The 52,136-nt window shown below is 56.1% G+C and carries 50 protein-coding genes, 1 tRNA gene and 1 pseudogene; 23 read left to right on the top strand and 29 right to left on the bottom strand.

The features are described from left to right. Positions 1–438 (top strand): hypothetical protein (locus tag QLG21_RS08860; RefSeq protein ID WP_282484243.1); only part of this gene is annotated, 438 nt, incomplete at its 5' end. A gap of 97 nt (positions 439–535) precedes the next feature. On the opposite strand, the gene speA is transcribed toward QLG21_RS08860, so the two are convergent. The 3 genes and pseudogenes from speA to QLG21_RS08845 form a co-directional block, all read right to left on the bottom strand. Next, positions 536–2,512 carry a biosynthetic arginine decarboxylase gene (gene speA / locus QLG21_RS08855; protein ID WP_042321927.1) on the bottom strand — a complete coding sequence of 659 codons (1,977 nt, stop codon included), beginning with the start codon at positions 2,510–2,512 and terminating at the stop codon, positions 536–538. An 8-nt stretch (positions 2,513–2,520) separates the two neighbouring features. Next, positions 2,521–2,652, bottom strand: a complete 132-nt coding sequence (yqgB, locus tag QLG21_RS08850) for an acid stress response protein YqgB (RefSeq protein ID WP_127463540.1) — start codon at positions 2,650–2,652, stop codon at positions 2,521–2,523. 94 nt (positions 2,653–2,746) lie between these two features. Next, positions 2,747–2,836: pseudogene (locus tag QLG21_RS08845) on the bottom strand (hypothetical protein); the annotation flags it as partial. A 477-nt stretch (positions 2,837–3,313) separates the two neighbouring features. On the opposite strand from QLG21_RS08845, the gene metK reads away from it, so the two are divergent. The 8 genes from metK to ruvX all read left to right on the top strand — a co-directional run bounded on the left by metK (position 3,314) and on the right by ruvX (position 10,466). Beyond that, complete coding sequence (metK, locus tag QLG21_RS08840; RefSeq protein ID WP_006178439.1) at positions 3,314–4,468, top strand: methionine adenosyltransferase; 1,155 nt, start codon at positions 3,314–3,316, stop codon at positions 4,466–4,468. Between the two features lie 428 nt (positions 4,469–4,896). Continuing rightward, positions 4,897–6,294 carry a galactose/proton symporter gene (gene galP / locus QLG21_RS08835; protein ID WP_006178440.1) on the top strand — a complete coding sequence of 466 codons (1,398 nt, stop codon included), beginning with the start codon at positions 4,897–4,899 and terminating at the stop codon, positions 6,292–6,294. Between the two features lie 60 nt (positions 6,295–6,354). After that, a complete protein-coding gene (locus tag QLG21_RS08830) occupies positions 6,355–6,852 on the top strand; it encodes a SprT family zinc-dependent metalloprotease (RefSeq protein WP_058608620.1) in 498 nt (165 codons plus the stop codon). 94 nt (positions 6,853–6,946) lie between these two features. Then, the gene (gene endA / locus QLG21_RS08825) at positions 6,947–7,654 is read left to right on the top strand and encodes a deoxyribonuclease I (RefSeq protein WP_282484242.1); all 708 of its coding nucleotides are present in this window, start codon (positions 6,947–6,949) and stop codon (positions 7,652–7,654) included. A 52-nt stretch (positions 7,655–7,706) separates the two neighbouring features. Then, the gene (gene rsmE, locus QLG21_RS08820) at positions 7,707–8,438 is read left to right on the top strand and encodes a 16S rRNA (uracil(1498)-N(3))-methyltransferase (RefSeq protein WP_042321930.1); all 732 of its coding nucleotides are present in this window, start codon (positions 7,707–7,709) and stop codon (positions 8,436–8,438) included. Positions 8,439–8,459: 21 nt separating this feature from the next. Next, complete coding sequence (gshB, locus tag QLG21_RS08815; RefSeq protein WP_042322311.1) at positions 8,460–9,407, top strand: glutathione synthase; 948 nt, start codon at positions 8,460–8,462, stop codon at positions 9,405–9,407. 82 nt (positions 9,408–9,489) lie between these two features. Beyond that, a complete protein-coding gene (locus QLG21_RS08810) occupies positions 9,490–10,050 on the top strand; it encodes a YqgE/AlgH family protein (protein ID WP_006178445.1) in 561 nt (186 codons plus the stop codon). After that, positions 10,050–10,466, top strand: coding sequence for a Holliday junction resolvase RuvX (gene ruvX, locus QLG21_RS08805; RefSeq protein WP_006178446.1), 417 nt, complete (start codon positions 10,050–10,052; stop codon positions 10,464–10,466). Before QLG21_RS08810 ends, ruvX begins: the two co-directional genes overlap by 1 nt. 31 nt (positions 10,467–10,497) lie before the next feature. On the opposite strand, the gene QLG21_RS08800 is transcribed toward ruvX, so the two are convergent. Next, on the bottom strand, positions 10,498–11,478 hold the full coding sequence (locus tag QLG21_RS08800; RefSeq protein ID WP_282484241.1) for a type IV pilus twitching motility protein PilT: 981 nt from the start codon (positions 11,476–11,478) through the stop codon (positions 10,498–10,500). Positions 11,479–11,495: 17 nt separating this feature from the next. On the opposite strand from QLG21_RS08800, the gene QLG21_RS08795 reads away from it, so the two are divergent. From QLG21_RS08795 to QLG21_RS08770, 6 genes are all read left to right on the top strand, one after another. Beyond that, positions 11,496–12,197 (top strand): YggS family pyridoxal phosphate-dependent enzyme, encoded by a 702-nt coding sequence (locus QLG21_RS08795; RefSeq protein WP_137272710.1) that lies wholly within the window; start codon positions 11,496–11,498, stop codon positions 12,195–12,197. 21 nt (positions 12,198–12,218) lie between these two features. Continuing rightward, positions 12,219–12,785: a YggT family protein gene (locus QLG21_RS08790; protein WP_058608623.1), complete on the top strand. Its 567-nt coding sequence runs from the start codon at positions 12,219–12,221 to the stop codon at positions 12,783–12,785. Continuing rightward, the gene (yggU, locus tag QLG21_RS08785) at positions 12,782–13,078 is read left to right on the top strand and encodes a DUF167 family protein YggU (RefSeq protein WP_006178450.1); all 297 of its coding nucleotides are present in this window, start codon (positions 12,782–12,784) and stop codon (positions 13,076–13,078) included. The genes QLG21_RS08790 and yggU overlap by 4 nt, the downstream gene beginning before the upstream one ends. Positions 13,079–13,081: 3 nt before the next feature. Further along, positions 13,082–13,675, top strand: a complete 594-nt coding sequence (locus QLG21_RS08780; RefSeq protein ID WP_282484240.1) for an XTP/dITP diphosphatase — start codon at positions 13,082–13,084, stop codon at positions 13,673–13,675. Further along, a complete protein-coding gene (gene hemW / locus QLG21_RS08775) occupies positions 13,668–14,810 on the top strand; it encodes a radical SAM family heme chaperone HemW (RefSeq protein WP_282484239.1) in 1,143 nt (380 codons plus the stop codon). Before QLG21_RS08780 ends, hemW begins: the two co-directional genes overlap by 8 nt. Before the next feature lie 63 nt (positions 14,811–14,873). Then, positions 14,874–15,212, top strand: a complete 339-nt coding sequence (locus tag QLG21_RS08770; protein ID WP_137272707.1) for an endonuclease domain-containing protein — start codon at positions 14,874–14,876, stop codon at positions 15,210–15,212. A 104-nt stretch (positions 15,213–15,316) separates the two neighbouring features. Here QLG21_RS08770 and QLG21_RS08765 read toward each other — a convergent pair whose 3' ends face one another. From QLG21_RS08765 to trmB, 3 genes are read right to left on the bottom strand one after another with little or no spacing between them, the layout of a single operon-like run. After that, positions 15,317–16,033, bottom strand: a complete 717-nt coding sequence (locus tag QLG21_RS08765; protein WP_006178454.1) for a DUF2884 domain-containing protein — start codon at positions 16,031–16,033, stop codon at positions 15,317–15,319. 57 nt (positions 16,034–16,090) lie between these two features. Then, positions 16,091–16,417: a YggL family protein gene (locus QLG21_RS08760; protein WP_006178455.1), complete on the bottom strand. Its 327-nt coding sequence runs from the start codon at positions 16,415–16,417 to the stop codon at positions 16,091–16,093. Continuing rightward, positions 16,417–17,136: a tRNA (guanosine(46)-N7)-methyltransferase TrmB gene (trmB, locus tag QLG21_RS08755; RefSeq protein ID WP_058608627.1), complete on the bottom strand. Its 720-nt coding sequence runs from the start codon at positions 17,134–17,136 to the stop codon at positions 16,417–16,419. The genes QLG21_RS08760 and trmB overlap by 1 nt, the downstream gene beginning before the upstream one ends. A gap of 137 nt (positions 17,137–17,273) precedes the next feature. Here trmB and mutY point away from each other — a divergent pair, with 137 nt between their 5' ends. The 4 genes from mutY (at position 17,274) to QLG21_RS08735 (ending at position 21,365) form a co-directional block, all read left to right on the top strand. Next, complete coding sequence (gene mutY, locus QLG21_RS08750) at positions 17,274–18,332, top strand: A/G-specific adenine glycosylase (RefSeq protein ID WP_102890221.1); 1,059 nt, start codon at positions 17,274–17,276, stop codon at positions 18,330–18,332. 26 nt (positions 18,333–18,358) lie between these two features. Then, positions 18,359–18,631 carry an oxidative damage protection protein gene (locus QLG21_RS08745; RefSeq protein WP_042321942.1) on the top strand — a complete coding sequence of 91 codons (273 nt, stop codon included), beginning with the start codon at positions 18,359–18,361 and terminating at the stop codon, positions 18,629–18,631. 124 nt (positions 18,632–18,755) lie between these two features. Continuing rightward, positions 18,756–19,832, top strand: coding sequence for a membrane-bound lytic murein transglycosylase MltC (mltC, locus tag QLG21_RS08740; RefSeq protein ID WP_042321946.1), 1,077 nt, complete (start codon positions 18,756–18,758; stop codon positions 19,830–19,832). A gap of 276 nt (positions 19,833–20,108) precedes the next feature. Then, entirely contained in the window at positions 20,109–21,365 is a 1,257-nt protein-coding gene (locus tag QLG21_RS08735) for a nucleoside permease (protein ID WP_006178462.1), read from the top strand. Between the two features lie 82 nt (positions 21,366–21,447). Here QLG21_RS08735 and citG read toward each other — a convergent pair whose 3' ends face one another. The 8 genes from citG to QLG21_RS08695 are packed head-to-tail and all read right to left on the bottom strand — an operon-like array spanning position 21,448 to position 28,759. Continuing rightward, positions 21,448–22,251 (bottom strand): triphosphoribosyl-dephospho-CoA synthase CitG, encoded by an 804-nt coding sequence (gene citG / locus QLG21_RS08730; protein ID WP_282484238.1) that lies wholly within the window; start codon positions 22,249–22,251, stop codon positions 21,448–21,450. Continuing rightward, positions 22,229–22,768, bottom strand: a complete 540-nt coding sequence (citX, locus tag QLG21_RS08725) for a citrate lyase holo-[acyl-carrier protein] synthase (protein WP_282484237.1) — start codon at positions 22,766–22,768, stop codon at positions 22,229–22,231. The genes citG and citX overlap by 23 nt, the downstream gene beginning before the upstream one ends. A 2-nt stretch (positions 22,769–22,770) precedes the next feature. Further along, a complete protein-coding gene (gene citF, locus QLG21_RS08720) occupies positions 22,771–24,288 on the bottom strand; it encodes a citrate lyase subunit alpha (protein WP_282484236.1) in 1,518 nt (505 codons plus the stop codon). A gap of 10 nt (positions 24,289–24,298) precedes the next feature. After that, the gene (gene citE / locus QLG21_RS08715) at positions 24,299–25,174 is read right to left on the bottom strand and encodes a citrate (pro-3S)-lyase subunit beta (protein WP_006178466.1); all 876 of its coding nucleotides are present in this window, start codon (positions 25,172–25,174) and stop codon (positions 24,299–24,301) included. Beyond that, positions 25,171–25,464, bottom strand: a complete 294-nt coding sequence (gene citD, locus QLG21_RS08710) for a citrate lyase acyl carrier protein (RefSeq protein ID WP_102890218.1) — start codon at positions 25,462–25,464, stop codon at positions 25,171–25,173. Before citD ends, citE begins: the two co-directional genes overlap by 4 nt. A 16-nt stretch (positions 25,465–25,480) precedes the next feature. Then, positions 25,481–26,503: a [citrate (pro-3S)-lyase] ligase gene (gene citC / locus QLG21_RS08705; RefSeq protein ID WP_282484235.1), complete on the bottom strand. Its 1,023-nt coding sequence runs from the start codon at positions 26,501–26,503 to the stop codon at positions 25,481–25,483. 13 nt (positions 26,504–26,516) lie between these two features. Further along, positions 26,517–27,380 (bottom strand): fumarylacetoacetate hydrolase family protein, encoded by an 864-nt coding sequence (locus QLG21_RS08700; protein WP_058608632.1) that lies wholly within the window; start codon positions 27,378–27,380, stop codon positions 26,517–26,519. A gap of 17 nt (positions 27,381–27,397) precedes the next feature. Continuing rightward, positions 27,398–28,759: a 2-hydroxycarboxylate transporter family protein gene (locus tag QLG21_RS08695; protein WP_137272702.1), complete on the bottom strand. Its 1,362-nt coding sequence runs from the start codon at positions 28,757–28,759 to the stop codon at positions 27,398–27,400. Between the two features lie 345 nt (positions 28,760–29,104). Here QLG21_RS08695 and QLG21_RS08690 point away from each other — a divergent pair, with 345 nt between their 5' ends. Continuing rightward, complete coding sequence (locus tag QLG21_RS08690) at positions 29,105–30,742, top strand: sensor histidine kinase (protein WP_137272801.1); 1,638 nt, start codon at positions 29,105–29,107, stop codon at positions 30,740–30,742. Beyond that, complete coding sequence (locus QLG21_RS08685; RefSeq protein ID WP_282484234.1) at positions 30,732–31,424, top strand: response regulator; 693 nt, start codon at positions 30,732–30,734, stop codon at positions 31,422–31,424. Before QLG21_RS08690 ends, QLG21_RS08685 begins: the two co-directional genes overlap by 11 nt. Before the next feature lie 87 nt (positions 31,425–31,511). Here the strand turns inward: QLG21_RS08685 and QLG21_RS08680 are convergent, their stop codons facing one another. Next, on the bottom strand, positions 31,512–33,647 hold the full coding sequence (locus tag QLG21_RS08680; protein ID WP_282484233.1) for an ornithine decarboxylase: 2,136 nt from the start codon (positions 33,645–33,647) through the stop codon (positions 31,512–31,514). Positions 33,648–33,840: 193 nt separating this feature from the next. Here QLG21_RS08680 and QLG21_RS08675 point away from each other — a divergent pair, with 193 nt between their 5' ends. Further along, positions 33,841–34,554: a DUF554 domain-containing protein gene (locus QLG21_RS08675; protein WP_042321956.1), complete on the top strand. Its 714-nt coding sequence runs from the start codon at positions 33,841–33,843 to the stop codon at positions 34,552–34,554. Positions 34,555–34,649: 95 nt separating this feature from the next. Next, a tRNA-Phe gene (locus QLG21_RS08670) sits at positions 34,650–34,725 on the top strand. 150 nt (positions 34,726–34,875) lie between these two features. Here the strand turns inward: QLG21_RS08670 and QLG21_RS08665 are convergent. From QLG21_RS08665 to tssJ, 13 genes are all read right to left on the bottom strand, one after another. Further along, a complete protein-coding gene (locus tag QLG21_RS08665; protein ID WP_282484232.1) occupies positions 34,876–35,412 on the bottom strand; it encodes a LuxR C-terminal-related transcriptional regulator in 537 nt (178 codons plus the stop codon). An 89-nt stretch (positions 35,413–35,501) separates the two neighbouring features. Continuing rightward, entirely contained in the window at positions 35,502–38,432 is a 2,931-nt protein-coding gene (locus tag QLG21_RS08660) for an autotransporter outer membrane beta-barrel domain-containing protein (protein WP_282484231.1), read from the bottom strand. A gap of 23 nt (positions 38,433–38,455) precedes the next feature. Then, positions 38,456–39,073, bottom strand: coding sequence for a helix-turn-helix transcriptional regulator (locus QLG21_RS08655; protein ID WP_101736992.1), 618 nt, complete (start codon positions 39,071–39,073; stop codon positions 38,456–38,458). 269 nt (positions 39,074–39,342) lie between these two features. Then, positions 39,343–39,846 carry a type VI secretion system baseplate subunit TssE gene (gene tssE, locus QLG21_RS08650; RefSeq protein WP_137903876.1) on the bottom strand — a complete coding sequence of 168 codons (504 nt, stop codon included), beginning with the start codon at positions 39,844–39,846 and terminating at the stop codon, positions 39,343–39,345. Next, positions 39,833–40,630, bottom strand: coding sequence for a type VI secretion system accessory protein TagJ (locus QLG21_RS08645; RefSeq protein ID WP_006178485.1), 798 nt, complete (start codon positions 40,628–40,630; stop codon positions 39,833–39,835). The genes tssE and QLG21_RS08645 overlap by 14 nt, the downstream gene beginning before the upstream one ends. Positions 40,631–40,647: 17 nt before the next feature. Then, a complete protein-coding gene (locus QLG21_RS08640) occupies positions 40,648–41,490 on the bottom strand; it encodes a TagK domain-containing protein (protein WP_282484230.1) in 843 nt (280 codons plus the stop codon). 4 nt (positions 41,491–41,494) lie between these two features. Continuing rightward, the gene (locus QLG21_RS08635; RefSeq protein WP_006178487.1) at positions 41,495–41,758 is read right to left on the bottom strand and encodes a PAAR domain-containing protein; all 264 of its coding nucleotides are present in this window, start codon (positions 41,756–41,758) and stop codon (positions 41,495–41,497) included. A gap of 60 nt (positions 41,759–41,818) precedes the next feature. Continuing rightward, on the bottom strand, positions 41,819–44,320 hold the full coding sequence (gene tssI / locus QLG21_RS08630; RefSeq protein ID WP_282484229.1) for a type VI secretion system tip protein TssI/VgrG: 2,502 nt from the start codon (positions 44,318–44,320) through the stop codon (positions 41,819–41,821). A 4-nt stretch (positions 44,321–44,324) separates the two neighbouring features. Further along, positions 44,325–44,978 (bottom strand): hypothetical protein, encoded by a 654-nt coding sequence (locus QLG21_RS08625; protein WP_042321960.1) that lies wholly within the window; start codon positions 44,976–44,978, stop codon positions 44,325–44,327. 13 nt (positions 44,979–44,991) lie between these two features. Next, entirely contained in the window at positions 44,992–48,819 is a 3,828-nt protein-coding gene (gene tssM, locus QLG21_RS08620; protein ID WP_282484228.1) for a type VI secretion system membrane subunit TssM, read from the bottom strand. Positions 48,820–48,830: 11 nt separating this feature from the next. After that, on the bottom strand, positions 48,831–50,186 hold the full coding sequence (gene tssL, locus QLG21_RS08615) for a type VI secretion system protein TssL, long form (RefSeq protein ID WP_137903615.1): 1,356 nt from the start codon (positions 50,184–50,186) through the stop codon (positions 48,831–48,833). Next, complete coding sequence (gene tssK / locus QLG21_RS08610) at positions 50,186–51,532, bottom strand: type VI secretion system baseplate subunit TssK (RefSeq protein ID WP_006178493.1); 1,347 nt, start codon at positions 51,530–51,532, stop codon at positions 50,186–50,188. The genes tssL and tssK overlap by 1 nt, the downstream gene beginning before the upstream one ends. A 3-nt stretch (positions 51,533–51,535) precedes the next feature. Then, entirely contained in the window at positions 51,536–52,063 is a 528-nt protein-coding gene (gene tssJ, locus QLG21_RS08605; RefSeq protein WP_042321967.1) for a type VI secretion system lipoprotein TssJ, read from the bottom strand. Positions 52,064–52,136: the final 73 nt, after the last annotated feature.

Raw genomic sequence — 52,136 nt, 5'->3', positions numbered from 1 at the left:
CCAGGCTCGTCCACCGGTCAGACCGGCATGGATATGCCGAAAACGCCTGAGCACAAGCAGTGGAACGGCGATATGACCAACGGCGTGGCGCCGTCGAGCAATCCGAAAGGCACCGACGTTAAGCTTTCGCCAGGCTCGTCCACCGGTCAGACCGGCATGGATATGCCGAAAACGCCTGAGCACAAGCAGTGGAACGGCGATATGACCAACGGCGTGGCGCCGTCGAGCAATCCGAAAGGCACCGACGTCAAGCTCTCGCCAGGCTCATCCACCGGTCAGACCGGCATGGACATGCCAAAAACGCCTGAACACAAGCAGTGGAACGGCGATATGAGCGCAACAGCACAGCCGAAGCAGTGGCTGCCGCTGATGACGGAAACGCCAATTGATATCTATGCGAAGGTGACCATCGCGTTCCAGGACGAACAGCTGAGTTAACCGCCCTCCCCCGTCGTTCACCGGCGGGGTTTTCATGTAGCCATAAAAAAGGGTCTGACCACGGTCAGACCCTTTTCTTATTCAGCAGGCGGGATAATTACTCGTCTTCGAGGTAGGTATACCCGTACAGACCCGCTTCAAACTCTTCGAGGAACTGCTGTTGCAGCGCATCGTCCAGACCGGTGTTTTTCACCTGATCGCGGAACTGAGTCAGCAGCTTGCCCGGATCGAGCTGAACGTACTGGAGCATATCCGCTACGGTATCCCCTTCATCAGACAGCTCAACCTCCACGCTGCCGTCAGGGAAGACGAACACGTCAACCGCTTCGGTATCACCGAACAGGTTGTGCATGTTGCCGAGGATCTCCTGGTACGCACCGACCATAAAGAAGCCCAGCATCGGCGGGTTCTCCGGATCGTACTCCGGCATCGGCATGGTGGTGGCGATACCGTCGCCGTCCACGTAGTGATCGATAGCACCATCGGAGTCACAGGTGATGTCCAGCAGCACCGCACGACGTTCCGGGGCGTGGTTCAGCCCTTCCAGCGGCAGAACCGGGAACAGCTGATCGATACCCCAGGCATCCGGCATCGACTGGAACAGCGAGAAGTTGACGTAAATCTTATCCGCCATACGCTCCTGCAGCTCGTCAATAATCGGACGGTGCGCGCGGTTACTCGGGTCGAGTTGCTTCTGTACTTCATGGCACATGTTCAGATAGAGCTGCTCTGCCCACGCGCGCTCCTGCAGGCTGAAGGTGCCTGAAGAGTAGCCGACATGAATGTCGTGCAGATCCATCTGGCTGTCGTGCAGCCATTCGCGCAGCGAGCGGCGCGTGCCCGGCTCGTGCATCTCCTGCCAGGTTTCCCACATACTTTGCAGGGAACGAGGCGCATCTTCCTGCGGCGGCGTCGCTTCAGAAATTTCGCTACGCTCAACGCCGATAATGTTGGAAACAAGCACGGTGTGGTGCGCGGTCACCGCGCGGCCCGATTCGGTGATCACCGTCGGATGCGGCAGGCCGTGCTCTTCACAGGCATCGCCAATCGCCCAGATAATGTTGTTGGCGTATTCGTTCAGGCCGTAGTTAACAGAGCAGTCGGACTGCGAGCGGGTTCCTTCATAGTCCACGCCCAGACCGCCGCCGACGTCGAAGCACTGAATGTTGACGCCCAGCTTGTGCAGCTCAACGTAGAAACGCGCCGATTCACGCACGCCGGTGGCGATGTCGCGAATGTTCGCCATCTGCGAGCCGAGGTGGAAGTGCAGCAGCTGGATGCTGTCCAGACGACCGCGCTCGCGCAGAATTTCTACCAGCTGCAGCACCTGGTTCGCCGCGAGGCCGAACTTGGACTTTTCGCCACCGGAGGACTGCCATTTACCGGAACCCTGGGACGCCAGACGCGCACGCACGCCGAGGCGTGGGATCACGTTCAGACGCTCCGCCTCTTCCAGCACAATTGCGATTTCGGTCATCTTCTCGATAACCAGATAGACCTTGTGGCCCATCTTCTCGCCAATCAGCGCCAGACGAATGTATTCACGGTCTTTATAACCGTTACAGACAATCACCGACCGGGTCATGCCCGCGTGCGCCAGAACGGCCATCAGCTCCGCTTTGGAACCGGCTTCCAGCCCCAGCGGTTCGCCGGAGTGGATCAGGGATTCAATAACGCGGCGGTGCTGGTTCACCTTAATCGGGTAAACCAGGAAGTAGTCGCCTTTATAGCCATAAGATTCGCGCGCGCGCTTGAACGCGGCGTTAATCGAACGCAGGCGATGTTGCAGGATCTGCGGGAAGCAGAACAGTGCAGGCAAACGCTGGCCCTGCGCTTCGCGAGCTTTCACCAGTCTGGCGAGATCCACGCGCGCATCGGGGACGTCCGGATCGGGGCAAACGCTAATGTGGCCCAGCTCATTGACGTCGTAGTAGTTATTGCCCCACCAGGCAATATTATAAGTGCGCAGCATCTTGCTGGCTTCCTGGGAGCTCATCGCAACCTCCTGCATGGAACGTAGTACACCCTGTTCGCCCGCTGACGAAGGCGAAACTGAAGACATGTCGTCAGACATAGCGAACCTCAACTCTTTGTATTAAGTGTAAAACAGTTGACTACTATCGCAGCGTTATACGGCGATAACAACCCATAAACGGCTCCATCTCCCAGCAGAGTATGCTGAAATCCAGACCGTGCGACCGGTTTCTTATTCATATCATTGTAAAACACGTAACCGAACTGTGTATGACAAGGTTCGGCGAAACCACGAGATAACTCTTGTATTAACAAGAGCGCCCTTGTTCAGTTTTCACAAAGCGTGACCGGCCCTGGAATCCTGAGAAGCGCCGAGATGGGTATAACATCGGCAGGTTTGCAGACTAGAAATGCGGGTTGCGGGAATCAAATGCGCGCCAGAACGGCTGCGCTGAATTAGCGGAAAACGATGGTTCATTATCTCGTATCACCTCCACGGCCGCCTCTGCTGAAACGGACCCCAAGCCAAAGCTGAAAGTTCACTGCTTAACCCGGCTGGAAGTGGCAACACGATGAGTTCATCGAGCGCTTTTTTTTAGAAGCCGCGCGCCGCGTTTTATACCGAGAAGGGGGCTAAAATGCAAAACAAAAATGCGCGCGTTGCCAGCGGCGTCAGGAAATATTTCCAGCTGCGTTTTCAACGCAGTGAGAGGTGAGTCAAAAAAAACTGGAAATCGGTCTAAGAAGTGACCTAAAATAGCCGTCCAGATGTTAATCCATCCATACTGATTAACACTCAGACTGCCAGTGTCAAAACCCGTCGGCCTTGGTAGAATTATCTCCCTTGGCTATTCCACACAGCAGCTTGAGCTAACCAAATTCCTCTTAGGTGAAATATAACATGGCAAAACACCTGTTTACGTCCGAGTCCGTATCAGAAGGACATCCTGATAAAATTGCTGACCAAATCTCCGATGCGGTGCTGGATGCGATCCTGACCCAGGATCCAAAAGCGCGCGTAGCGTGCGAAACCTATGTCAAAACCGGCATGGTTCTGGTGGGCGGTGAGATCACCACCAGCGCATGGGTTGATATCGAAGAGATCACCCGTAACACGGTGCGTGAGATCGGCTATGTGCATTCTGATATGGGCTTTGATGCCAACTCCTGTGCGGTACTGAGCGCCATCGGCAAACAGTCTCCGGACATCAACCAGGGCGTTGACCGTGCCGATCCGCTGGAACAGGGCGCGGGCGACCAGGGCCTGATGTTCGGCTACGCCACCAACGAAACCGACGTGCTGATGCCAGCACCCGTCACCTACGCACACCGTCTGGTGCAGCGTCAGGCTGAAGTGCGTAAAAACGGCTCCCTGCCGTGGCTGCGCCCGGATGCGAAAAGCCAGGTGACCTTCCAGTACGACGACGGCAAAATCGTCGGTATTGATGCGGTGGTTCTGTCTACCCAGCATTCCGAAGAGATTGACCAGAAAGCGCTGCAGGAAGCGGTGATGGAAGAGATCATCAAGCCGGTTCTGCCCGTTGAGTGGCTGAACTCTGCAACCAAATACTTCATCAACCCAACCGGACGCTTCGTTATCGGCGGCCCAATGGGCGACTGCGGCCTGACCGGTCGTAAAATCATCGTTGATACCTACGGCGGCATGGCGCGTCACGGTGGCGGTGCGTTTTCTGGTAAAGACCCGTCTAAAGTTGACCGTTCTGCGGCATACGCAGCACGTTATGTTGCGAAAAACATCGTGGCTGCGGGCCTGGCCGACCGCTGTGAAATTCAGGTTTCTTACGCTATCGGCGTGGCGGAACCAACGTCTATCATGGTGGAAACCTTTGGTACGGAGAAAGTGCCATCCGAGCAGCTGACGCTGCTGGTGCGCGAGTTCTTCGACCTGCGTCCTTACGGCCTGATCCAGATGCTGGATCTGCTGCATCCAATCTATAAAGAAACCGCTGCGTACGGTCACTTTGGTCGCGAACATTTCCCATGGGAAAAAACCGACAAAGCCGCCCTGCTGCGTGACGCTGCCGGTCTGAAATAATCGACCGACCGTAGCGTTAAACAGGCCAGCCTTTGCGCTGGCCTTTTTTTATGTCGGGTGGCGGCTGCGCCTTACCCGACCTACAAAATCTTCGGACCCGTAGGTCGGGTAAGGCGCAGCCGCCGCCCGACGACAGACCGCACCCTTTGAAACCGTTTACACCGCACCAAATATATCCTGCTTTCAGATTATTCCCTTTGCATGATCGCATTTCTTCTGCTGTTACATTTCCTTTCAGTTAAGTCTGAATTGTGTACATTCGCGATGCATATCACCTCGTTTACCTCTATATTTTCAAAGCTTTAATATTATTTACGTAGTCAATGTTGTGTAACCGATTACACCGTTGTGATTTGTCTCACATATTTTTACGCACTACTCACCTACTCTTAACATCGTAAAAACTGATAACCCAACTGGAGGGCATAATGCCTGACAATAAAAAACAGGGGCGTACGTCCAATAAGGCGATGACCTTCTTCGTCTGCTTCCTCGCAGCCCTGGCAGGATTACTCTTTGGCCTGGATATCGGCGTTATCGCCGGTGCGTTACCTTTCATCACCGATGAATTCCAGATCTCTTCACACACTCAGGAGTGGGTGGTCAGCTCCATGATGTTCGGTGCCGCCGTGGGTGCGGTGGGCAGCGGCTGGCTCTCCTTCAAGCTCGGGCGTAAAAAGAGCCTGATGATCGGCGCGATCCTGTTCGTGGCTGGGTCATTGTTCTCTGCCGCCGCACCAAACGTTGAGGTGCTGCTGGTGTCGCGCGTACTGCTCGGCCTGGCCGTTGGCGTGGCGTCTTACACCGCGCCGCTGTACCTGTCTGAAATCGCGCCGGAGAAAATCCGTGGCAGCATGATTTCGATGTACCAGCTGATGATCACCATCGGTATTCTGGGCGCTTATCTTTCCGATACGGCATTCAGCTACAGCGGTGCATGGCGCTGGATGCTCGGCGTGATCATCATCCCTGCGGTGCTGCTGCTGATTGGCGTCTTTTTCCTGCCGGACAGCCCGCGCTGGTTCGCCGCCAAACGCCGCTTCCACGATGCCGAACGGGTTTTACTGCGCCTGCGTGATACCAGCGCAGAAGCGAAAAACGAGCTGGAAGAGATCCGCGAAAGCCTGAAGGTAAAACAGTCCGGCTGGGCGCTGTTTAAAGAGAACAGCAACTTCCGCCGCGCGGTGTTCCTGGGCGTGCTGCTGCAGGTGATGCAACAGTTCACCGGGATGAACGTCATCATGTACTACGCGCCAAAAATCTTCGAACTGGCGGGTTACACCAACACCACCGAGCAGATGTGGGGCACGGTAATCGTCGGTCTGACCAACGTGCTGGCGACCTTTATTGCCATTGGTCTGGTAGACCGTTGGGGACGTAAACCAACGCTGACGCTGGGCTTCCTGGTGATGGCCGTCGGGATGGGCGTCCTCGGTACGATGATGCATGTGGGCATTCACTCCCCGTCTGCACAGTACTTTGCCGTGGCCATGCTGCTGATGTTTATCGTCGGTTTTGCGATGAGCGCCGGTCCGCTGATCTGGGTGCTGTGCTCGGAGATCCAGCCGCTGAAAGGGCGTGATTTTGGTATCACCTGCTCCACCGCGACCAACTGGATCGCCAACATGATTGTCGGCGCAACGTTCCTGACCATGCTCAACACGCTGGGCAATGCGAACACCTTCTGGGTTTACTCCGGCCTGAACATCTTCTTCATTGTTCTGACCATCTGGCTGGTTCCAGAAACCAAACACGTTTCGCTGGAACATATTGAACGTAACCTGATGAAAGGTCGTCCGCTGCGTGAGATTGGCGCACACGACTGAGTGTTCTGCCGGGGAGGTGCCGCTTGCACCTCCCCGCTTCCCGCTTTATGCTCTGCCCCTATGAAAGCTCCCCGTCTCCCCATCGCCCTTCAGCAAGCCGCTATGCGCAGCCTGCGGGAAAAACTCGCCCAGGCAAACCTGAAGCTCGGGCGCAATTATCCGGAACCCAGGCTGGTGTACCACCAGCGCGGCACTGCAGCAGGCACCGCCTGGCTGGAGTCCTGGGAGATCCGCTTAAACCCGGTGCTGATGATGGAAAACCAGCAGGCATTTATCGAAGAGGTGGTGCCTCACGAGCTGGCGCATCTGCTGGTGTGGAAACATTTTGGCCGCGTGGCGCCCCACGGCAAAGAGTGGAAATGGATGATGGAGGCGGTGCTCGGCGTGCCCGCTCGCCGCACGCACCAGTTCGAGCTTGTATCAGTACGCACCAATACTTTCCCCTACCGCTGCTCGTGCCAGCAGCATCAGCTCACCGTGCGCCGTCATAACCGCGTGGTGCGTGGCGAAGCAACCTACCGCTGCGTGAAGTGCGGCGATCCGCTGGTTGCGGAATGATCAAATGAACAATCAGGAACTTTCCTGATCTGACTGATTGCATACAGGAACAACATCCGCTACGTTGCCGGCTCGTTTTGACACGGAGTGTAAGATGTCCCGTAATTTCTCCCTCACCGTCGCCTTTCTGACGACGGCGCTCTCCGGCCACGCGCTGGCCGACGGTATCCATAGTTTTTCCCAGGCAAAAACCGCAGGCGTCAAGATTAACGCTGACGCGCCGGGCGATTTCTACTGTGGCTGTAAGATTAACTGGCAGGGCAAAAAAGGCGTCGTTGACCTCGCGTCCTGCGGTTACAAAGTCCGTAAAAATGAGAACCGCGCCAGCCGAATCGAATGGGAACATGTCGTTCCGGCATGGCAGTTCGGCCATCAGCGCCAGTGCTGGCAGGATGGCGGGCGTAAAAACTGCGCCAAAGACCCGGTCTATCGCCAGATGGAAAGCGATATGCACAACCTGCAGCCGGCGGTAGGCGAAGTGAACGGCGATCGCGGCAACTTCATGTACAGCCAGTGGAACGGCGGTGAAGGCCAGTACGGACAGTGCGCCATGAAGGTGGATTTCAAAGAGAAAGTCGCCGAGCCGCCAGCCCGCGCGCGCGGCAGCATTGCCCGCACCTATTTCTACATGCGCGACCGTTACTCGCTTGCGCTTTCACGCCAGCAGACGCAGCTGTTTAACGCCTGGGACAAGATGTATCCGGTGACGGCGTGGGAGTGCCAGCGCGATGAGCGCATTGCGAAAGTTCAGGGGAATCACAACCCTTACGTCCAGCGGGCTTGCCAGGCGCAAAAGAGCTAACCTACACTAGCGGCAATTCGCTTACACCGCATGACACATGGAATTTCTGACTATGCGCATTCCCCGCATCTACCATCCTGAACTGATTACCGCAGGCCGTGAGATCGCCCTGTCTGACGACGCCGCCAACCACGTAGGTCGCGTGCTGCGTATGGGCGCAGGCCAGGCGATTCAGCTCTTCGACGGCTCCAACCAGGTGTTCGACGCTGAAATTACGCGCGCCGACAAAAAAAGCGTGCACGTCAACGTGCTGCGCGGTGAAGTGGACGACCGTGAATCGCCGCTGCATATCCATCTGGGACAGGTGATGTCGCGCGGTGAAAAGATGGAGTTCACCATTCAGAAATCCATTGAACTCGGTGTAAGCCTCATTACGCCACTTTTTTCTGAGCGCTGTGGCGTTAAACTGGATGCTGAACGTCTGAACAAAAAGATCCAGCAGTGGCAGAAAATTGCCGTTGCGGCCTGCGAGCAAAGCGGCCGCAACCGGATACCGGAGATCCGCCCGGCGATGGACCTTGAGGACTGGTGTGCTGAAGAGGAGAGCGGGCTGAAGCTCAATCTCCACCCTCGCGCCAGCGCCAGCATCAACACGCTGCCGCTGCCCGTCGAGCGCGTGCGCCTGTTGATTGGCCCGGAGGGCGGCCTGTCGGCTGACGAGATCGCCATGACGGCACGTTACCAGTTTACTGATATTCTGTTAGGGCCTCGCGTTCTGCGCACTGAGACAACGGCGCTCACCGCCATTACCGCGCTACAGGTGCGTTTTGGCGATCTGGGTTGACCCATATTGATGGAGAAAAAAATGATCAAGCTCGGCATCGTGATGGATCCCATCGCAAACATTAACATCAAGAAAGATTCCAGCTTCGCTATGCTGCTGGAAGCGCAGCGTCGCGGCTATGAACTCCACTATATGGAGATGAACGATCTTTACCTGATCAACGGTGAAGCCCGCGCGCGTACCCGCCTCGTTAACGTCGAGCAGAACTACGACAAATGGTACGAATTCGGCAGCGAGCAGGATATCGCCCTGGCCGACCTCAACGTCATCCTGATGCGTAAAGATCCGCCGTTCGATACCGAATTTATCTACTGCACCTATATCCTGGAACGCGCAGAAGAGAAAGGCACGCTCATCGTCAACAAGCCGCAGAGCCTGCGCGACTGCAACGAGAAGCTTTACACAGCCTGGTTCTCTGACCTGACGCCGGAAACGCTGGTGACCCGCAGCAAGGCACAGCTGAAAGCATTCTGGCAGCAACACGGCGATATCATCATGAAGCCGCTGGACGGCATGGGCGGCGCGTCTATCTTCCGCGTTAAAGAAGGCGATCCTAACATTGGCGTCATTGCCGAAACGCTGACCGAGCTGGGTACCCGCTACTGCATGGCGCAGAACTACCTGCCTGCCATCGTCGACGGCGACAAGCGTGTGCTGGTGGTGGACGGCGAGCCGGTGCCTTACTGCCTGGCACGTATCCCGCAGGGTGGCGAAACCCGCGGCAACCTCGCAGCCGGTGGCCGTGGCGAACCGCGCCCGTTGACCGAAAGCGACTGGGAAATTGCCCGCCGCGTTGGCCCTACGCTTAAAGCCAAAGGGCTGATTTTCGTCGGCCTGGACATCATCGGCGACCGTCTGACCGAAGTGAACGTCACCAGCCCAACCTGCATCCGTGAAATCGAGGCGGAATTCCCGATTTCGATCACCGGTATGCTGATGGACGCCATCGAAAAACGTTTACAGAAGTAACCCACCAAAGAGTGACAGCGTTGTCGTTTCTCCGCATACTGGACGCTGTCGCTTTTTAAACCAGGAAACAGACCCTCTGACAATGAATTTACAGCATCACTTTCTTATTGCCATGCCTGCACTCCAGGACCCGATTTTCCGCCGCGCCGTGGTGTACATTTGTGAATACAATGAAGACGGTGCGATGGGAATTATCATCAACAAGCCGCTGGAAAACCTCCAGGTCGAAGGGATTCTGGACAAGCTGAAAATCACCACGGAAGAGCGTCTGCCAGAGATCCGTCTTGATAAAGCCGTCATGCTGGGTGGGCCGCTTGCAGAAGATCGCGGTTTTATTCTGCATACCCCGCCGGTCTTTTCCTCCAGTATTCGCATTTCGGATAACACCGTTATCACCACCTCGCGCGATGTCCTTGAAACACTCGGTACGGCAAATCAGCCTTCCGAAGTGCTGGTTGCGCTGGGCTACGCCTCATGGGAGAAAGGCCAGCTTGAGCAGGAAATTCTGGATAACGCCTGGCTGACCGCGCCCGCGGATATGAACATCCTGTTTAAAACTCCGATTGCCGATCGCTGGCGCGAGGCCGCAAAACTTATCGGCATTGATATTCTGACCATGCCCGGCGTTGCGGGGCACGCCTAATGAGCGGAACGCTAATTGCCTTCGACTTTGGCACTAAAAGCATCGGCGTTGCCGTGGGCCAGCGCATTACCGGCACGGCACGCCCGCTGACGGCGCTCAAGGCCAACGACGGCACGCCCGACTGGAACCTTATCGAACGTCTGCTCAAAGAGTGGCAGCCGGACGACGTGATTGTCGGGCTGCCGCTGAACATGGACGGCACCGAGCAACCGCTTACCGCCAGGGCGCGTAAATTTGCCAATAAAATTCATGGCCGCTTTGGCGTATCCGTGAAGCTGCATGACGAGCGTCTGAGCACCGTCGAAGCGCGCGCCGGGCTGTTTGAACACGGTGGTTTTCGGGCGCTGAACAAAGGCAGCGTCGACTCGGCTTCCGCCGTCATTATCCTCGAGAGCTATTTCGAGCAGGGTTACTGAGCCTCTTTTCAGGCGGTAGCCCGGCAGGTTCCTATAGCCTGCCCTGCGCCCGGCGCTCGGCCAGGCTCTGTTCAAAGTTCTGCATGCCCGCCTGCTGACCCGTTTGAACGATCCCGGGAAGCTGCCAGGTTTTGCCTTCACGGATCAGGTTCGCCGCCGCCGGGGTATTCACCAGCAGCTCATAAAGCGCGACGCGCCCGCCCTGCAAATCCGGGCGCAGCTTTTGCGCCAGAACCGCCCGCAGGCTGCCCGCCAGCTGGGTGCGCACCGGGTCTTTCTCCTGTGCCGGAAAGGTATCCACCAGCCGTTCAATGGCCTGCGATGCCCCACGCGTATGCAGCGTTGCCAGCACCAGATGCCCGGTTTCTGCCGCCGTCAGCGCCAGGCGGATCGTTTCGCTGTCGCGCAGCTCCCCCAGCAAAATCACATCCGGATCTTCACGCAACGCGCCCCGCAGCGCCTCGGCAAACGTCGGGCTGTGCTGGCCTATTTCGCGCTGCTGGATCAGGCAGCGTTCACTCTGATAGATAAATTCCACCGGATCTTCGAGCGTCAGAATATGCCCGTCGGTGTGGTGGTTGAGAAAATCGACCATCGCCGCCAGAGTGGTGGATTTTCCGCTGCCGGTTGCCCCGGTCACCAGCAGCAGCCCGCTGTCATTCAGTAACAGCTCCGGGATCGCCCGCGGCACGCCCAGCGCAGAAAGTTGCGGGCAGGCACGCGGCAGCAGTCGCAGCGCGACAGAGGCACCCTGCATATGCATAAACGCGCTGCCGCGCAGGCGCTGGTTTTCGCCGGTGGTGACGGCAAAATCCACCTGCCCGTTTGCCCACCAAGCCCCCTGCTGTTCATCATTAAGCCACTCCCTGAGCAGCACGTTCACGTCCGGAGGCGAAAACGGGGCGGGCTCAAGGCGGCCTAATCGCCGCCAGCGCGGGGGGGCATCACTGCACAGGTGTAGATCGGAGACGTTATGCTTTACACTAAGGGCCACGATTTCTTCCACATCCATAGACTACTCCTCGGAAAATGAACGACATTGCGCATAACCTGGCACAGGTCCGGGACAAAATCTCAGCCGCTGCAACGCGTTGCGGCCGTGCTTCAGAAGAAATTACGTTGCTTGCAGTCAGTAAAACTAAGCCTGCGAGCGCCCTCGCAGAAGCGATTGCCGCCGGGCAGCGGGCGTTTGGTGAAAACTACGTGCAGGAAGGCGTGGACAAAATTTGCCATTTCCGTGACCAGGGGCAGGACGATTTGCAATGGCACTTTATTGGCCCGCTGCAGTCGAACAAAAGCCGTCTGGTCGCGGAGCATTTCGACTGGTGTCACACGATCGATCGTCTGAAGATTGCCGCGCGCCTGAACGACCAGCGCCCGGCGGAGATGGCTCCGCTTAACGTGCTGATTCAAATCAACATTAGCGACGAGAACAGCAAATCCGGCATTGCGCTGAGCGAGCTCGACGCTCTGGCGGCAGAGGTGGCAGCGCTGCCGCACCTGACCCTGCGCGGGCTGATGGCGATCCCGGCACCTGAGTCAAGTTATGAAAGGCAGTTTGCCGTAGCACGGCAAATGGCTGTAGCATTTGAGGCGCTTAAAGCGCGCCACACAACGGTAGACACGCTTTCTCTGGGCATGTCGGATGATATGGAAGCCGCGATTGCGGCAGGCAGTACGATGGTGCGCATCGGCACAGCAATTTTCGGTGCGCGCGATTACACCCAATAATAAGGAAACCTAAGGAACGCCATGAAGACGTTGACTTTCCTGCTCTCAACAGTGCTTGAGCTGTATACGATGGCGCTGTTACTGCGCGTCTGGATGCAGTGGGCCCGCTGTGATTTTTATAATCCGTTCTCACAGTTTGTCGTGAAGGTAACCCAGCCCGTCGTGGGGCCGCTGCGCCGCATTATTCCGGCGATGGGGCCTATCGACAGCGCCTCGCTGCTGATGGCGTTTATCCTGAGCGTTATCAAAGCGATCGTGCTGTTTATGGTTATTACCTTCCAGCCAATTATCTGGATCGCTGCCGTTCTGATCCTCATCAAAACCGTCGGCCTGCTGATCTTCTGGGTCTTGCTGGTGATGGCAATCATGAGCTGGGTGAGCCAGGGCCGTAGCCCGGTAGAGTACGCGCTTATCCAGCTGGCTGAACCGCTGCTGCGCCCGATTCGCAATCTGCTGCCGTCGATGGGCGGTATCGACTTTTCGCCGATGATCCTTGTCCTGCTGCTGTACGTGGCTAACATGGGGATCGCCGAGCTGTTACAGGCGACGGGTAATATGCTGCTGCCGGGGCTGTGGATGGCGCTATGAGTGCCGTAAGCACCTGCGCTGACGGGCTGGTTTTACGGCTGTATATTCAGCCGAAAGCCAGCCGCGACAGCATTGTTGGGCTGCATGGCGACGAGCTAAAAGTCGCCATCACCGCCCCGCCGGTGGATGGTCAGGCCAATGCGCATCTGACCAAATATCTGGCTAAACAGTTTCGCGTCGCCAAAAGCCAGGTCATCATTGAAAAAGGTGAACTGGGGCGACATAAACAGGTAAAAATCCTCAATCCGCAATCGATTCCGACGCAAGTCGCGGCGCTGACAGAACAGGACTAAACCATGCAGAAAGTTGTTCTCGCTACCGGTAATGCCGGTAAAGTGCGCGAGCTGGCCTCGCTTTTAAATGATTTTGGGCTGGACGTGGTCGCCCAGACCGAGCTTGGCGTGGATTCCGCCGAGGAGACGGGCCTGACGTTTATCGAAAACGCGATCCTGAAAGCGCGCCATGCCGCTCAGATTACCGGCCTGCCTGCCATTGCCGACGACTCCGGCCTGGCCGTGGATTATCTTGGCGGCGCGCCGGGAATTTACTCCGCGCGCTATTCTGGTGAAGATGCCACCGACCAGCAAAATCTGGAAAAGCTGCTTGTCGCCCTGAAGGATGTGCCTGACGACCAGCGCACCGCGCAGTTCCACTGCGTACTGGTTTACCTGCGCCATGCCGAAGACCCCACGCCTGTTGTCTGCCACGGCAGCTGGCCGGGCGTGATCGCCCGCGAGGCGGCTGGCAACGGCGGCTTTGGCTACGACCCAATTTTCTTTGTCCCGTCTGAGGGCAAAACCGCTGCGGAACTGACCCGCGAAGAGAAAAGCGCGATTTCCCACCGTGGACGCGCGCTGAAACTGTTACTGGAAGCATTACGTAATGTCTAACCTGCCACCTCTGAGTCTGTATATTCACATCCCGTGGTGCGTGCAGAAATGCCCGTACTGCGATTTCAACTCGCACGCGCTGAAAGGCGAAGTGCCGCACGATGATTACGTTGCGCATCTGCTGGCCGACCTGGACGCCGATGTACCTTACGCACAGGGACGTGAAGTTAAGACCATTTTTATTGGTGGCGGTACGCCGAGCCTGCTTTCAGGCCCGGCGATGCAGACGCTGCTGGACGGTGTGCGTGCGCGCCTGAACCTGGCTGCGGATGCTGAAATTACGATGGAAGCCAACCCCGGCACCGTTGAGGCCGACCGTTTTGTCGACTATCAGCGTGCGGGGGTGAACCGTATCTCCATCGGCGTACAGAGCTTTAGCGAGCAAAAATTAACGCGCCTGGGGCGCATTCACGGCCCGGACGAGGCAAAGCGCGCAGCGCATCTGGCAACGGGGCTTGGCCTTCGCAGCTTTAACCTCGATTTGATGCACGGCCTGCCGGACCAGTCGCTCGACGAAGCGCTGGACGACCTGCGTCAGGCGATTGAACTTAATCCGCCGCATCTCTCCTGGTATCAGCTGACCATTGAGCCAAACACGCTGTTTGGCTCTCGCCCGCCGGTACTACCGGATGACGACGCGCTGTGGGATATCTTCGAACAAGGTCATCAGCTGTTGACCGCTGCAGGCTATCAGCAGTACGAAACCTCTGCCTATGCGAAGCCGGGCTACCAGTGTCAGCACAACCTGAACTACTGGCGCTTTGGCGATTATCTGGGGATAGGCTGCGGCGCGCACGGCAAAGTGACCTTCCCGGACGGACGCATCCTGCGTACCGCTAAAACGCGCCATCCGCGCGGGTACATGGAAGGCCGCTATCTGGAGCGTCAGCACGACGTCGAGGCGGCGGATAAGCCGTTTGAATTCTTTATGAACCGCTTACGCCTGCTGGAAGCCGCGCCGCGTGAGGAGTTCTCGCGCTATACCGGGCTGGCAGAGTCGGTGATCCGCCCGCAAATCGACGAGGCGCTGGCGCAGGGGTATCTCACCGAATGTGATGAATACTGGCAGATAACCGAGCATGGCAAACTGTTCTTAAACTCCCTTCTTGAGCTGTTCCTCGCCGACGATTCCTGAACACAGCGTCAGGATTTTGCATCCCGTTCTGCCAGCTGAGGGAAAGGCTGGCAGAGTATGGGGATGGAAAAATCAAAACAACTCCGCAAGGAAATGACGCCCGAAGAATTACGCCTCTGGTATTTACTCAGAGGACGCCGCTTCTTTGGCTATAAGTTTCGCCGCCAGATGCCGATTGGCACATACATCGTTGATTTTGCCTGTTTTAAAGCCAAGCTGATTATTGAGCTTGATGGGGGGCAACATCAGGATGAAGAAGCATATGACTTACGCAGAACGGCTTTTTTAAAGGCTAACGGCTGGGAAGTGATACGGTTCTGGAACAATGAGTTCAGGGTAAATGAAGAGGAGGTACTGATGGCTATTATGCAACGATTGCAATGCCTGATGCCCTCACCCTAACCCTCTCCCACAGGGAGAGGGAACTTTGCCCCAGGGGTGAGAGTACGTTTACTCCCTCTCCCCTGGGGAGAGGGCCGGGGTGAGGGGCCCGGCACGCAGAAAACTTACTTCAACGTCCCCACCAGCGCCTTTCTGCTATCTTCCAGCGACACCACGCGTTTACACACGTCTTTGCCGAACTGCTGGAAATCGGCTTCCTGGTTTTTCCATTCGTTCTGAATCGACGTCTGTAATCCGCCCAGGCTACCCAGCACGCCCTGCAGCGGGTTACCGCCGCCTTTCAGCACGGCTTTTGCGCCCATCTCGTTGATGCTGTCCTGCAAAATACCGCCCATCGCCTGGTTCACCAGGTTTTGGCCGTCGGCGCGCACCTGATCAATGGCCTTGTAGTGGAACGTCAGGCCGTCGGTGCGAGTCTCGATAATGCGGTTCATCTGCTCTTTCAGCTGCTTGTCCAGCTTGGTCAGGCGGGTGCGCATGTTGCTGCTCTCACCCACCTCTTTAGTGATGATCTTGTCCAGCGCCACGCGGCTTTTCTCAACGCGCGTCAGGGCACCGTCGTTCACCCACGGCAGTGCGGTGCGCAAATCAGCCTGATAATCTTTTGCCTGTTCGCGCTGAGCGGCCGTCAGATTTTGCGGTTTGCCGTTAAAGGTGACGTTGCCATCCGGCGTAATCACCAGATCGCCGTTCTCGCCTTTGACCTGCACGGTTTGCGGGCTTAATACCACGTCGTCACGCGGGGTGACGCTACATTTATACTCCGCATGGGCGGTGGTTCCGATTGCCAATAGAGCAACAGCCAGCAACGTTTTGCGCATCTTAAACACTCCCTCAGACAAAATGGGCCAGCTAATGCTGGCCCCGTACCTGCTTTATTAGTCCCACCAAACGTCAAAAAGTTCGCTGACGCGGACATCTTCCATTTTGTGGTCTTCAAGCCATTTGCGGACCAGCGCCTGATGCTCTTCAGTGCATTTACCCACTTCCTGGGTGCAGATCAGACCTTCCCACGCCAGATAGCCGCTACCGTCAAAGGCCAGCTTGTTGGGTTCGATCACCTCGTTGATGAACGCATCTACGTCCTGATCGATCTGCTCAACGCTGGTGCCTTCCGGGAAACGCCAGGCAACGGAGAAGCCCACTTCCTGGAATTCTTCGATATGCATCTTTTTACGCAGACGACGGCTACGATTCTTTGCCATTATTTCACCCTCTCGAACATTAAGTCCCATACGCCGTGACCAAGACGATGGCCACGCTGTTCAAATTTTGTCACCGGACGTGAATCCGGGCGCGGTACATAGTCGTTGCTTTCAGACTGGTTTTTATACCCGTCCAGCGACGACATCACTTCCAGCATATGTTCCGCATAAGGTTCCCAGTCGGTCGCCATGTGGAAAACGCCGCCCAGCTTTAACTTACTTTTCAGCAGCTCTGCAAACGGTGCCTGAACGATACGGCGTTTATTATGACGTGCTTTGTGCCACGGGTCAGGGAAAAAGAGCTGAACCATGTTCAAAGAATTGTCAGGAATCATTTTGTGCAGCACTTCTACCGCGTCGTGGCACATCACGCGCAGGTTCTCAACGCCCTCTTCATGGGCCATTGCCAGACACGCGCCGACGCCCGGCGAGTGCACTTCAATGCCGAGGAAGTTCTGCTCGGGGCGCGCTTTCGCCATAGTCACCAGCGAGGTGCCCATACCAAAACCAATCTCCAGCGTGACGGGCGCGTCGCGGCCAAACAGCGCGGTGAAGTCGACAGGCTGTTCAGTGAACTCAACGCCCATCACCGGCCAGTAGTTGTCCAGCGCGTGTTGCTGCCCTTTTGTCAGGCGGCCCTGACGGCGGACGAAGCTGCGAATACGGCGCAGCGGGCGGCCGTTTTCATCAAATTCCGGTGAAATGACGTCGTTTTTCATAAAAAGTGGTCTGCTCGTGAGAGTGTTCGGGAAACGGGCATTATCCAAAGTTAAGGCATCTATGCAAGCATGGGAAAGATCCGGTTTACAGCAGATTGACGCTGTGCTGCAATCTGCGTCCCTGATTATGCGAATCGATGACCATGCAAGCCTCTCAATTTTCAGCCCAGGTGCTGGACTGGTACGACAAATACGGGCGTAAAACCCTGCCCTGGCAAATTGAAAAAACGCCCTACAAAGTATGGCTCTCCGAGGTGATGCTGCAACAAACGCAGGTCGCGACGGTCATTCCTTACTTTGAACGCTTTATGGCGCGCTTTCCCACGGTTACCGATCTGGCGAATGCGCCTCTGGACGAGGTGCTGCACCTGTGGACCGGGCTTGGCTATTACGCCCGCGCGCGCAACCTGCACAAGGCAGCACAGCAGGTGGCGACGCGCCATAACGGCACATTCCCGGAAACGTTCGATGAAGTGGCAGACCTGCCCGGCGTCGGGCGTTCCACCGCGGGTGCGATTCTCTCCCTCTCCTTAGGCAAACACTTCCCGATCCTCGACGGCAACGTGAAGCGGGTGCTCGCACGCTGCTACGCGGTGGACGGCTGGCCGGGCAAAAAAGAGGTCGAGAAGCGTCTGTGGGACATTAGCGAAGCGGTCACGCCGGCAAACGGCGTTGAGCGTTTTAACCAGGCGATGATGGATCTCGGCGCGATGGTCTGCACCCGTTCAAAACCGAAGTGCGAACTCTGCCCGGTGAACAACCTGTGCGTGGCCTATGCCAACCACGCCTGGGCGCAGTATCCCGGCAAAAAGCCGAAGCAGACGCTGCCCGAGCGCACCGGCTATATGCTGCTGATGCAGCACGGCGACGAGGTGTTTTTGGCGCAGCGTCCACCGAGCGGCCTGTGGGGTGGTCTATACTGCTTCCCACAGTTTGAAGATGAAGATTTGCTTCGCGAATGGCTGAAACAGCGCGGCATTGCGGACGATACTCTCACGCAGCAAACCGCGTTTCGTCATACCTTCAGCCATTTCCACCTGGATATTGTGCCCATGTGGCTTCCCGTGTCCTCCATCGCCTCCTGCATGGATGAAGGAAGCGGTCTCTGGTATAACTTAGCGCAACCGCCATCAGTCGGGCTGGCGGCTCCCGTGGAGCGCCTGTTACAGCAATTACGTGTCGGTGCACTGATTTAGCACCGGCCAGAAAATGAGGAATGAGTATGGCCAGAACTATTTTTTGTACTTTCCTGCAGCGCGACGCTGAAGGCCAGGATTTCCAGCTCTACCCGGGCGACCTGGGTAAGCGCATCTACAACGAGATCTCCAAAGAAGCCTGGGGCCAGTGGCAGAAAAAGCAGACCATGCTGATCAACGAGAAAAAGCTCAGCATGATGAACCCGGAACACCGCAAACTGCTGGAGCAGGAGATGGTGAACTACCTGTTCGAAGGTAAAGACGTGCACATCGAAGGCTATACGCCACCGGAAAAATAATACCGCGCCGCTGTTGCCCGGCGGCGCTTCGCTTGCACGGGCCTACGGTTTTGTAGGCCGGGTAAGCGCAGCGCCACCCGGCGAAAGCAACGACTAAGCAAACACAACACGCACTCCCGGAATGATGAAAAAATTTTTAGCGCTTGCTCTTGTTGCGCCGTTGCTGGTCTCTTGTTCCTCAAAGAAAGGCGAGGATTACAACGAAGCCTGGGTGAAGGACACCAACGGTTTTGACATTCTGATGGGGCAGTTTGCCCACAACATCGAGAATATCTGGGGATTTAACGAAGTTCTTATCGCCGGACCTAAGGACTACGTTAAGTACACCGACGCCTATCAGACCCGTAGCCACATCAACTTTGATGACGGTACGATCACCATTGAAACCATTGCAGGTACTGAACCCGCCGCGCGCCTGCGTCAGGCCATTATCAAAACCCTGCTGATGGGTGACGATCCCGGCACTATCGATCTTTACTCCGATGCCGATGACATCACCATCTCCAAAGAGCCGTTCCTGTATGGCCAGGTGGTGGATCAGACCGGGCAGCCGATTCGCTGGGAAGGTCGCGCCTCGACGTTCGCCGATTACCTGCTGAAAACGCGCCTCAAGAGCCGCACCAACGGCCTGAAGATTATCTACAGCGTCACCATCAACCTGGTACCGAACCACCTCGACAAACGTGCGCATAAGTACATCGGCATGGTGCGCCAGGCATCGCGTAAGTATGGCGTGGATGAGTCGTTGATTCTGGCGATTATGCAGACCGAATCCTCATTCAACCCGTACGCGGTCAGCCGTTCCGACGCGCTGGGGCTGATGCAGGTTGTTCAGCACAGCGCCGGTAAAGACGTGTTCCGCTCTCAGGGGCGTTCCGGGACGCCGAGCCGTAGCTATCTGTTCGATCCGCAAAGCAACATTGATACCGGCACCGCCTATCTGGCAATGCTGAACAACGTTTATCTGGGCGGGATCGATAACCCGACCTCGCGGCGCTACGCGGTGATCACCGCCTATAACGGCGGCGCGGGCAGCGTGCTGCGCGTCTTCTCCAGCGACAAGGTGCAGGCTGCGAATATCATCAACAGCATGGCTCCAGGCGATGTCTATACCACGCTCACCACCCGCCACCCGTCGGCAGAATCCCGTCGCTATCTGTATAAGGTGAATACGGCGCAGAAAAACTATCGTCGCCGTTAAGCCTCTCTCCCCTCACCCTAACCCTCTCCCCACAGGGGAGAGGGAACTTGAACACCCTCTCCCCTGTGGGGAGAGGGCAGGGTGAGGGGGAACAGACTTCCCAACCCATACAAAAACCTTATTTGCATCACAATTTAATCTGCAAATTAATGTGGATTGCATTTTTTTGCGGGAGATAACAAAACATAATCTCTCCTGCTGATAGAATTGCATCAAATAACAACCCTGAATGTTCTTATAACAACATATCTCCCGCTCACTTGTGAGGAAAGTAACATGAACCTTAAGCTGCAGCTTAAAATATTGTCGTTTCTGCAGTTCTGCCTATGGGGAAGCTGGCTGACTACACTCGGCTCCTATATGTTTGTGACGCTCAAGTTCGATGGTGCGTCAATCGGTGCCGTCTACAGCTCGCTCGGTATTGCAGCTGTTTTCATGCCAACGCTGCTGGGTATCGTGGCGGATAAGTGGCTGAGTGCGAAATGGCTCTACATGCTTTGCCATCTGGTGGGCGCGGGGACGCTGTTTATGGCGGCCGAAGTGACCACGCCGGGGGCGATGTTCATGGTGATCCTGCTTAACTCGCTGGCCTATATGCCAACGCTTGGCCTGATCAACACCATCTCCTACTACCGCCTGAAATCCGCGGGCCTGGATATCGTTACCGATTTCCCGCCTATCCGTATCTGGGGCACCATCGGCTTTATCATGGCGATGTGGGGCGTGAGCTTCGCGGGCTTCGAGCTGAGCCACATGCAGTTGTACATCGGGGCTGCGCTCTCCGTGGTGCTGGCGCTGTTTACCCTGACGCTGCCGCACATTCCGGTCTCTAACCAGCAGAAGAACCAGAGCTGGAGCACCATGCTCGGTCTGGACGCCTTTGCGCTGTTTAAAAACAAACGTATGGCGATCTTCTTTATCTTCTCCATGCTGCTGGGCGCAGAGTTGCAGATCACCAACATGTTCGGCAACACCTTCCTGCACAGCTTCGATAATAACCCGCTGTTTGCCGGGAGCTTTATCGTTGAGCACGCGTCGGTGATGATGTCCATCTCGCAGATCTCCGAGACGCTGTTCATCCTGACCATCCCGTTCTTCCTGAGCCGCTACGGCATCAAGAACGTCATGCTGATCAGTATTTTTGCGTGGATGCTGCGCTTCGGCCTGTTCGCCTACGGCGATCCAAGCCCGTTCGGCACCGTGCTGCTGGTTCTGTCGATGATTGTTTACGGCTGCGCCTTCGACTTCTTCAACATCTCCGGTTCGGTGTTTGTCGAGAAAGAGGTGAAACCTGAAATCCGCGCCAGCGCGCAGGGCATGTTCCTGATGATGACCAACGGCTTCGGCTGTATTCTGGGCGGCGTGGTGAGCGGTAAAGTGGTTGAGATGTACACCACCAACGGCATTACCGACTGGCAGCCGGTGTGGCTGATCTTCGCCGCATACTCGCTGGTGCTGTTCTTCGCGTTCATCGCGCTGTTCAAGTACAAGCACGTGCGTGTGCCAAACGGTGCGCAGCCGATAGCGCATTAATTGTTGTGCCCGGTGGCGGCTTCGCCTTACCGGGCCTACAAAAACACCGTTCGTAGACCGGGTAAGCGATAGCGCCAACCGGCTATTTTATGGCAGACAGCACCCACCCCACCGACAGCAAATCCGCGCTGCCGCCGGGGCTTAAGTTCCGTTCAATTAACGCCTTATCCATCTTAAGCAACGCATCACGATCCCAGCCGTTCATCAGCAGTTCCCGTGCATAGTCCTGCACGTAGCACAACCCTTCAATGCCGCCGCGCGACACCAGATTGCTGTCCTGATTCGTCGCCATCAGGCGCAGCAGCAGCTCGTGAAGCGAACGCCCTGTCCATCCGGCCAGCGCCCTGCGCACCGTGGCAAAGCCGCTCTCCGCCTCGCCGCGCGCGCCGGTTAAACCATACTGCTGATAGTGCCGCTCACCCGCCGTTGCCTGCCCGCTGCGCCCGGCAAGTTCCCGCACCACCAGTCCACGACAGATGTTACTCACCTCACAGCAGAGGCTTTCTGCACAGACATTTTTCACACGCCCTGAAGCAAAGCACAGCAGCCCGAGGGCGAAAATCCCCCCTTTGTGCGTATTCACGCCGTGAGTGGCGGCATACATGGCCTGCTCGCAGGCGATCCCCATCGGGCGGATAATCCGCAGCTGCTCAACGGCGGGTTGATCCGCATGCTGCGCCCCCAGCGCGGCGAACCGTGAAAACCACGGTGAAATCGCCTCAATGCTGCGAACAAACAGGGCATGATCCATATCGCGATGGGAGCCGTTATTTAGCCGGTCCACCAGCCCCGGCTTGGGCGTTAGCGCCAGCTCCTGCCACAGCGCCTCCTCGGCAAGCGCGGGCACCGCTACCGGGCGCGGGTTAGTCGCGAGCAAACCAGTCATCAATCATCTTCTCCACACGGGCCACCACCTGCCCGACGGGATGCTTGCGCGAGCGTGAACAGGCGTGCGCGGGCGCGTCGCAAATCAGGCAGCGTCTGAGGTGCGCCCCCAGCGACAGCCGCCCGACGTGGCCGTGCTGAGGGCAGATCACATCGAGGTCCCACAGCCTGCCGAGCGGGTGCGTCTGCTCCAGCGTCGCGCAGTGGGCTTTGATTTCCGCCGCCGGATGGGCCACGCACCACAGGGCTTCCGGCCCGGTGGGCAGCCACAGCACCTGGCGATCCAGCACCTGCCAGCGGTTTTCCCACAGCAACTGGTCACACATCTGGAGCGCCACGCCCATGGTGTTGCGATAGCGCAGGCTGTCTTTGATCTCCCCCGGGGTGACCAGCGTGAGGGAAATTACCGGCTGGTGATAATGCGCAAGCATGTCAGCCTGGCGTGCTGCACGGCGCTCTTTCGCCGCCAGCACCTCGTCCAGGCCGACACCCGCGCGCACGGGTGTCGCTGTCGTCATATTCACTCCTTAACCTGTCTGACGGTGTCGATCACGCTGCCGTCGCGGTAGCGGATCACCCCGACGATTTTGTCGGTAAATGCAATGGGCTTTGGCACGCCGGTCAGGGAAATCGCCCGCGCGTACAGGGCATCGATATCCACAATCTTCAGCCCCGCCACCAGCAGGCGCTCGCGGATTTCCGGGCGGGCCGGGTTCACCGCGATGCCGTGATCGGTCACCAGCACGTCGATGCTCTCCCCCGGCGTGAGGCGGGTAGTGACGCGCTTCACCACCGTGGGAATACGGCTGCGCAGCAATGGCGCGACCACGATGGTCAGGTTGGCTGCCGCAGCCACGTCGCAGTGCCCGCCGGATGCGCCGCGCATCACGCCGTCGGAGCCGGTGATAACGTTGACGTTAAACTCAACGTCAATTTCCAGGGCGCTGAGGATCACCACGTCGAGCTGGTCGCAGCTTGCCGCCTTGCTGCCGGGGTTGGCGTAGACGTTAGTGGAGATCTCAACGTGTTTCGGATTGCGCGCCAGCGAGGCCGCCGCCTGTCCGTCAAAGCACTGGGTGTCGAGCAGCGTGTCGATAAGCCCCTTTTCGTGCAGGTCCACCAGGCTGCCGGTGATCCCGCCGAGGGCGAAGCGCGCCGTCACGCCGCTGCGCTCCATCTTCTCCTCCATAAAGCGCGTGCAGGCTGTAGCGGCCGCGCCGGAACCGGTCTGCATCGAGAAGCCCGGCCTGAAGTAGCCGGAGTGTTCAATCACGTCCGCCGCATAGCGGGCAATCATCAGCTCGCGCGGGTTGCTGGTGACGCGCGCCGCGCCGACGCTGATTTTTGCCGGATCGCCGACGCTCTCGACCTGCACGATATAGTCCACCCGATCCTGCACGATGCTGGCGGGCATATTGGGGAACGGCACCAGCGCTTCAGTCAGCAGTACCACCTTGCGGGCATAGTGCGCATCCACCATCGCGTAGCCCAGCGAGCCGCAGCAGGAGGTGCCGTGCGTACCGTTGGCATTGCCAAACGCATCGCTGCACGGCACGCCAAGAAACGCCACGTCGATGTTCAGCTCGCCGTCCTGCAGCAGCTTCACGCGCCCGCCGTGGGAGTGGATTTGCACCGGCTCATCCATCAGTCCGTGGGAGATGGCCTCTGCCAGCCTGCCGCGCATCCCGGAGGTGTAAATCCGGGTGATCACGCCGCTCTTTATATGCTCAATCAGCGCGTCATTGCAGGTCATCAGCGAGCTGGAGGCCAGGGTCAGGTTTTTGAAGCCCATCCGCGCCAGCAGCGCCACGACGCTATTGATCACCCGGTCGCCTTCACGAAACGCGTGGTGGAAGGAGATCGTCATGCCGTCCTGCAGACCGCTGCGCATCACCGCCTCTTCGAGGGAGGCGCACAGTTTGCGGTTGTGCTTCGCGTCAGCGTCCGCCAGCCACGGCGTCGCGCTGTGGGCGGTATCAAAGGGTTGAAGATCCCGCAGATGGGGAAAATTCACATGGAGAAGTTCTGTCTGATTCATTCTGTCATCCTTACCGACGCACGCCGGAAGCCGCCGCGCGTTCCAGCACGACCTGCGCATGGTGAATAATCGGGGCATCGACCATTTTGCCGTTGAGCGAGACCACGCCCAGGCCGTTACGCTCACCCTCCTGCGCGGCTTCAATCACCCGCTTCGCGTGCTCTACCTCCTGTGGGGTTGGCGCGTAGGCGTTATGCAGCAGGTCAATCTGGCGCGGGTTGATCAGCGATTTGCCGTTAAAGCCCATCTTGCGGATCAGTTCGACCTCGCGCAGGAAGCCCGCTTCGTCATTAACGTCTGACCAGACCACGTCGAAAGCGTCGATACCGGCGGCGCGAGCCGCGTGCAGCACCGCACAGCGGGCGTAGAACAGCTCGGTTCCGTCACCGCGCTCGGTCTGCATGTCCATCACGTAGTCGAAGGCCGCCAGCGCGATGCCGATTAATCGCGGCGAGCTGCGGGCAATCGCCACGGCATTGATCACGCCAACCGCCGATTCAATCGCCGCCATCACGCGGGTGGAACCTGGCGCACGTCCGCACTCACGCTCGATGCGCTCAAGGTGGCCTTCAAGTTCATACACATCTTCAGGGGTGTCGGTTTTCGGCAGGCGGATCACGTCCACCCCGGCCCGCACGGCGGCCTCCAGATCCAGCAGGCCAAACGGCGTGCTCAGCGGGTTAATACGCACCACGGTTTCGATATCCTGATACATCGGGTGTTGCAGGGCGTGGAACACCAGCATGCGCGCGGTGTCTTTCTCGCGCAGGGCCACCGCGTCTTCCAGATCGAACATGATGGAGTCCGGTCGGTAGATAAACGCGGTGGAGAGCATGGCGGCGTTTGCGCCGGGCAGGAACAGCATACTGCGGCGAAGTTTGCTCATTTCAGCGCCTCCCAGTGGATTGCCTGCTCATCGGCGGCGCGCAGAAGCGCGCTTTGCAGCCGGGCGCGGATCACACAGTCCAGCGCCCCTTTGTCTTCAATCATGATCAACCCCTGGTGCACGTTCATGGCGCGCAATGTCTCGTTGACCACCTGGCGGATCTGCTCGCCAAACTGCTTAATCACTTCACTGTGGATGACAATCTCCAGCTCGCCGTCGGCGGGGGCGATTTTCACCATCAGGTCGCTGGACTCCTGCGTACCGGCCAGCGCCTCCCTTACAATTTTCATTTTCGTTTCCTGATCGTTATGCCACTTCCGCACGCTCGCGATAATGCGTTTCGAGGTGCGTGAAGGTGGAATCCGGGACAATCTCCCGGATCCGGGAAAACTGCTGTGTCTTGAGTAAACGGCGCACTTCCGAGGCCGAAATGGCATTACCGGCCGCTTTTATGCGCGGCATATCCACCACCTCAATGTGCGAGGCAAGCAGGTCGTGCAGCGTCTGGTTGTACTGACGGGTGATATCGCAGAACGGCTCGGAGCCGATAAAGCGATGGGTGATCCCCAGCGCCGGGGCGATAAAGTCCCGAAAGATCAGCACGTCGATTTCGCTCCACGCCTGCTGCACCTTGCCGCTCTCCTTCAGAAAGTAAGCCGGAAAAGTGGCCCGGGAGATGATGTACTGCGAGCCTTCGTGTACCACCACGTTCGGCAGATGCGCCACGCCGGCACGCACCATCTCAAGCCGCGCGCTGAACGGGAAAAACGACGCATCTTCGCGCACCACAAACAGGTGCAGCGTGTCGCACTGCCCCGCCGCCTGCTCCACGAGATGCCGGTGGCCCAGCGTGAACGGATTGGCGTTCATCACGATTGCGCCCGTCTTTTTTCCGGCTCTGCGCGTCGCGCCAAGGGAGCGGCAGTAGCGGGTGATCCCCTGCGGGGTGTTCTCCATCAGTACCGCGTTATTCCCGCTCCGGGCAATCGGCCAGAAGCCGCTGCGGGCAAAGCGCTCCGTGTTGCATGGCCGGGTGCAGAGGAAGAGGTGAAAATGGCCGCGTTCAAGCGCCGCATTCTCGACTTCCGCCAGCAGCCGGGCGCTGAGGTTTTCCCCGCGCAACTGCTCGTTAACCGCCACGCATTTAATGACGTTGGCGGCCAGCCCGGCGCAACCCACCAGCTGCGTGCCGGACCAGGCCTCGACGAACAGCGTGATGTCGTTGTCCAGCCCGAGTCCGCTGTCCGCCAGCAGGTAGCGGATCTGGCTTAACCGCTCCGGATGTTTCGCCACAACGGTGTGGCGAAAATCAATGGGGTGAGAGTGCATGCTGCCGCCTTACTCAGTGTGCTGCCGCAAGCCCGACGGCAGGCGCTTCGACGATCACGTTGCTCAGATGACCGATGTGTTCGATCTCCACCTCAATGCGATCCCCCTCTTTCATAAACAGCGGCGGGTTGCGCTTTTTCCCTACGCCGCCCGGCGATCCGGTGATGATCACATCCCCCGGGCTGAGGCGGGTGAAGGTGCTGATGTACTCGATCAGCTCCGCAACCTTGTGGATCATGCTGCTGGTGTTGTCCTCCTGCACCATGCGGCCATTCAGCCAGGTGCGGATCGCCAGCCTGTGCGGGTCCGGGATCTCATCCGCCGTCGCCATCCACGGGCCAAACGCCCCGGTCTGACGCCAGTTTTTCCCGGCGGTGAACCAGGTGTGCTGCCAGTCGCGGGCGGAGCCGTCCATGTAGCAGCTGTAGCCCGCCACGTGGCGCAGGGCGTCGTCGCGGCTGATGTTCTCCCCGCCTTTCCCGACGATCACCGCTAGCTCGCCCTCATAGTCGAATTCGCGGGAGTGGCGCGGTTTGATCACCGGCGCGTTGTGGCCGGTCTGCGAGTCCGGGAAGCGCACAAACAGCGTCGGTGCCGGGTTGTGCTGGTCAAATTCCTTGCGCTTGTCGGCGTAGTTCATGCCGACGCAGAGGATTTTTTCCGGCTGCTCAATCACCGGTAAAAAGGTGATGGCGCTCATCGGGACATCGACCGCATCGTTAAGGTACCGGGTAGCCTGCGCCAGCCCGTTTCCCTGCAACAGCGCCTTGAGGTCGGCGTAGCGATCGCCCAGACGGCGGCCTAAATCAATGATGCCGTCGGCCTGGACGATGCCGTAACTGCGTTTACCCTGGTATAAAAAGCTTGCGAGTTTCATTATTTTTTCCTGAAGACTTAAACGAGGAAGTTGCCCAGTATCAGCAGAGAGACGGAGACGTTAATCGCCCCACCGATACGGGTAGCAATCTGGGCGAAGGGCATCAGGCTCATGCGGTTGCCTGCGGTCAGAATCGCCACGTCGCCGGTCCCGCCCTGCCCGCTCTGACAGCAGGAGACGATGGCGACATCAATCGGATGCATACCAATCTTTTTGCCGACGAAGAACCCGGTCGCCACCAGCGCGGAGACGGTGCTGACGATCACCAGCAGGTTGCTGAGGGTGAATGCCGCAACCAGTTCGTGCCACGGGGTGATCGCCACGCCGACGGCAAAGAGGATGGGATACGTTACTGACGTCTGGAAGAATTTGTAGACCACCTGCGAGCCTTCAAGAATGCGCGGCGACGCGCCATTGCAGAGCTTCACCAGTACCGCCATAAACAGCATGCCAACCGGCGCAGGCAGGCCAATCAGCTTGTGGCCGAGCATACCGAGCATATAGAGCAGCACCGCCAGCAGCGCGCCGGAGGCTATGGTGGTGACATCCGTTTTACCGGAGAATGCAGGCTGCGAAACGGTAGTATCGGCGTTGGCGCGGTTTGGCATCAGCTGACCTTCACCGGTCAGGTGCGGGTAGCGTTTCCCGAGCTGGTTCAGGCAGCCGGAGATGATGATGGCGGTCAGGCCGCCGAGCATCACCATCGGCAGCACGCGGCCAAGCGCCACGCCCTGATCCATATGCAGCAGGGTGGCATAGCCAATGGAGAGCGGGATCGCCCCTTCCCCCACGCCGCCCGCCATGATCGGCAGAATGATAAAGAAGAAGATCTGGAACGGCTCCAGGCCCAGCGCCAGACCGACGCCCATCCCGACAATCATGCCGACGATTTCCCCGCACAGCATCGGGAAGAAGATGCGCAGAAAGCCCTGAATCAGCACCGTGCGGTTCATGCTCATGATGCTGCCGACAATGATGCAGCAGATGTAGAGGTAGAGAATGTTGGTGGATTTGTAGAATTTGGTGGTGGATTCAACCACCACGTCCGGCAGCAGACCGTAGTAGACCAGCGCTGACGGGATAAAAGTGGCGCATATCGCCGCCGCGCCCAGTTTGCCGACAATCGGCAGACGTTTGCCAAACTCGCCGCAGGCAAAGCCGAAAAACGCCAGCGTGGCGACCATCACCACGATATCGCTCGGCAGCTTGCCGCCCAGGCAGTCAATGGCAATCAACACGCCCGCCAGCACAAACAGCGGCAGCGGAATAATCCCGACTTTCCAGGTATCCATAATATGCCACCAGCGCTCTTTGAGCGAAGGCCGTTGAATATCAATCGGGTCGTGGGTAACAGAGAATGAATTGTCAGTTGTGCTCATAATAAGCCCCTTCGTTATTTTGTCCGTTGAGCTTAGAGTCACAAAGGCTTACTTTATGTGAGGAATGGCATATTAAAAGCGAAGTTTTTATGGCCGCTATGGTTTTTATGGTTTCTATTATTTAATGTGATTCACACCTTATTTATTGGCGTGGTTTTTATGGTTTTTATTGCCGATTAAACCTGTAAGCGACACGCAATATCGCACCATTAAGATAAACCTTAATTATCGGATTTACCGGACCACCAGCGCTGTGCAAAGGATCACAAGTTTCAGGCAAACCCCGCGCCAGCAGGGGAAAAGATGTTATATTCCTTTTTTCCATTGATGCGCTGCGTGATAATGATGAAAGTCTCCTTCCAGATAAAGCTGTTTATTTCCCTGGTCGCCTTTTTCTCGGTGCTCTTTGCCCTGCTGGGGGGATATTATTATGTGGACGTGGGCAGGCAGCTTTATCAGGAAATGAGTATGCGCGCCAGAATACAGGCGGAAGAGATCGCGCTTATTCCGAGCTTACGTCAGGAGGTCGCAGAGAAAGATATCCGCGGCATTCAAGAGTTCATGAAAAAAATAGCCGCGCACAGCGACGCCAGTTTTATTGTCATCGGTGACGATAAAGGGCTGCATCTTTTCCACTCGGTATTTGCAGACCGGGTCGGCAAAACGCTGGTCGGCGGCGACAACGAAGAGGTTCTGCGCGGCAAAAGCACCACCACCATTCGCAAGGGCGGTCTTGGGATTTCGCTGCGCAGTAAAGCGCCCATTTTTAACGACGCGGGCCGCGTGGTGGGGATTGTGTCGGTGGGCTATCTCACCAGCTATCTCGATACCATCACCGTCAACAAAGTGATTAACATTCTGATCGCTGCCGTGCTGCTGCTGATTGCCCTGTTTATCTTCTCGTGGTTCTTTACCCGCAGCATTAAAAAGCAGATTTTCTCTCTGGAGCCGCGCGAAATCGGCCTGCTGGTGCGCCAGCAAAAAGCGATGATGGAGTCCATTTACGAAGGGGTGATTGCCATCGACAGCAACCTGCGCATTGAGGTGATCAACCAGGCCGCGCGAAAACTGCTGGGGCTGAGCCAGCCCGCCCGCGCGCTGCGGGGGAAACCGATCAACCAGGTGATCGCCCCCGTCCCGTTTTTCGCGGCGCAGACGATGCTGGCGAAAGATACCCATGATGAGATTTGCCGCTTTAACGATCTCACGGTGATCGCCAGCCGGGTGCGCATTATGCTGGAAGACTCACTCCAGGGATGGGTGATTACCTTTCGCGATCGCAATGAAATCGACTCGCTTAGCGCCCAGCTCAGCCAGGTGAAGCGCTATGTCGATAACCTGCGCATCATGCGTCACGAGCAGTTGAACCGCATGACGACGCTTTCCGGCCTGCTGCACATGGGCCGCTACGGCGAGGCGATTGACTACATCCAGGCGCAGTCGGAACACGCCCAGGAGCTGCTGGACTTTATCTCCTCACGCTTTAGCTCGCCGACGCTGTGCGGCCTGCTGTTAGGTAAAGCCGCACGGGCGCGCGAAAAGGGCGTAGCGCTGTCGTTCGACCCGGCCTGTCGGATCGATAAACCGTTCCTGCCGCTGCTTGAGGAGGAGCTGATATCAATCATCGGCAATCTGCTGGATAACGCCATTGAGGCGACGCAGCGCGCCCCGCTGCCGCATGAGCCGGTTGAAGTGCTGATTACGCTGAACGAGCGCGAGCTGATTATTGAAGTGGCCGACCAGGGGGTTGGCATCAAACCGGAGATCCGCGACCAGATATTTGAGCGCGGCATTACCACCAAAACGCGTGGGGATCATGGTATTGGCCTGTACCTGATCGAAAGCTATGTCACTCAGGCTGGCGGCACCATTGAAGTTGCTGATAATTCGCCGCGCGGCGCGATATTTTCGCTGTTTATTCCCGCCACAGGAACCGCCCGGCGACCCGCGCAGGAACTGGAAGATACTGACTATGCAACATGAACTTATCGACGTACTGATCGTTGAAGACGAGAATGAACTGGCGCAACTGCACGCTGAGCTTATCGCTAAGCATCCTCGCCTGAGGCTGGTGGGCATTGCCTCGTCGCTGGCGGACGCGCAGGTACAGCTGGAGAGCAAGCGTCCGCAGCTGATGCTGCTGGATAACTACCTGCCGGACGGCAAGGGCATCACGCTTATCGGCAACCCCATGCTGACCCGCGCCAACTGCTCGGTGATTTTTATCACGGCCGCCAGCGATATGGACACCTGCAGCCAGGCGATCCGCAACGGCGCGTTTGATTACATTCTCAAGCCGGTCTCCTGGAAGCGGCTTAGCCAGTCGCTTGAGCGCTTCGTGCAGTTTGCCGAGCAGCAGCGCGTCTGGAAGATTGTCGACCAGCAGAACGTGGATTCGCTTTATCAGCTTCAGGCCAAGAACTACCGCCTGGATAACGGCAATAAGGGGATTGAGGAGAACACGCTGGCGCGGGTCCAGGCACTGTTCAACGATAAAGCGGCACACTGTTTTTCAGTGGATGACGTGGTGAGTGAAACCGGCCTGAGTAAAACCACCACCCGACGCTATCTGGAGCACTGCGTGGAGGCAGGTTTTTTGAGCGTGGAGATGTTGTACGGGAAGATTGGGCATCCGCGGAGGATGTATAAACGGGCAGAAGCCTGACTGTTTTGTAGGCCGGGTAAGCGTTAGCGCCACCCGGCGATTTGCCCGGTGGCGCAAGCTTACCGGGCCTACGTTCGGGCAACGGGTTTACCTCAACACATACCCATACAGCCGCTTAATCCCGTCCGCATCTTTTTCGCTGTAGACCCCCTGCAACTCCGGCGAGAAGCCCGGCAGCATGTTCACGCCCTCTTCCAGCGCCAGGAAGTAGCGTTGCACCGCCCCACCCCAGACTTCACCCGGCACCACGCACAGCACACCTGGCGGATACGGCAGCGCACCCTCAGCGGCAATACGCCCGCCGGCGTCGCGAATGCGCACCAGCTCGACGTTGCCGCGGATATACTCCTGATTGGCATCCTGCGGGTTCATCATCACCGACGGCATACTCTCCTTGCGGAACATCGCCTTTTGCAGATCTTTGACGTTAAAGCTGACGTAGAGATCGTGCATCTCCTGACACAGCTGGCGGATGCTGTAGTCGCGATAGCGCACCGGGTACTTCTGGTAAATGGTCGGCAGGACGTCCGCCAGCGGGGTGTCGTCTTCAATATGCTGCTCAAACTGACCCAGCATTGCCACCAGCTGCGCCATCTTCTCAGCACTTTCAGCCGGGGTCAGCAGGAACAGGATCGAGTTGAGATCGCACTTCTCCGGCACGATGCCGTTTTCGCGCAGGTAGTGCGCGAGGATGGTCGCCGGAATGCCAAAGTCCGTGTACTCGCCGGTTTCAGCATCGATCCCCGGGGTGGTCAGCAGCAGTTTGCACGGGTCGACAAAATATTGATCCCGGGCGTAGCCGTCAAAACCATGCCATTTCGCGCCAGGTTCAAAGCTGAAGAAGTGGCGCTCGCGAGCGATGGTCTGCGTCGCGTGATCCTGCCATGGACGCCCACCCACTACCGGCGGGATAAATGGCCTGATCATACGGCAGTTGGCGATAATCGCCTTACGCGCCTCGATGCCCAGCTCGACGCATTCCGCCCACAGCCTGCGCCCGCTCTCACCCTCGTGGATCTTGGCGTTGACGTCCAGCGCGGCAAACAGCGGATAAAACGGGCTGGTGGAGGCGTGGAGCATAAAAGCGTTATTGAGCCGCTTATGCGGGCAGAACCGCGCCTGGCCGCGAATGTGGTTATCTTTTTTATGGATCTGCGAGGTTTGCGAGAACCCGGCCTGCTGTTTATGCACCGACTGGGTCACGAAAATGCCCGGATCGTTCTCGTTGAGCTCCAGTAATAGCGGAGACGTTTCCGCCATCATCGGAATAAACTGCTCGTAACCGACCCAGGCAGAGTCGAACAGGATGTAGTCGCACAGGTGGCCGATCTTGTCGATCACCTGACGCGCGTTGTAGATCGTCCCATCGTAGGTGCCAAGCTGAATGACGGCCAGACGGAACGGACGCGGCTGGTCGGCCTTCTGCGCCGCGACCTCTCGGATCTGGTCACGCAGATACGCCTCGTCAAAACAGTGTTCGTCGATACCCCCGATAAAACCGAACGGGTTACGCGCCGCCTCAAGATAAACCGGCGTCGCGCCCGCCTGGATCAGCGCGCCATGATGGTTAGATTTATGGTTGTTGCGGTCAAACAGCACCAGATCGCCGCGCGTGAGCAGCGCATTGGTCACCACTTTATTGGCGGCGGAGGTGCCGTTCAGAACAAAATAGGTTTTGTCGGCATGAAAGACTTTTGCCGCGAACTTTTGCGCGTGTTTGGCGGAGCCTTCATGAATCAGCAGATCGCCGAGCTTTACGTCGGCGTTGCACATATCGGCCCGAAAGACGTTCTCACCGAAGAAATCAAAGAACTGCCGCCCGGCCGGGTGTTTTTTGAAAAACGCCCCGTGCTGATGCCCCGGGCACGCAAAGGTGCTGTTTCCCATCGCCACATACTGACTGAGCGTGTCAAAGAAGGGCGGCAGCAGGTTTTCTTCATACCGACAGGCGGCGGATTCCAGTTCCAGGAACTCCTGCGCTTTGCCCGTCATCACCGCCATCCCCCCGTCAGGCATCTCTACAGGTTCCGGTGAGAACAAAAAGACCGGTAGCTGGAACCCGGTGCGTTTCAGCAGCGCGAGAATGCCGCTGCAACTGTCAGCGACCGTAAGAACGACTGCCGCCACGTCGGTAAAATCGGTGTTATCCAGCGTCACCTTTTCGCGATGCGTGGAGACCAGGGAAACCAGCTCGCGGCTGACGGCAATTTTCAGTGATTTCATAAACGCAAATACCCGTTGCAGGGGGAAAATGGCCCCGGACAGAATACCCATTCTGCCGAAAGACGTGCCGGGCGAAGCACCTCTTCGCCAACCGACAGCATCATTATGCACGATCTCATTCAAAATCAGGCAGAGAATGGCGTCTTCATGCCATACTGATGCACAATGAATGATTAAATAACAGGAGCTTACCGTGGTCATTGGCCCTTTTATCAATGCCAGCGCCGTATTACTGGGGGGCGTTCTTGGCGCCGTATTAAGTCAGCGATTGCCGGAACGCATTCGCGTCTCCATGCCATCCATTTTTGGTCTGGCGTCGCTGGGTATCGGGATCCTGCTGGTGGTGAAATGCGCCAACCTGCCGGTCATGGTGCTGGCCACCCTGCTCGGCGCGCTGATTGGTGAGTTTTGCTATCTCGAAAAAGGGATCAATAGCGCGGTCAGCAAAGCCAAAAACCTGATTGCCCGGCCGGGCAAGGCGAAGAGCGGCTCGCACGAGACGTTTATCCAAAACTATGTCGCCATCATTATTCTGTTTTGCGCCAGCGGCACCGGAATTTTCGGTTCGATGCAGGAAGGGATGACCGGCGATCCGAGCATTTTGATTGCGAAGGCGTTTCTCGATTTCTTCACCGCCACCATTTTCGCCACTACGCTCGGCATCGCCGTCGCGGCGATTTGCGTGCCGATGCTGCTCATTCAGCTGGCGCTTGCCACCTGCGCCACGCTGATCCTGCCGCTCACCACGCCGGCGATGATGGCAGACTTTACCGCCGTCGGCGGCCTGCTGCTGCTGGCGACAGGGCTGCGCATCTGCGGCATCAAAATGTTTGCGGTGGTCAATATGCTCCCCGCCCTGCTGATCGCCATGCCGCTTTCAGCGCTGTGGACACACTTTTTCGCTTAAGATGACGACGAAGTGGTGAGAGAGTGCGCAGTCTGCAACGAAAACCACAAAATTCGTTGACGGCGGGAAGTGAATCAGGTTTAATGCGCCCCGTTGCCCGGATAGCTCAGTCGGTAGAGCAGGGGATTGAAAATCCCCGTGTCCTTGGTTCGATTCCGAGTCCGGGCACCACTCATTCATAAGAACGGACCTCCACGGAGGTCCGTTTTTGCATTCTGAGCCCGCCAAAACACTTAGCCTCAACCTGCTCCTGTGCTCTCCCGGTTTGTCTCCCCTGACGTTTCTGGCAGCGTGCCCGTAGCCTCACGCCTCGGTCTGTCCTTACGCCTGTTTACCCTGAGTTTGCGCGTGTAGGGTGTCCCTCTGCTGCGTGTTCATATACTGCATCCATAAACGATACCAGGCCGCATACTCGTTAAAAAAAATCGCGACGTTTTTAATTTTGAGCTTATGCAGTGCGTTTAACTTATGGGTACTCACCGTTTTTTCGCTGACGTGCAATTTCATTGCAATATGCTTTTGGCTGATCCCTAAACAAATCATCCTTATTATCAGCGCTTCTCTGGTGGTCATTTCCTTTGGATGTCGTTGCTTCGCGCAGCCGAAGCGCCATCCGCTTAATAGCATGCTGAAAATGTTGACCCCTGCCGTTCGATTTATTAATGAACGTCGACAGAGGATAAAAGCAGATACTGGATCGGAATAGATAAGATGCCTGATCTCATTGTCATCAAGCACATAAATATAGTCTTGCCCGGTATCAAATATGATCAGGCTCTCAGGTTCAGGAATATTAAGATTAATGGATAGGGCCTTAAGGCCAATCACGAAAAATGAATCCCCAGAAAAGATCTGCATTGTCTCTCCATGAAAAGTGGAAAATAGCTTCCTCCTGACATTCTGCCCCGGTAGCGATCTGCGCGACCGGGGCAGTGGCTTAAGGGGTGTTAAAAATGATATTTGAGGCCAACCATGGCCGCAGCATCGTGATAGCCTTTATCACCCACCTGGACGCCGATATTTCCCCAGGTGTTCAGCCGCGGGTTGATCTGCCCTTCAACGCCTGTTTTGATTTCGCCCAGATTTCGCGCACCCGCCTGGTAAACGCTCACATCATCCATCTTCGTGCCAAAGTCACGGGTGTTATGGATCCAGTTAAGCTCAACGTAAGGCTGGAATACGCGTTCCTTATCGTTATCCATCGCATGGTGGCTTTTCAGGAAAGTACGAATGCCCAGCCTGGTGCGGATATTCCCGTCGCCTTCGCTTTGAATGCGGGTGCCGTTTGCCTCATGGAAATCATCGGCTTTTACCCCCATCCATATCGCCTGCGCCTGAGGCTGGATGAACCATTCGTTCAGCGTCCCCTTGCTCCCCGTGAATTCACCGAGTTTATGCGTATAACCCGCCTCCAGCGACGCGGTGAACCCCCGGGATTTGTACGATTCACTCGCTAATTCTTTACCCTGAACGCTGTTAGTAAACCAGTTGTACAGTAACCAGCTGTCCACCCAGGCCCCCTGCGACGCCGGGGCATTGGCATACCAGGTGGCGTAACCCCCTATGCTATACCCCTCCACGGAACCGCTGGCGCGGTAGTCACTCATTACGCTGCGCGTCGAACTGTGGTTATTACCGTAGCCCGCCATAAAGCCGACATGCCAGCGATCGACGCCATCCCGACTCCAGCGCGCCACGTCGCCGCCCATCTGCGCCACATAGCGATTACTCTGGGTTGTCAGCTGGCCGCTACCGTCATGCCAGCCGTTGTGGCCGCCGACCTGACGCAGCCACAGGCTGGTGACTTCAGGCTGTGCCGATAAGGCGTCCACAAACCCAGGTTCTCCCAGTCGGTCGTGCAGACTCATTGCAAACAGGGTATTGGCTGCGGCGATATTGGCGGTGTAACTGCCCGCTTCAGGACGAATCACCGGCGTTTTTCGTTGCGGATCCGGCGTAGGTTCAGGTTTCGGACCCGGCTCAGGGGCGGGAGTGGGATCGGGGTTCGGACCAGGCTCAGGGGCTGGCGTAGGTTCTGGATCCGGATCAACCGGTGTCGCCTCGCTGGTCAGATACCAGTTTTCGCCCTTTTGCAGGAGGGAGTAATCATAAGCGCCCGCCACAATACGGCCCGACTGCACGAAATTGCCGTAAGAGCGTCCGCCAACGTCAACAATCTCTATGCCTTCAACGGTTTGCGCACCGTGCCCGCCCAGATTATTGATAGCGACATAGGTCGTCCCCTCCAGCACGTCACCGCCGACGATCAGTTTATTACTCGGCGAGCTGTCATCCCCCAGCACGCTGTTAAACATCAGCGTCCCGCCGTTTCCGGCATAATCCCCGGTCACCGTCAGAGTGTCCGCCGCGTTACCCGCAGAGAAGGCGATGGTGCCGTTGTTGGTCAACTGGCCGACAAGCGAACTGCCGCTCATGTTCCAGCGGCTGGTAGTATCCAGCGCCAGCGACGTTGCGTTATCAACTGCGCCGTTCAGCACCGAGGCTGACGTCAGGTCAACCGCCACGCTGTTGGCAACGTCCGAGGAGGTAATGTCGCCATTTAACTGGCTGTTAGCCGCCGTTAATGTCACGGTGCTGTAGAGGTTGTTAGCAGGATCAGCTGCATCCTCATAATGGCTCACGTTCATCACCTGACCGTTGCCGCCGCTGAGCGTAGAGTCGTTTACCGTCAGCGCCAGCGTCGTGGTGTCAGCATTAATCGCCTGCGCCTGCGCGCTTTGCAACATCACATTATTCAGCGACACGTTATTGCTGAGCGTGGTGGAGTAACCATTCACATACAGACCGGCTGCCGCATCGCCAGACGTCACGATCGTACTGTTGCTAATATCCAGTTGCCCTGCACGGCTCCATAGCCCAAAGCCTTGTTTGCCGGTGGTCTCTACGCGCACGTTATCGGCGGTAATAGCCGAACCCGGGTAGGCCAGTAGCCCTGCCGCAAGTTCACCGTGCGTGGTGATATCGCTGTTGGTTAAGGTTCCCTTCCCACCGGTTGCGGCAAACAGGCCGGCCCCGCCGGTACCCTGGGTAATAATGGTCAGCTTATCGCCCGTGAGCTGCTGCCTTCCGCTATACAGGGCATACGAGTTAAGTCCCGCGGTTTCGAGGGTACTGTTGGTAATGGTTGCCGTCCCATTCTGCGCATTCAGCGCGATAGCACGATCGCCTGCGGTAGAGAGGGTGGCGTCGTTTATATTGACGGAGGAGTCACTGCTGACGACCCACACCGCATCGCTGTATTTACCCTGCGTTGCGTATCGGCCTCCATCAATGTTTACTGTTGCGGCCTGATTGGCATTCACCGCATAGCTACTGTCGCCGGTCGTTGTGGCGGACGTATTGGTCAACGTTAAATCACCCGCCATAACCTTGATGGCGTCGCCGCTTTCGGTGGTAATGGCGCTGTCGCTAAGCTGCGCGGTAGCGAAGCCTTGCGTTGACCAGGTCCCGTCCAGATTTAGCCCCATCGCGTTATTTTGGGCGGCGATCGTGATATCAGAAAGTGTGGCAGAGCTATTGTTCGCAAGATAAATGCCGCTGGCAGCGTTACCGCTAACATTAATCTCCAGATTGTCGCCCGTGAAAATACTATCGTCTATCCACGCCCCGCCGCCGCGCGTTCCGCTACTGGTGAGAAAAAGCTGGCTGCCGTTAAATTCTGCGCCGTTTTTTGCCTGGATAATAAAGGCACCGCTTGTGTCATTTACAAGCGTCAGATTTTCGAAATGGAGTTTTCCTCCATCAATGACAATAGTGTTACTATTTGCAGCGCAAACAGAATTACTTACAAAAAGATAGATTGGTAACGCGCAGAGTAAACGATGCCACTCACCCTGACTGGTGTGATAATTATCCATAATGTTGCCTTTCACTAATCCATTTATAAACACAGCGTGTTTCTTTCATTACATCCGCATCTGGCGACAAACGATGCGTAACGATAAAACTCGGCCTGATTTGAGGCGCCCATTTTACGACTGGCGTTACGATAATGGGTGCTGATTGTCTTTCGTGAGCGATTCAACATTCGTGAGATATCGCCGCTGTTGTAACCCCTGCCAATTAAGAGCATGACATCGGTTTCCGCATCAGAGAGCTGTGCGTATTTCTTCAGTCCAAAACTCCAGTAAGCATCTTTCTTATTGAAATGAACATGATAGTCCGCAGTCGCGATCGCCAGTATTTTACCGATCTTCATCGATACGTCATTGAGCGTTTGATTGCGGGCCAAAAACGGAACATGCAGCGTGAGCTTTTCTGGCTCCCTGGTATCTTTAAGCCAGCGGTCGCTATTACTACGAATTTTCTTCCTGTTCAAAACATTAATCGTTACAAAATCATCATAGAAGATGATATTAGCGTCATCCTTACTCATTTCATCTGTTGATAATGCAAAACGCGCATCATTCAGACGTTCGTTTGGCAATTGACTCAAAATTAAGGATTTTACCCCTAACCCACGATAATAGTTAGAATCCATCAACAATATATTCAACATATTCCACACCCATGTGTTGCATTCCCTTTAAGGCAAGTTATCTCCGCAAACAGCAAGATAAACAATAAATGCAATAAACTGCATTCGCTAGCGGGAACAGATCTCCAGGAACTTTACAAATTAAGACAAAGCTCACCTCGATATTATTCAAAAACCTCTCTCTTGGTAATGGCTATCAAACATTTTAGGATAATTCACCAAGAAAATTGCCCAAGGAAAGATCTTAATTTATAGGGTAAATTTCTCTATTTAATATAAATTCATATTTATTAAAGAAGTTTCAAATCCACCTTTTCTGACTCCATGTCGTAACGGCCATTCATACACAAATCTACCGGGTGGGGCTGCCAGTCAATTAGGCCTCTAATCTCAAAAGCAATAACGGCATGTCTCGTCATCTGTTCCCTTTCCTGCAATGAACGCACCAGCAGTGTTTCAGGGATAATACGCGGTTCGAAACGAATGATAGCCTTACGGATAGCCTGCTCGATAACCTGCCAGTTATTACGATTTTCATGCCTGCCGATCAGCGCCGGAATACCATAATTAAGCACCGATTCCGTTACTGCTTTATAGCGTTGCTCGTTGAGCGTATCCTCGATATTTGTATGATTAATTAAATCAGCAATATCTTTTTGAACCAGCTGACGTATCGTTTTAACATCGACTGGTCTGGTGCGATCGTGTGGGCTTTTAGGTTCGTCATCCTGTAACCGCTCAAGAAGTGTAGGAAGATAGCGGCCTTCTCGGGTAAAGGATTTATTCGAATACAATCTCACCCACCTCCATGATCGAATGTTCACAGCTGTCGGTAATCAGTACCTTACGGCCATGGCCGAGAATGAGCAGATCGGACAACATCGACCACTCTGTCTTTGACCCCAGCTTATAGTCCTGGCCATCATCCGCCATAATCGGGTAGCGCGCCGGAATGAAGCCAAAATACTCTTCCCCTGCAACATTAACGGAGGCTTGTGTCCAGAGAAGGTCGATCAGATCTTTCGGTTTTGAAATACGAAGTTGCTGGACTTCAGAGAACGGCAGCCAACGATATCCTCCGGCGCAAATAAACTCGCACACAGGCCCGAGACGCCCGTCACTGTCTGCAATCCAGGTAAATTCGCCCAGGGTATCACTTTTACCACGGCTTTCCGGAGCAAGTTCAAAGGCTTCAGATCGCGTGATATCTGATAGCGCCATATTGCCCTGGCAATATTGCCCGTTGGCCTCGTGTAGTTTCGCCATCCACTGCGGCATATCACCCTGTAATGTTGCGGCCAGACGCTCACCGGATAAAACCTGCGTACGCTGCATTTCACTAAAGACGAGATTTTTATATAACTCACACTGTTTTTTCATTTCCTCATCAAGTAGCGATAACGTCTGCAGCTGCAGTAATGCGCTATCCCACGCGCCATCGACGCAATACAATTTAAACAGCACTTCCCGGGCTTTGAGATCGTCTGGGGATGCCTTCACCTGCGAGAGTACCTGCTCCAGCAAATTGTTCAGAGAAGAGGTTTTCAGTGTTTCAGTTAATGTCGTAATATCCTGCATGATAGTAACTCCTGTTATTAATAGTGAGAATCGAGGCCAATTTTGTGGAAATCACGAAACACCAGTTCGGGTACCTGATTCATTCCTTTCGCCACGATCGGGTCGGGTGACAGAGATTTGAGTAAATCGATTTTTTCTTCTTCGGCAAAAATATCGTCCGCGATACCGCTGCTTTCAAAATCGGGCCAGACCTTTTCCATCAGAAAAGTTCTGTCGACGATACATTCCGTTAAGGTCTTTTCTTTAAGGCATTCTTTTACGCGGTCAAACTGATTATCAGTTTTGATGAGATAAGCGGCTTCATTGCTGACGTTATCGAAATACTGGCGTCCCTGCTCTTGCCAGATAAGGAACCGTTTGTACTCGATTTCAAGCATTTTCAATACGTCATCACTGTTTCGTTGCGCGATAACGTTATTGAAATAATGTAAGTCATTTATATAACTGCCGCCGTTCGGCAAAATCTCTTCAACTTCGGGGATCTTGTCCGTTGCCTGCCATGTATTATCCGCACCGATAATCGGCAACAATTCCTGATGCGCTAGCGCGTCGTCGTCGTCCGTACCCATCTCAAGCCTGAAGTGGCCTACCTGAAGATGGCTGCCGACGCGCAGGGGTTGGCTTTCGCCATAGCAAAGCTCTACGCCATCCAGCAAACAGATGGCGTTAACGCAAAAGTTCCGCATGACCGGGCGGGTTAAATGCCAGTAAAAAGCCACCGCATCTTGCCCCTCCGGCACCTGGCTGTGGGGTCCAAAGACCCCACTGCTTACCTCTAACGCGATGGCCCGATCCGCCGTAATACCTTCCTGCAGCGACACGGGCTGGCGCGATGTGGGCCATTGAAAACGGAACTTCATCTCGTTAACCGATATAGACATCGCCAGAGCCCGTTATGACAGCCGCCCCGCACCCGGTGACATCGCCCAGTCTGGCGGCCGGTACGCCGTTGATAAAGACCGATCCTGATCCGACTGCCACGGGTGCTGCACCATGTAACAGCGCGCATGGCGCGATACTGACGCCCACCATCGCGGCGGGAATGCCGTTAACGTAGACATCGCCCGACCCGGAACATAAGGCGCCACCGTGAGCGGTAGCATCTCCGACACGTGCTGCGTTTTGCATATTTCACTCTCCTTTGAAATTGGTGGGTGACGACGAAATGTATTCGTCGTCAGATGCACATTAGGGTTCAGGCGTTGCGCTGCCTGTCTCCGTTGGGGTCTCCGTCGGCGTTTCCGTCGGGGTCTCCGTTGGGGTTTCCGTCGGGGTCTCCGTCGGCGTTTCCGTCGGGGTCTCCGTCGGGGTCTCCGTCGGGGTCTCCGTTGGCGTTTCCGTTGGGGTTTCCGTTGGGGTCTCCGTCGGGGATTCCGTTGGTGTCTCCGTCGGGGATTCCGTTGGCGTCTCCGTCGGAGATTCCGTTGGTGTCTCCGTCGGAGATTCCGTTGGTGTCTCCGTCGGAGATTCCGTTGGCGTTTCCGTCGGGGATTCCGTTGGGGTCTCCGTCGGGGATTGCGTCGGCGTGTCCGTAGGTGGAATCGTTGGCGTTGGCGTCGGCAGTGGCGGTAACGGAAGCACAACGCCAAACAGCGCTGAAATCGCAGGCAGGCCCGGCAGGCCAATCATTCCGCCGCCACCACCTCCCCCGCCGCCACCGCCGCAGTTATCGCAGCAGTCGCCCGGGTTAAGCTCGACCGTGCCACCCTGAATAATGACCTGATCGGAACCAACGATTTTGATCTTCTTCGCCGAGATCACCAGCTCGCCGCCCGCAGAGAGCGTCATCGCCCCTCCCGCAACGGTGGTGCTTGCGCCGCCGACCGCCAGAGAGTGATACCCCCCCACGTTTACCTGATGAGCACCGCCAACGGACAAAGAGTGGTAGCCGCCTACGGTCGTCATAAACGCACCGCCGACGTTAATTCCCTTCGCCAGCGCCACGTTATCGGTCTGGCCTCCTCCCACCTGAATGGCCAGCGCGCCGCCGATCATGGCGCTACTGTTGCCGATCACGTCCGACATATAGTTCGCGCCAACAAACAAGTTTCGCGACAGGCCGACATTCACGTTGGAGTTCATGCCAATCGTCTGATCCTCGTTTTGCTTGGTTAGACGCGACATATTGCGCTCGGCCTGTTCCCAGTACTGTTCAAGCCCGGGCTTATCTTCAAAGCGAATGCCGTTAAAGTTGCTGCGCCCTCCGCCCACGGTGCGGCTGACCAGCCCGCTCTGCGTGGCGTTTACCGGCAAATCCCACGGCGGCATCGTGACGTTGTTGTACAGGCTGCCAATAATCAGCGGTCTGTCTGGATCGCCGTTAATGAAGTCGACAATCACTTCATGACCGATACGGGGAATATAGATCCCGCCAAAGTTATTGCCGGCCCAGGCCTGGCTCACGCGTAACCAGCAGGAGTCGGACTCTCTGTTTTTACCGTAGCGATCCCACAAAAAACGCACTTTTACGCGGCCGTATTCGTCGGTCCAGATCTCTTCGCCATCAGGCCCCACAACGATAGCTGTTTGCGGTCCGCTGGTTTTCGGCTTGGGCACCGTCATCGGGTGGCGATAAATCTTGGTGGTTGGCTGAACGGTAAAATCGCAGTGATAGCGGAACTCATCCACGCCGGTCACCTGATTAATCTCTTCCACCAGCAGATGGCTTCGCAGAATCATGTATTCGCGATTCGCTTTTTCGACGGGATAATTCACCAGTTCAAAGTCACACCCGCAGGCAATACCGCGCAGTTCGCCGGATCCTTCGCAGCGTGAGCCGAGCGCCCCGCGCTCTTCCATGCGCACCCGCGCCAGCTGCTCACCGATAGTGGGCTGCTCGTAATCGCCAGGCCAGTGGAAGATCTCCATATCGTTGAAACTGGTTTTACGCGGCTTGCTGTCCAGCGCCATGATATCGGCGCGTGATTTCGTAAAATCATAATCATTGGTGACCCATTTCCCGGAGGTAATCGTCTCCTGGAAATGGAACTGGCTGATATATTCCTGGTCCATCTTTGGACGATCGGCAGCATACTGAATCACGTGATAGGCTTCACTCGGGAAACGTTTATGCGCCCCGACGTTATCCACCAAAATCAGTTTGTGGTGCTGCTCTGCATGTTCAAAGAACCAGTAAATACCCCACTCTTCCATTAACCGTTCAATAAAGTTGAAGTCGGTTTCACCATACTGAACCTGGAAATCCAGCAGCGGATAACTTCCCGACAATCTTTTTTCTAACGGGAAGTTATATTCACCTAACACCTCATCAATAATATCCACCACGCTTTTTTGCTGGAATATTTTGAAGTCAGAGGTCAGTTCTGCCAGATGTAGCCATGGGCGAATCACTATCTCATAAAGTGCCTGATTACCATCGCGTCCGACATAACGGGCGCGTTGCACCATTCCTGAAATTTCCCGGGTATCTTTACCAATAGCAAAAATATCCCCCAGACCGTTGCCATCCAGTTCAATGGTGACGGTCATTTCTTTGCCGATTAACGCTTTTAAATCGACATTCGACGCGGCCTGCCAGGGAATTAACGGGTTAGCCGGGGTTTTAGCCGTAATCACATAGGAGTACAGGGACGACAGCGCTTCTTCGCCATCCAGCTTAGAGATGACCAGAGCGGTATCGCCCAGCAACGACGGCATCGCCGGACTGCTTAATGTTATAGTACGTGACATATATTCACCTGATACGTTGTGAATCCAATATTTTTCTGTGTCGACTTTCCCGCCATAACCATATTCCTGACTCGTTTAACAGGCAGTCAGGCCAGTTTTTCCATGGCATAACGTCAACTCCATCGCTTTTCCGGATGCAATAGTCTTCCTGTGATCCCTCCCTGAGTAAGGCCTGCGAACGCGTTTTAAAACGCCAGGCTGGCGTCAGCGCAAAAGACTCCCAAAATGGCGAATAGGCACGCTGCAATGCCGTGCGCCATTGCCGCAGCAAGGGTGTGTTGCGGGCAGAAAAATCCTTTTCCTGTACCATATTTAAAATTCTACTCATCCAGAAGGTCAGCGGAAATTCAGCCTGCATGTTCTTATTCAGCCACTGGTGTGAGACCGCGCTGTACATCCCAATAAGCCTTTTTTCACCTTGTTCATTACAAAGAACTTTATACGCCCCGACATAATGATATTTATCCTGTGCAGTGCTGGACGATATGACAAAACACCACGGATATGCCGTAGACAAATATTCGTCTGTCATTGCTGCCGCCATGTTTGTCAGAATTTTTTGAGAAATAAAAGCCTCCGTCTGGCGCTGTTTTTTTCTCATTCTGACAAACGGACTGGCACGCGACTCACCACCAAGTAAATACAGTCGTAGAGACATCTTCCCCTCGGATTTAATATTCGCCAGGACAACGAAAATCTTTCAACATATCCACAACCAGCTGATCTTTGAAGGTTAACCCCTGGACCTCGAGGTCGGCACGTCTGGCGTCCAGCGAATAACGTAAAATCAGTTCATCATTGTCGGTTGAGGAAATATCGCGGGCGCTATCCAGCCAGCGTAAAAGCGACCATGGACCGCTAAACATCAGCGCCGAGTTCCCCGTCGCGGCCCTGGGGGTCACATTCATTGTCGTTTTTGATACGGCGCGTGACGTTGGCCAGACGACCGACGTTGATGAAACCGGCCCGTGTGCATAATTCACCTGCTGACCGTCAAAATTCATATTGAGCTGCGTAACCGCCGGGTCCAGATGCAGAACCGAAATATCAAACGCCAGCGCTAGCTTCCGGCCATTCTCGCCCTGGAAAAAGGCTTCGCGTATTTCTGCCGCCTGCTCGAAAAACGCCAGCATATTCGCATCATCCGTCTCGACATCGCCTTTATAACGCCACGGCTGCGAAGAGGTATCGACTTTATCCGCGAGGTGTTTTTTGTAATATTCATCAACAAGGCCGCCCACGCCAAAAAAGCGTTCAAAGTCTGCGCGTTTAACTTCACGCGTGGTATCGGCGAAAGGATAACGTCCCTTAAGCGTGGTGCGGCAAACCTGTCCGATACTCTCCTCAATGCCTTCATTGCTTCTGGCAATAGCCTCCTGGCTGGCGTGATGGTAAACGCTGTCCAGCAGCGGCCCCACCAGGTGGCTCAGCGGATCGGGCCAGGTTTGCGATTCGGCACTGATTTTCAGGGCCGTGTTCGGCAGCGACGGTGAGTTCCCGTTTTTCAGCGCATCGTCGTAAATCACAAACAGCGTGTACTGCTCGCTTAACGCCCCCATCAGCTTGCCCAGCTCCGCGCCGGTCATCGCCGGGCTTCCATCCTGCGCCAGTTCGCGGCTGCCGGTGGCAAATTCACGCAGCGCAGCGAACGGGTTATCCACCCGCTCCCTGAGCAACTTCTTTTCCATGCTGGCGTAAGCGAGGCTCACCTTCTCCGCCGCGTTCAGAATTCGCCCTTTGGTGCTGACATTATCCAGCAGCGATTTTTCATCGCTTTTCACCAGCGTCGTCTCATTCACAATACGCTGAATGAGATTCACCAGCGGCGAGTTGGAGGCGCTGAGCGTACGCAGCATATAGATATTTGCCGTCACGCCCGCCATACCGTAATCCTGCGTGAGCACATTCTCTTTAATGCGAATATGGCTCAGAAAATCCTGCCAGCGCTGGGTATATTCATCCAGATAGAGGGCAAGGATTTGCTGCTGCACCGGGTTAACCAGCGTGCCGTCGTTGCCGATGGCTATTTTGGGGGGTGCAGCGTCCGGCTTCGCTTTTCCCAGGACCCAGGCATCCTCATGCGCTAACAGCATCAGCCCCGGACCCATTTTTTTTTTAAACGCCTCGTAATAACCGGCTCGGGTAAAAAGGCCGGGAATGGCGCTCTCGCTATAGTCATCGCTCAGGGTAAACAGGTCGCCGCCCTGGGATTTAGCCATTTCACCGAGGGTTAAATCCGCTGGCGCATCCTGCGCAAGCGAGGCTTTGATACGCCCGTAAAGGCGGCTGGCTAAGTCTTCGCGTTCCAGCACCGCCCGCGCGTATTTCAGCAGCCCTTCATCCGCATCCTGACCAAAACGCCTCCACTCAGGCACGGCAAAAAGCTGGGTCAGATGCGAGACAAACACCTGACGCTCTTCATAGGGCTGGAGCTTGCCATTTTGCTCCCACAGTTGGGTAATGCTGGCGATCATCTCCTGCTTGTCGAACTTGCCCTGGCCGGAGACCTGCAGATAGAGCTTTAACAGGCTGTAGATGCGCGTAGCGTCACTGCTATCAATCGCGTCCTGTAACGCCACTACCACCTGCTGCTGGATTTGCGGCAGCAGCAGTCGTTGCAGGAAATACTGATAGAGCGAATCCGACGCCGTCGCCACGTCCGTGCCGGTATACAGCCCATAACGCCATGACAGTAACGGGTTGAACACATCCAGCGTGCCGTAATCTGGCAGCGAGCGTGACATCGCCAGCAGACGCGGCAGCATGGTGTCGTTCGCCGCCTGGTTAAAGCGGTTAACTTCGCCGCGCAGCGCAGCCACTTTTGTCTCGATGGCATCCAGATAACCGCTGTTGTTGTGATAGCTGTTATAGAAGCCGTTCAGCAAAATAAAGGCGATTACAATGCACAGCGTATGTCCCAGGAAGCGTTGCAGGCGATACTTTGACTGGTTGGCCAGGTTATAGCGCGCCAGATGCAGGTCTTTAACGATCACCTCGCTAAAGGGCTGTTTAAGAAAGTATTGCCGCCCATAGGAGACATCGTTTATCAGGAAGTCCTGGTCATCTGACTTCGCGCTCAGCGATGCCATCACCTCCGGCGACTTATGCTCGACGTAGTTTGACCAGTGGCGAATCACGCTCTGGTTATTCAGCAGGTTAAAATCGATCGGCTGATGGCTGCTGCTAAAATAGATGCCGCGCAGCTGGGTATAGCTTTGCGTTTCATCGTAGCGGGAGGCAAAAAAGATGTTATGCACCACTTCCGCCACCATCCCGGAAAGCAGATGGAAATCTTGCGGTAACGCGTACATCTTTTTGCGATCCCGGTGGTCATACTCTTCCTGCTGACGCACGATCATTTCGCGCTCCAGACGCTCTTCAAGCAGGGAGAACTCCTCGGCGATCTGGCTACGCAGCCCCGAAACGGAAGCGCTTTTGGCATCGCCATAAGGGAACGTCACGCCCCAGACCTGCTCGCGCTCCTGATCGGTCAGGATCCTGAAATATTCGGTAAAGCCTGGTAACTGATCGAGTTTCGTTACCAGCACATATACCGGAAAACGCACGCCCAGCGTCTGACGCGCATCCTCAATTTTTGCCCGCAGGCTGGCCGCCAGCTCAAACAGTTCGGCTTTATTGCGGCACATCACGTCGGCGGCGGAAAAGGTCAGCACCACACCGTTAATCGCCTTGACCGGACGGTGTTTTTTCAGCGCTTTCAGGATCGCGCGCCACTCGCTGAGGTAGGTTTCCGTCTCACTGATGTATTTCCCGGAGGTATCAAGCCAGATCGCGTCATTAGCGAACCAGCACTCGCAGTTGCGGGTAGGCGAAGCTGGTTTCCCGACCTGATTCAGCTGCTCAGGCAGCGGGAAATTCTGGCCGGACGCGAGGATAGCTGACGTTTTACCGGCACCGGCGGTGCCGATCATCATATACCAGGGCAGCACATCCAGCGGCTTACGCGCCAGGATCACGCGCTGGAAAAACGACAGCGTGCCGTGGCTTTTATTGACGTAATTAACCGCATTACTGATGACCGCCATCACTTCCGCGCTGTTATCGTCCGCGACCGGCCCCTTATTGCGGGCAAACTTATTCAGCAACGTCGGGTTGTCTTTCAGCGCCAGCAGTAATAACCACAAGCCGTATAACAATGCGACCAGCAAAATAACGGCAATGATCGCCAGCCTGACGCTCACCGGCGCAACAGGCCAGCTTTCACCCACCAACAGGAAGGGGCCAAAGACCCAGACAACCACGCACAGCGTCGCGGTTAGCGCAATAAACGCGGGCCAGCCCAGCCAGAGGCAGACCAGGCAAAATGCCGCCAGCAGAATAAAAATAATGCGCGATTCAATGCTCTGCAGAGGACGAGATTCACCAAATCCAAAGAAGGGTCCCAGGAACCAGATGGCGGCGATCAGTAAGGCAGCACAGCACACAATCAGCAGCGTCTTCATAAACCGCGTGGTGAAGACTCTATTTAAATAAGACATTGTCGTCCTCGTTAATACGTGACAAAAAACTCGACACGGCGATTCTTCGCCCTTCCCTGAGCCGTCGCATCGGACGCCACGGGTTGACTACTCCCCACGCCGCGGACTTTCACTTTGCTCTCAGGCAGCCCAGCCGAAATAAAATATTGCGCCACTTCCGCCGCGCGTTTTTCCGAGAGCACAACGTTATTAGGCAAGCCTGGCCGACTGATTGGCGTGGCATCCGTATGACCGACAATCACCACGTCGCCGTTCACGCGTCGAACTTCGCTGGCGATACGTTCTATGACTTTCACCATCTCAGGCTGAACACGGACAGATCCGGACAGGAACAGCGCATCCCCTTTCAGCACCACTTTGCTCTGCTTCTGGCTCTCATCCACGCTCAGAAGCTGCTGCCTGATTTCGTTACGCAGCAGCACCGCCAGCTTCAGACGCATGGCAGGTTGCGCCACGGGCACGCTGAGGTTTTGCATGGCATAGATGCCATTGGTGATGCCGTCGGTGCGCGACAGTAACCAGAATTTGCACCAGAGAAACGACGACGCCACCAGTACGCCAGCGCACAGCGCGCTTAGCCGCACGGGAATGACAATCTTCTCGCGCACCGCAGGGCCGTGCGGCTGCAGCCCATGCGGCGACAGGGCGGGCGGAGTGGTGTTGCGCGTGCTTTGGATCAGGGTCAACAGGCGCTGGCGGATCTTGCTGAGCTGGCGGTCACCCTCTTCAATAATGCTGTAGCGTCCTTCGAACCCCAGCCCCAGGATGCGCAGTAAAACCTCCAGCACATCCGCGAATTCAGTGGGATTCATGGAGAGGCGGCCAACCAGCAGGAAGAATTTATTCCCGCCGTCGTTGTCCCCTTCGAAGTGGTTCAGCAGGTTGCTCTGCGACCAGCCCGCCTCAAGTCCCCATGCCGTGGTATGCGCCGCCTCATCAAGCGCGGTGCACAGGCAATACCGTACGATCGCCATCTTTTTCCACGGGATGTTCACCTCGTCGCAGACAACGCCGAACAGCGTGATCTGGCTTTTAAGGGTATTTTTAAGGATCTCAACATGGGTAATATCGTTAATCTGCTCCGGCATATCGCCAAGCGCGCGCAGCAGCGGCTGCGCGGCTTCCAGCAGCGGATTCTCCGCCGCCTTCACGCGTAAGATCCGCTGCTGCACGCTTTCGCTTTTCAGCGCGTGTTCGCCACGTGGCGTAGGGTCGCCAACCGATCCTGTTTCCCCTTTCGACGTTGCTTCCGGCTCCTGTATCCAGTCGCCCTGCTCATCCAGAAGGAACTTACCCAACGCCTGCGGCGAGCTGTCTTCGAACTCCGTCGGTTCCGCGGAGACTTGCGGGTTGATATCGTCTTTCATCAGTTCCTGATTCCCCAAAGTTCCATCTTCAGGCCAGGGAACTCACCCGCAATGTGCAGTGCCAGCGCGCCGGTGGTTGAAATCTTGTCCCAGAAAGGCCCATTTTTGAGCAGTTCAAAATAGACGTAGCCCGTGCTGTAGGGGATCTGACGCGGCGGTACCGGCAGCCCCTGCAACACCAGGCCCGGCAGGTGCGAGCGAACCAGTTCATGGAGCTGTTGCGGCGCACTGATTTTGGCCTGCGCCTGGAACTGCTGCTGCAATACGTCCATCGGCAGCTGCGCATGAACGGCCAGCACCAGGTTTGAGAACGAACGCAGCTCGTTTGGCAGCATCGAAGCAGCCCAGACGCCGTTGCCTTTGGCCTGCAGATCAATAAGCTGCCCGGCTCGCACCAGGATCTGGTTCAGCAGGTCATGCACATCGTCGACCAGGGGACGAATGGAAGGATAAAGGCTGGCGTGGTCATAGCCAGGCGCGCTCTTGGGACGACGCGTTTTGGTGCGCACAAAGGTTGAAAGCTCGCCCGCCAGCTTCGCCAGCTCTTCATAAAGCACGATGGGCGGCAGTTCCGGAATATGGCGCAGGTGGTCGAGAATCGGCTCGTATTTATTGAAAATCTGCAGCAGCAGATAATCCACCACTTCGGAGCTGGCGCTGGCCTTGCCGTCGGACGCCGACAGGCGGTGCGCCAGCATCCCGGCGCGCATTTTGACCAGACCATTAAGGTGGGTCAGCCATTCGCTCAGCAGCGGGTTCGCCGCATAGCCGGTGACGGGCGGGATATAATCGTCCAGATGTAACAGCACGCTGCCATCAGGCTGAATGGCTTTCACGCGGGTCAGCGGCAGGCCAATCCACGATTCGGTCATTTCCGTTTGCGACATCAGCCTTAGACGCAGTTTGGCCAGTTGAACCGGCTTCGGCCCCTGGCGAATCGCATTGGTGTCGCACAGCTCCGTCTCTTGCGCGCGAAAACGCGCCAGCGAACTGGCGTCATGCTGGCTGAAGATTGTCTCATCGCTATTATCAAGGCGTAACGGTACCGCCAGATAAATCGTCTTGCCCAGATGTTCTGGCAAAATCGTTAGCGGCTCGGGTAAATCGGCGTGGTCGGGCACATCAAACGGCGTGCCGTCCGGCAATACGCCGCGTGCGGTACGCAGCACCAGCTTGCCATAGGACAGCGCCTCGCGGTCGATTTCATACTGCGAGAATCCCCAAAAGAAGGGGCTCAGGGTCGATGCTCTTTTATGTGCGTAGTATTCAAAATAGCGTTCTTGCTGTTGAAAAAGCTGCGGACGAAGAAACAGCCCTTCACTCCAGACGACTTTATTCGTTCTCACGGTTTAATCCATTTCTTTAATTGTTATTGCTGTTTTCTGGAAATGCGCATTCAACTCACGCGAATCATCGCTAAAGAAACTCGGCCGCCACCACGACTTTTTCTTTTCTGGCAGATCCCAACTCGCCAGCCACAGAGAATCATTAAGGCTGCGATAGGCGCCAATGAAAGCAAGGCTGCGTGTAGTACCGTCTGGTTTAATCAGAATGGTGCGCGACTCTCCGGGTTGTAAAATCGCTTCATAGACTTTTGAAGCAGCCGCCTGTACAGGCTTGCTGGTCCCCTCAACAATTTCATAGAAATCCGCATTGGTTAAAACATCCAGATCCTTGACGTTATAAATAAATATATTGAGTGGCGCCGGATCGCCCATTTCATTGGGGTTAATATCGCTTGCCGCCAGCAGATTTATTTTTATTTCATCACCATCGGGCGCCGGACTGCTGCTTCCACTACAGGCGACTAAAAAGAGTGACAGTAATAAAACTGCCGTTCCTTTAAGCATGTGTTTTATTTCTTTTCCGCTAAGCATAGGTTTCCACTCAATCCATCCGAACGACGTCATTGTGAGAAGAGTTTTTGCCGACTATCCGGGAAAAAAAGGA

Origin of the sequence: Enterobacter sp. V87_3 (assembly GCF_029967835.1) — a bacterium.
Classification (GTDB): domain Bacteria; phylum Pseudomonadota; class Gammaproteobacteria; order Enterobacterales; family Enterobacteriaceae; genus Enterobacter; species Enterobacter cancerogenus.
The sequence above is the reverse complement of the archived record's forward strand: the minus strand, read 5'-3'. Positions and strand labels throughout refer to the sequence as shown.

Coding starts and splice junctions, on each gene's coding strand:
- speA (WP_042321927.1), bottom strand. CDS start 2,512: ATGTCTGACGACATGTCTTCAGTTTCGCCTTCGTCAGCGGGCGAACAG.
- yqgB (WP_127463540.1), bottom strand. CDS start 2,652: ATGAATAAGAAACCGGTCGCACGGTCTGGATTTCAGCATACTCTGCTG.
- metK (WP_006178439.1), top strand. CDS start 3,314: ATGGCAAAACACCTGTTTACGTCCGAGTCCGTATCAGAAGGACATCCT.
- galP (WP_006178440.1), top strand. CDS start 4,897: ATGCCTGACAATAAAAAACAGGGGCGTACGTCCAATAAGGCGATGACC.
- QLG21_RS08830 (WP_058608620.1), top strand. CDS start 6,355: ATGAAAGCTCCCCGTCTCCCCATCGCCCTTCAGCAAGCCGCTATGCGC.
- endA (WP_282484242.1), top strand. CDS start 6,947: ATGTCCCGTAATTTCTCCCTCACCGTCGCCTTTCTGACGACGGCGCTC.
- rsmE (WP_042321930.1), top strand. CDS start 7,707: ATGCGCATTCCCCGCATCTACCATCCTGAACTGATTACCGCAGGCCGT.
- gshB (WP_042322311.1), top strand. CDS start 8,460: ATGATCAAGCTCGGCATCGTGATGGATCCCATCGCAAACATTAACATC.
- QLG21_RS08810 (WP_006178445.1), top strand. CDS start 9,490: ATGAATTTACAGCATCACTTTCTTATTGCCATGCCTGCACTCCAGGAC.
- ruvX (WP_006178446.1), top strand. CDS start 10,050: ATGAGCGGAACGCTAATTGCCTTCGACTTTGGCACTAAAAGCATCGGC.
- QLG21_RS08800 (WP_282484241.1), bottom strand. CDS start 11,478: ATGGATGTGGAAGAAATCGTGGCCCTTAGTGTAAAGCATAACGTCTCC.
- QLG21_RS08795 (WP_137272710.1), top strand. CDS start 11,496: ATGAACGACATTGCGCATAACCTGGCACAGGTCCGGGACAAAATCTCA.
- QLG21_RS08790 (WP_058608623.1), top strand. CDS start 12,219: ATGAAGACGTTGACTTTCCTGCTCTCAACAGTGCTTGAGCTGTATACG.
- yggU (WP_006178450.1), top strand. CDS start 12,782: ATGAGTGCCGTAAGCACCTGCGCTGACGGGCTGGTTTTACGGCTGTAT.
- QLG21_RS08780 (WP_282484240.1), top strand. CDS start 13,082: ATGCAGAAAGTTGTTCTCGCTACCGGTAATGCCGGTAAAGTGCGCGAG.
- hemW (WP_282484239.1), top strand. CDS start 13,668: ATGTCTAACCTGCCACCTCTGAGTCTGTATATTCACATCCCGTGGTGC.
- QLG21_RS08770 (WP_137272707.1), top strand. CDS start 14,874: ATGGAAAAATCAAAACAACTCCGCAAGGAAATGACGCCCGAAGAATTA.
- QLG21_RS08765 (WP_006178454.1), bottom strand. CDS start 16,033: ATGCGCAAAACGTTGCTGGCTGTTGCTCTATTGGCAATCGGAACCACC.
- QLG21_RS08760 (WP_006178455.1), bottom strand. CDS start 16,417: ATGGCAAAGAATCGTAGCCGTCGTCTGCGTAAAAAGATGCATATCGAA.
- trmB (WP_058608627.1), bottom strand. CDS start 17,136: ATGAAAAACGACGTCATTTCACCGGAATTTGATGAAAACGGCCGCCCG.
- mutY (WP_102890221.1), top strand. CDS start 17,274: ATGACCATGCAAGCCTCTCAATTTTCAGCCCAGGTGCTGGACTGGTAC.
- QLG21_RS08745 (WP_042321942.1), top strand. CDS start 18,359: ATGGCCAGAACTATTTTTTGTACTTTCCTGCAGCGCGACGCTGAAGGC.
- mltC (WP_042321946.1), top strand. CDS start 18,756: ATGAAAAAATTTTTAGCGCTTGCTCTTGTTGCGCCGTTGCTGGTCTCT.
- QLG21_RS08735 (WP_006178462.1), top strand. CDS start 20,109: ATGAACCTTAAGCTGCAGCTTAAAATATTGTCGTTTCTGCAGTTCTGC.
- citG (WP_282484238.1), bottom strand. CDS start 22,251: ATGACTGGTTTGCTCGCGACTAACCCGCGCCCGGTAGCGGTGCCCGCG.
- citX (WP_282484237.1), bottom strand. CDS start 22,768: ATGACGACAGCGACACCCGTGCGCGCGGGTGTCGGCCTGGACGAGGTG.
- citF (WP_282484236.1), bottom strand. CDS start 24,288: ATGAATCAGACAGAACTTCTCCATGTGAATTTTCCCCATCTGCGGGAT.
- citE (WP_006178466.1), bottom strand. CDS start 25,174: ATGAGCAAACTTCGCCGCAGTATGCTGTTCCTGCCCGGCGCAAACGCC.
- citD (WP_102890218.1), bottom strand. CDS start 25,464: ATGAAAATTGTAAGGGAGGCGCTGGCCGGTACGCAGGAGTCCAGCGAC.
- citC (WP_282484235.1), bottom strand. CDS start 26,503: ATGCACTCTCACCCCATTGATTTTCGCCACACCGTTGTGGCGAAACAT.
- QLG21_RS08700 (WP_058608632.1), bottom strand. CDS start 27,380: ATGAAACTCGCAAGCTTTTTATACCAGGGTAAACGCAGTTACGGCATC.
- QLG21_RS08695 (WP_137272702.1), bottom strand. CDS start 28,759: ATGAGCACAACTGACAATTCATTCTCTGTTACCCACGACCCGATTGAT.
- QLG21_RS08690 (WP_137272801.1), top strand. CDS start 29,105: ATGAAAGTCTCCTTCCAGATAAAGCTGTTTATTTCCCTGGTCGCCTTT.
- QLG21_RS08685 (WP_282484234.1), top strand. CDS start 30,732: ATGCAACATGAACTTATCGACGTACTGATCGTTGAAGACGAGAATGAA.
- QLG21_RS08680 (WP_282484233.1), bottom strand. CDS start 33,647: ATGAAATCACTGAAAATTGCCGTCAGCCGCGAGCTGGTTTCCCTGGTC.
- QLG21_RS08665 (WP_282484232.1), bottom strand. CDS start 35,412: ATGCAGATCTTTTCTGGGGATTCATTTTTCGTGATTGGCCTTAAGGCC.
- QLG21_RS08660 (WP_282484231.1), bottom strand. CDS start 38,432: ATGGATAATTATCACACCAGTCAGGGTGAGTGGCATCGTTTACTCTGC.
- QLG21_RS08655 (WP_101736992.1), bottom strand. CDS start 39,073: ATGTTGAATATATTGTTGATGGATTCTAACTATTATCGTGGGTTAGGG.
- QLG21_RS08645 (WP_006178485.1), bottom strand. CDS start 40,630: ATGCAGGATATTACGACATTAACTGAAACACTGAAAACCTCTTCTCTG.
- QLG21_RS08640 (WP_282484230.1), bottom strand. CDS start 41,490: ATGAAGTTCCGTTTTCAATGGCCCACATCGCGCCAGCCCGTGTCGCTG.
- QLG21_RS08635 (WP_006178487.1), bottom strand. CDS start 41,758: ATGCAAAACGCAGCACGTGTCGGAGATGCTACCGCTCACGGTGGCGCC.
- tssI (WP_282484229.1), bottom strand. CDS start 44,320: ATGTCACGTACTATAACATTAAGCAGTCCGGCGATGCCGTCGTTGCTG.
- QLG21_RS08625 (WP_042321960.1), bottom strand. CDS start 44,978: ATGTCTCTACGACTGTATTTACTTGGTGGTGAGTCGCGTGCCAGTCCG.
- tssM (WP_282484228.1), bottom strand. CDS start 48,819: ATGTCTTATTTAAATAGAGTCTTCACCACGCGGTTTATGAAGACGCTG.
- tssL (WP_137903615.1), bottom strand. CDS start 50,186: ATGAAAGACGATATCAACCCGCAAGTCTCCGCGGAACCGACGGAGTTC.
- tssJ (WP_042321967.1), bottom strand. CDS start 52,063: ATGCTTAGCGGAAAAGAAATAAAACACATGCTTAAAGGAACGGCAGTT.